The sequence below is a fragment of the Variovorax restrictus genome (assembly GCF_051216715.1).
In the GTDB taxonomy this organism is placed as follows: Bacteria; Pseudomonadota; Gammaproteobacteria; order Burkholderiales; family Burkholderiaceae_C; genus Variovorax.
Genome location: NZ_JBPJZH010000007.1, coordinates 1 through 55,785 on the forward strand (window position 1 = coordinate 1; position 55,785 = coordinate 55,785).

General features: G+C 63.7%; 52 protein-coding genes, 2 tRNA genes and 4 pseudogenes (1 of these 58 only partly in view). 31 read left to right on the top strand and 27 right to left on the bottom strand.

Going from position 1 to position 55,785, the window contains the following annotated elements; all coding sequences use genetic code 11:
* Positions 1–6 precede the first annotated feature (6 nt).
* Positions 7–402 carry an ATP-binding protein gene (locus ACSFA0_RS23845; RefSeq protein ID WP_435452745.1) on the bottom strand — a complete coding sequence of 132 codons (396 nt, stop codon included), beginning with the start codon at positions 400–402 and terminating at the stop codon, positions 7–9.
* A gap of 390 nt (positions 403–792) precedes the next feature.
* Positions 793–1,703, bottom strand: a pseudogene (locus tag ACSFA0_RS23850) (cation diffusion facilitator family transporter).
* Positions 1,704–2,474: 771 nt separating this feature from the next.
* On the opposite strand from ACSFA0_RS23850, the gene ACSFA0_RS23855 reads away from it, so the two are divergent.
* Both ACSFA0_RS23855 and ACSFA0_RS23860 read left to right on the top strand, forming a co-directional pair.
* Positions 2,475–3,158, top strand: a complete 684-nt coding sequence (locus ACSFA0_RS23855; RefSeq protein ID WP_435452746.1) for a heavy metal response regulator transcription factor — start codon at positions 2,475–2,477, stop codon at positions 3,156–3,158.
* On the top strand, positions 3,155–4,474 hold the full coding sequence (locus ACSFA0_RS23860; protein WP_435452747.1) for a heavy metal sensor histidine kinase: 1,320 nt from the start codon (positions 3,155–3,157) through the stop codon (positions 4,472–4,474). Before ACSFA0_RS23855 ends, ACSFA0_RS23860 begins: the two co-directional genes overlap by 4 nt.
* 52 nt (positions 4,475–4,526) lie before the next feature.
* Here ACSFA0_RS23860 and ACSFA0_RS23865 read toward each other — a convergent pair whose 3' ends face one another.
* A complete protein-coding gene (locus tag ACSFA0_RS23865) occupies positions 4,527–4,895 on the bottom strand; it encodes a DUF4148 domain-containing protein (RefSeq protein WP_435452748.1) in 369 nt (122 codons plus the stop codon).
* Positions 4,896–5,765: 870 nt separating this feature from the next.
* Here ACSFA0_RS23865 and ACSFA0_RS23870 point away from each other — a divergent pair.
* The 5 genes from ACSFA0_RS23870 (at position 5,766) to ACSFA0_RS23890 (ending at position 10,473) form a co-directional block, all read left to right on the top strand.
* Positions 5,766–6,692, top strand: coding sequence for a cation diffusion facilitator family transporter (locus tag ACSFA0_RS23870; RefSeq protein ID WP_435452749.1), 927 nt, complete (start codon positions 5,766–5,768; stop codon positions 6,690–6,692).
* A gap of 143 nt (positions 6,693–6,835) precedes the next feature.
* On the top strand, positions 6,836–8,002 hold the full coding sequence (locus ACSFA0_RS23875) for a hypothetical protein (protein WP_435452750.1): 1,167 nt from the start codon (positions 6,836–6,838) through the stop codon (positions 8,000–8,002).
* Complete coding sequence (locus ACSFA0_RS23880; protein ID WP_435452751.1) at positions 7,995–8,678, top strand: TerD family protein; 684 nt, start codon at positions 7,995–7,997, stop codon at positions 8,676–8,678. The genes ACSFA0_RS23875 and ACSFA0_RS23880 overlap by 8 nt, the downstream gene beginning before the upstream one ends.
* A gap of 210 nt (positions 8,679–8,888) precedes the next feature.
* Positions 8,889–9,668 (top strand): hypothetical protein, encoded by a 780-nt coding sequence (locus ACSFA0_RS23885; RefSeq protein ID WP_435452752.1) that lies wholly within the window; start codon positions 8,889–8,891, stop codon positions 9,666–9,668.
* A 13-nt stretch (positions 9,669–9,681) separates the two neighbouring features.
* Positions 9,682–10,473, top strand: coding sequence for a VWA domain-containing protein (locus tag ACSFA0_RS23890; protein ID WP_435452753.1), 792 nt, complete (start codon positions 9,682–9,684; stop codon positions 10,471–10,473).
* Between the two features lie 272 nt (positions 10,474–10,745).
* On the opposite strand, the gene ACSFA0_RS23895 is transcribed toward ACSFA0_RS23890, so the two are convergent.
* The gene (locus ACSFA0_RS23895; protein WP_435452754.1) at positions 10,746–10,955 is read right to left on the bottom strand and encodes a hypothetical protein; all 210 of its coding nucleotides are present in this window, start codon (positions 10,953–10,955) and stop codon (positions 10,746–10,748) included.
* A 362-nt stretch (positions 10,956–11,317) separates the two neighbouring features.
* Between ACSFA0_RS23895 and ACSFA0_RS23900 the strand changes: the two genes are divergently transcribed.
* The 3 genes from ACSFA0_RS23900 to tnpC all read left to right on the top strand — a co-directional run bounded on the left by ACSFA0_RS23900 (position 11,318) and on the right by tnpC (position 13,667).
* Entirely contained in the window at positions 11,318–11,698 is a 381-nt protein-coding gene (locus ACSFA0_RS23900; protein WP_435452755.1) for a transposase, read from the top strand.
* The gene (gene tnpB / locus ACSFA0_RS23905) at positions 11,686–12,030 is read left to right on the top strand and encodes an IS66 family insertion sequence element accessory protein TnpB (RefSeq protein ID WP_435452756.1); all 345 of its coding nucleotides are present in this window, start codon (positions 11,686–11,688) and stop codon (positions 12,028–12,030) included. The genes ACSFA0_RS23900 and tnpB overlap by 13 nt, the downstream gene beginning before the upstream one ends.
* 71 nt (positions 12,031–12,101) lie before the next feature.
* A complete protein-coding gene (gene tnpC, locus ACSFA0_RS23910; RefSeq protein ID WP_435452757.1) occupies positions 12,102–13,667 on the top strand; it encodes an IS66 family transposase in 1,566 nt (521 codons plus the stop codon).
* A 544-nt stretch (positions 13,668–14,211) separates the two neighbouring features.
* Here the strand turns inward: tnpC and ACSFA0_RS23915 are convergent.
* Positions 14,212–16,803 carry a heavy metal translocating P-type ATPase gene (locus ACSFA0_RS23915; RefSeq protein ID WP_435452758.1) on the bottom strand — a complete coding sequence of 864 codons (2,592 nt, stop codon included), beginning with the start codon at positions 16,801–16,803 and terminating at the stop codon, positions 14,212–14,214.
* Positions 16,804–16,972: 169 nt separating this feature from the next.
* On the opposite strand from ACSFA0_RS23915, the gene ACSFA0_RS23920 reads away from it, so the two are divergent.
* Positions 16,973–17,473, top strand: coding sequence for a DUF6328 family protein (locus ACSFA0_RS23920; RefSeq protein ID WP_435452759.1), 501 nt, complete (start codon positions 16,973–16,975; stop codon positions 17,471–17,473).
* A gap of 267 nt (positions 17,474–17,740) precedes the next feature.
* Here ACSFA0_RS23920 and ACSFA0_RS23925 read toward each other — a convergent pair.
* Positions 17,741–17,824: pseudogene (locus tag ACSFA0_RS23925) on the bottom strand (ATP-binding cassette domain-containing protein); the annotation flags it as partial.
* Between ACSFA0_RS23925 and ACSFA0_RS23930 the strand changes: the two are divergent.
* A pseudogene (locus ACSFA0_RS23930) lies at positions 17,802–17,894 on the top strand (GntR family transcriptional regulator); the annotation flags it as partial. The pseudogenes ACSFA0_RS23925 and ACSFA0_RS23930 overlap by 23 nt on opposite strands.
* A 341-nt stretch (positions 17,895–18,235) precedes the next feature.
* Here ACSFA0_RS23930 and ACSFA0_RS23935 read toward each other — a convergent pair.
* The 9 genes from ACSFA0_RS23935 to ACSFA0_RS23975 form a co-directional block, all read right to left on the bottom strand.
* A complete protein-coding gene (locus tag ACSFA0_RS23935; protein WP_435452760.1) occupies positions 18,236–19,921 on the bottom strand; it encodes a phosphoethanolamine transferase in 1,686 nt (561 codons plus the stop codon).
* 172 nt (positions 19,922–20,093) lie between these two features.
* A complete protein-coding gene (locus ACSFA0_RS23940; protein WP_435452761.1) occupies positions 20,094–20,276 on the bottom strand; it encodes a hypothetical protein in 183 nt (60 codons plus the stop codon).
* 271 nt (positions 20,277–20,547) lie between these two features.
* Positions 20,548–20,970 carry a hypothetical protein gene (locus ACSFA0_RS23945; protein WP_435452762.1) on the bottom strand — a complete coding sequence of 141 codons (423 nt, stop codon included), beginning with the start codon at positions 20,968–20,970 and terminating at the stop codon, positions 20,548–20,550.
* Positions 20,971–21,087: 117 nt separating this feature from the next.
* The gene (locus ACSFA0_RS23950; RefSeq protein WP_435452763.1) at positions 21,088–21,504 is read right to left on the bottom strand and encodes a hypothetical protein; all 417 of its coding nucleotides are present in this window, start codon (positions 21,502–21,504) and stop codon (positions 21,088–21,090) included.
* 65 nt (positions 21,505–21,569) lie between these two features.
* Positions 21,570–24,755 carry a CusA/CzcA family heavy metal efflux RND transporter gene (locus ACSFA0_RS23955; RefSeq protein WP_435452764.1) on the bottom strand — a complete coding sequence of 1,062 codons (3,186 nt, stop codon included), beginning with the start codon at positions 24,753–24,755 and terminating at the stop codon, positions 21,570–21,572.
* Between the two features lie 15 nt (positions 24,756–24,770).
* Positions 24,771–26,369 (bottom strand): efflux RND transporter periplasmic adaptor subunit, encoded by a 1,599-nt coding sequence (locus ACSFA0_RS23960; protein WP_435452765.1) that lies wholly within the window; start codon positions 26,367–26,369, stop codon positions 24,771–24,773.
* 9 nt (positions 26,370–26,378) lie between these two features.
* Positions 26,379–27,677 (bottom strand): TolC family protein, encoded by a 1,299-nt coding sequence (locus tag ACSFA0_RS23965; protein WP_435452766.1) that lies wholly within the window; start codon positions 27,675–27,677, stop codon positions 26,379–26,381.
* Positions 27,678–27,766: 89 nt separating this feature from the next.
* On the bottom strand, positions 27,767–28,135 hold the full coding sequence (locus ACSFA0_RS23970; protein ID WP_275738537.1) for a hypothetical protein: 369 nt from the start codon (positions 28,133–28,135) through the stop codon (positions 27,767–27,769).
* A gap of 10 nt (positions 28,136–28,145) precedes the next feature.
* Positions 28,146–28,574, bottom strand: coding sequence for a hypothetical protein (locus ACSFA0_RS23975; protein WP_435452767.1), 429 nt, complete (start codon positions 28,572–28,574; stop codon positions 28,146–28,148).
* A gap of 3 nt (positions 28,575–28,577) precedes the next feature.
* Between ACSFA0_RS23975 and ACSFA0_RS23980 the strand changes: the two genes are divergently transcribed.
* Both ACSFA0_RS23980 and ACSFA0_RS23985 read left to right on the top strand, forming a co-directional pair.
* Positions 28,578–29,558 (top strand): arsenic resistance protein, encoded by a 981-nt coding sequence (locus ACSFA0_RS23980; RefSeq protein ID WP_435452768.1) that lies wholly within the window; start codon positions 28,578–28,580, stop codon positions 29,556–29,558.
* A gap of 326 nt (positions 29,559–29,884) precedes the next feature.
* The gene (locus tag ACSFA0_RS23985; RefSeq protein WP_435452769.1) at positions 29,885–30,070 is read left to right on the top strand and encodes a hypothetical protein; all 186 of its coding nucleotides are present in this window, start codon (positions 29,885–29,887) and stop codon (positions 30,068–30,070) included.
* Positions 30,071–30,184: 114 nt separating this feature from the next.
* Here the strand turns inward: ACSFA0_RS23985 and ACSFA0_RS23990 are convergent, their stop codons facing one another.
* Together ACSFA0_RS23990 and ACSFA0_RS23995 are read right to left on the bottom strand one after the other, a co-directional pair.
* Positions 30,185–32,116 carry an FTR1 family protein gene (locus ACSFA0_RS23990; RefSeq protein WP_435452857.1) on the bottom strand — a complete coding sequence of 644 codons (1,932 nt, stop codon included), beginning with the start codon at positions 32,114–32,116 and terminating at the stop codon, positions 30,185–30,187.
* A 102-nt stretch (positions 32,117–32,218) separates the two neighbouring features.
* Positions 32,219–34,336 carry a heavy metal translocating P-type ATPase gene (locus tag ACSFA0_RS23995; protein WP_435452770.1) on the bottom strand — a complete coding sequence of 706 codons (2,118 nt, stop codon included), beginning with the start codon at positions 34,334–34,336 and terminating at the stop codon, positions 32,219–32,221.
* Positions 34,337–34,621: 285 nt separating this feature from the next.
* On the opposite strand from ACSFA0_RS23995, the gene cadR reads away from it, so the two are divergent.
* Entirely contained in the window at positions 34,622–35,065 is a 444-nt protein-coding gene (cadR, locus tag ACSFA0_RS24000) for a Cd(II)/Pb(II)-responsive transcriptional regulator (RefSeq protein ID WP_435452771.1), read from the top strand.
* A 317-nt stretch (positions 35,066–35,382) separates the two neighbouring features.
* Here the strand turns inward: cadR and ACSFA0_RS24005 are convergent.
* Both ACSFA0_RS24005 and ACSFA0_RS24010 read right to left on the bottom strand, forming a co-directional pair.
* A pseudogene (locus ACSFA0_RS24005) lies at positions 35,383–35,685 on the bottom strand (Y-family DNA polymerase); the annotation flags it as partial.
* A 9-nt stretch (positions 35,686–35,694) separates the two neighbouring features.
* Positions 35,695–36,135 (bottom strand): LexA family protein, encoded by a 441-nt coding sequence (locus ACSFA0_RS24010; protein WP_435452772.1) that lies wholly within the window; start codon positions 36,133–36,135, stop codon positions 35,695–35,697.
* 28 nt (positions 36,136–36,163) lie between these two features.
* Here ACSFA0_RS24010 and ACSFA0_RS24015 point away from each other — a divergent pair, with 28 nt between their 5' ends.
* Positions 36,164–36,373, top strand: a complete 210-nt coding sequence (locus tag ACSFA0_RS24015; RefSeq protein ID WP_435452773.1) for a hypothetical protein — start codon at positions 36,164–36,166, stop codon at positions 36,371–36,373.
* 62 nt (positions 36,374–36,435) lie between these two features.
* Complete coding sequence (locus ACSFA0_RS24020; protein ID WP_435452774.1) at positions 36,436–36,999, top strand: phospholipase D family nuclease; 564 nt, start codon at positions 36,436–36,438, stop codon at positions 36,997–36,999.
* 265 nt (positions 37,000–37,264) lie between these two features.
* Here ACSFA0_RS24020 and ACSFA0_RS24025 read toward each other — a convergent pair whose 3' ends face one another.
* From ACSFA0_RS24025 to hrcA, 4 genes are all read right to left on the bottom strand, one after another.
* On the bottom strand, positions 37,265–37,717 hold the full coding sequence (locus ACSFA0_RS24025) for a hypothetical protein (protein WP_435452775.1): 453 nt from the start codon (positions 37,715–37,717) through the stop codon (positions 37,265–37,267).
* Positions 37,718–37,875: 158 nt separating this feature from the next.
* Positions 37,876–38,031 (bottom strand): DUF4124 domain-containing protein, encoded by a 156-nt coding sequence (locus ACSFA0_RS24030; RefSeq protein ID WP_435452776.1) that lies wholly within the window; start codon positions 38,029–38,031, stop codon positions 37,876–37,878.
* Between the two features lie 193 nt (positions 38,032–38,224).
* A tRNA-Ile gene (locus ACSFA0_RS24035) sits at positions 38,225–38,301 on the bottom strand.
* Between the two features lie 37 nt (positions 38,302–38,338).
* Positions 38,339–39,346, bottom strand: a complete 1,008-nt coding sequence (gene hrcA, locus ACSFA0_RS24040) for a heat-inducible transcriptional repressor HrcA (protein WP_435452777.1) — start codon at positions 39,344–39,346, stop codon at positions 38,339–38,341.
* A gap of 28 nt (positions 39,347–39,374) precedes the next feature.
* Between hrcA and ACSFA0_RS24045 the strand changes: the two genes are divergently transcribed.
* The 3 genes from ACSFA0_RS24045 to rapZ are packed head-to-tail and all read left to right on the top strand — an operon-like array spanning position 39,375 to position 42,855.
* On the top strand, positions 39,375–40,274 hold the full coding sequence (locus ACSFA0_RS24045) for an NAD kinase (RefSeq protein ID WP_435452778.1): 900 nt from the start codon (positions 39,375–39,377) through the stop codon (positions 40,272–40,274).
* Entirely contained in the window at positions 40,274–41,953 is a 1,680-nt protein-coding gene (gene recN, locus ACSFA0_RS24050; protein ID WP_435452779.1) for a DNA repair protein RecN, read from the top strand. Before ACSFA0_RS24045 ends, recN begins: the two co-directional genes overlap by 1 nt.
* On the top strand, positions 41,950–42,855 hold the full coding sequence (rapZ, locus tag ACSFA0_RS24055; RefSeq protein ID WP_435452780.1) for an RNase adapter RapZ: 906 nt from the start codon (positions 41,950–41,952) through the stop codon (positions 42,853–42,855). Before recN ends, rapZ begins: the two co-directional genes overlap by 4 nt.
* Here the strand turns inward: rapZ and mutY are convergent.
* From mutY to mutM, 3 genes are all read right to left on the bottom strand, one after another.
* Positions 42,852–43,967 (bottom strand): A/G-specific adenine glycosylase, encoded by a 1,116-nt coding sequence (mutY, locus tag ACSFA0_RS24060; protein ID WP_435452781.1) that lies wholly within the window; start codon positions 43,965–43,967, stop codon positions 42,852–42,854. The genes rapZ and mutY overlap by 4 nt on opposite strands.
* On the bottom strand, positions 43,927–45,879 hold the full coding sequence (locus ACSFA0_RS24065) for a dynamin family protein (RefSeq protein WP_435452782.1): 1,953 nt from the start codon (positions 45,877–45,879) through the stop codon (positions 43,927–43,929). Before ACSFA0_RS24065 ends, mutY begins: the two co-directional genes overlap by 41 nt.
* A gap of 78 nt (positions 45,880–45,957) precedes the next feature.
* A complete protein-coding gene (gene mutM, locus ACSFA0_RS24070) occupies positions 45,958–46,773 on the bottom strand; it encodes a bifunctional DNA-formamidopyrimidine glycosylase/DNA-(apurinic or apyrimidinic site) lyase (RefSeq protein WP_435452783.1) in 816 nt (271 codons plus the stop codon).
* Positions 46,774–46,859: 86 nt separating this feature from the next.
* Between mutM and ACSFA0_RS24075 the strand changes: the two genes are divergently transcribed.
* From ACSFA0_RS24075 to ACSFA0_RS24110, 8 genes are all read left to right on the top strand, one after another.
* Positions 46,860–48,689, top strand: a complete 1,830-nt coding sequence (locus ACSFA0_RS24075; protein WP_435452784.1) for a tetratricopeptide repeat protein — start codon at positions 46,860–46,862, stop codon at positions 48,687–48,689.
* Between the two features lie 20 nt (positions 48,690–48,709).
* The gene (locus ACSFA0_RS24080; protein WP_435452785.1) at positions 48,710–49,186 is read left to right on the top strand and encodes a lipoprotein insertase outer membrane protein LolB; all 477 of its coding nucleotides are present in this window, start codon (positions 48,710–48,712) and stop codon (positions 49,184–49,186) included.
* Between the two features lie 7 nt (positions 49,187–49,193).
* Positions 49,194–50,051: a 4-(cytidine 5'-diphospho)-2-C-methyl-D-erythritol kinase gene (ispE, locus tag ACSFA0_RS24085; RefSeq protein WP_435452786.1), complete on the top strand. Its 858-nt coding sequence runs from the start codon at positions 49,194–49,196 to the stop codon at positions 50,049–50,051.
* 75 nt (positions 50,052–50,126) lie between these two features.
* Positions 50,127–50,203, top strand: a tRNA-Gln gene (locus tag ACSFA0_RS24090).
* 173 nt (positions 50,204–50,376) lie between these two features.
* Entirely contained in the window at positions 50,377–51,351 is a 975-nt protein-coding gene (locus tag ACSFA0_RS24095; RefSeq protein ID WP_435452787.1) for a ribose-phosphate pyrophosphokinase, read from the top strand.
* Between the two features lie 112 nt (positions 51,352–51,463).
* Positions 51,464–52,126 carry a 50S ribosomal protein L25/general stress protein Ctc gene (locus ACSFA0_RS24100; protein ID WP_435452788.1) on the top strand — a complete coding sequence of 221 codons (663 nt, stop codon included), beginning with the start codon at positions 51,464–51,466 and terminating at the stop codon, positions 52,124–52,126.
* A gap of 85 nt (positions 52,127–52,211) precedes the next feature.
* A complete protein-coding gene (gene pth / locus ACSFA0_RS24105; RefSeq protein WP_435452789.1) occupies positions 52,212–52,847 on the top strand; it encodes an aminoacyl-tRNA hydrolase in 636 nt (211 codons plus the stop codon).
* 41 nt (positions 52,848–52,888) lie between these two features.
* A complete protein-coding gene (locus ACSFA0_RS24110; protein WP_435452790.1) occupies positions 52,889–53,314 on the top strand; it encodes a hypothetical protein in 426 nt (141 codons plus the stop codon).
* Here the strand turns inward: ACSFA0_RS24110 and ACSFA0_RS24115 are convergent.
* Positions 53,311–53,604: a YfhL family 4Fe-4S dicluster ferredoxin gene (locus ACSFA0_RS24115; protein ID WP_435452791.1), complete on the bottom strand. Its 294-nt coding sequence runs from the start codon at positions 53,602–53,604 to the stop codon at positions 53,311–53,313. The two genes, ACSFA0_RS24110 and ACSFA0_RS24115, sit on opposite strands and share 4 nt — an antisense overlap.
* A gap of 62 nt (positions 53,605–53,666) precedes the next feature.
* On the opposite strand from ACSFA0_RS24115, the gene ACSFA0_RS24120 reads away from it, so the two are divergent.
* The 3 genes in view from ACSFA0_RS24120 to ACSFA0_RS24130 are tightly spaced (at most 2 nt apart) and all read left to right on the top strand, a layout consistent with a single transcriptional unit that may run on beyond the window.
* Positions 53,667–54,617: an ABC transporter permease gene (locus ACSFA0_RS24120; RefSeq protein WP_435452792.1), complete on the top strand. Its 951-nt coding sequence runs from the start codon at positions 53,667–53,669 to the stop codon at positions 54,615–54,617.
* Positions 54,614–55,492: an ABC transporter permease gene (locus ACSFA0_RS24125; RefSeq protein ID WP_435452793.1), complete on the top strand. Its 879-nt coding sequence runs from the start codon at positions 54,614–54,616 to the stop codon at positions 55,490–55,492. The genes ACSFA0_RS24120 and ACSFA0_RS24125 overlap by 4 nt, the downstream gene beginning before the upstream one ends.
* A gap of 2 nt (positions 55,493–55,494) precedes the next feature.
* Positions 55,495–55,785: the 5' end (the start) of an ABC transporter ATP-binding protein gene (locus tag ACSFA0_RS24130; RefSeq protein ID WP_435452794.1), read on the top strand. The gene runs 699 nt beyond the window's last position; 291 of the gene's 990 nt are visible here — the first part of the coding sequence; the start codon lies at positions 55,495–55,497; its stop codon lies off the right edge, out of view.

Here is a 55,785-nt window from a genome sequence, read left to right on the forward strand (position 1 = left end):
AGCTGGTCAATATTCCATCGGCGCCAACAGCCCGGCAGAGACCTGCGCTCCCAGCGTGCGGCTTCCCTCGGCGACTGAGAACCTAGACCGTCCGACAAGTTGAGCCGCTATGTCGTAAACGATGGAAGAGAACGTCGTCTTCTTGCCGCAGGCAACGAGGACGGGCGTTGACGACGATGGATTGTGAGCGTGCGCAATCGTCTGGGCGAGAGACGTCTTCCCTGCACCTCTGTCGCCGTAGATGAACACGTGCTTGCCGGGCGAAACGATCGCCTCTTCGATGCTCTCAAGCTGCTGACCCCGCCCAACCAGATGCTCGAAGCTGTCGATGGCGTCGGAAGGGCGAACGTAAGCCGCCATCACGCCCTCGAACTCCAGCCGCATCATTCCTTTGATCGCCATGGTCTTCCTTAGTGCCAGATCATTATCTGCCTGACTTGGAGCTCTGTGACGAGATGGACTTGGCCAAGACGACGTGGAGCATGCTCAAATCTTGCCTGATTTGCTTCCATGCTTCGAGGCCTTCCGCGCTTTTGACACGCGTGCCCGCGCTTTCTCAAACCGCGCCGCCAGCCGCACGGCGTAGGGGCGTTTGCGTAGACCTTGAGGGTCTGTGCGCCGACGCCACCACCGCACGAACAAGACGACGACAGCAGCAATGGCACCGATCGAGAAGTACGTCAGAACCATCGAAAGCGAGAACTGCAGATCCGGTGTCGAATGAGGCATTGATTCCCAGGTCAATCAACGGGTACGGCCCATCCAAGCACGGCCATGGCCGGGCGCCGGATTTCAGTCGTAGCCGTGGTCGCCATCGGCTTGAGAGCACGCCACCCGCTCAACTTGCACGGTTATGTGATGGATCTCAAAATCCTTGGCCATGGCTAATGCCACGGCTTGCGTGAGGACCTCCAGGTCCCCTTTCGGGCTTACCAAGTGAACGCTCAGGCTTGTTTTCCCGCTACTGATCGCCCAGACGTGCAAGTCGTGAATCGAATCGACGCCCTCCAGCGAGAGAAGCGTCTTCTCTATGACCGCAACGTCCACGCCCTCAGGCACCCCCTCAACAGGATGTTGATGCTTGCTCGCAGGAGGACCCACGTGCGGGGCAACACCCAAAGGCCGATGGCGACTGCGATCACCGTGTCGATCCAGGTCCAGCCGGTCAGCCATATCACGATTGCGCCCACGATCACGCCAAGCGAGCCGAGCATGTCGCTCCAGACCTCGAGGTATGCGCCTTTGACGTTTAGGCTCCCATCCTTGCCTGACGCAAGCAGTCGCATGCTGATCATGTTCACCACCAAGCCAACTGATGCAACCACCAGCATCGGCACGGAGTCGACCGAAGGCGGCGCACTGAATCGTTGCCACGCCTCGAACAGGATATAGAGCGCAACACCGAAGAGCAGAAGCGCATTGAACGCTGCTGCAAGTATTTCAAAGCGGTGGTAGCCAAATGTCCGTCGAGCATCAACCGGGCGCTTGGCGATCTGCATGGCTGCGAGCGCAATGGCGAGCGCAGCCGTGTCGGTGAACATGTGCGCCGCATCGGAAATGAGGGCCAGACTTCCCGTGATCACGCCACCGATCACCTCGGCGACCATGAACGCGGAAGTCAGCGCCAGGGCGATCCACAGGGAACGTTGATGGGGAGCGCCGGGCTTTCCCAGGGCGGGCGCGTGTGAATGGCCGCTTGACATAGGTGTTCAGATTCGATGTTGAAGGTGTCGGATCGACTCAACGCGGGCCGGCTGGTACCGAGGACAGAGGATAGATCGGTAGCTCGCAGCTCTCAACATTCGCTACAACCATATCACCAGCGGCGATCGACACGTCTGGACCGACTTTGACGATGTGCCAGTGTTGGCGTTGATCCAGGCGATAAGTCAGGGCTGCGTATCGGGAGCGCTGGAGTTCGGCTGCATCGGAGGCGCGCCTACAGTCGGTGTAGCCCGTTCTCTCGAGTTGATCGGCGCGTCCGACCTCGACGACCTGGGCAGTGCGCCATCCGTTCTGAAAGTCTTGGAATTTCTGGCCCCAGCCGGCGCAGCCAGCAAGGACGAGCAAACCCGGGCAAAGCATCACGGTGATTCTGAGAGGCCTTCGCGGTCGCCGCCACAACGCCGCTGCCGCGTCGCCGCCGGTGGCGCGGCAGCGAGCCGCATGGTTGGACGGGGATGATCGGTAAACGGCCTGCGGCAGGCGAGATACTTTCGACGAGGCGACAACTTCTACGTCGCACCGCTCAAATGCGGCGGGATGCACGCGAGCGCTGCGATTAGGCTGTTCGTCGATCTGAGGCCGCATATTGGACCAATCTAGCAGGTAAACGCCTCCGAGCGGCGAGCAGCAACATTACAAAGGCGTAATGTTGCGTCAGCTTGGCTCGGAAGCATCAGGGCCCCTACACCAACATTCTCAGATGACAGAAACGTAATCGCACGTCCGTCGGCGCGCGCTACGATGGAGAGATGCATCTCTTGGTGATCGAAGACGAGCTGAAGCTCGGTGACTACGTGCGCAAGGGCCTCACTGAAAGCGGGTTCAACGTAGATCTGTCGCGCGATGGTTCCGAGGGGCTGGGTATGGCTCTCACAGGAAACTACGACGCCATCGTCCTTGACGTGATGCTTCCGGGCATCGACGGCTTCAAGGTCCTGGAAGTGCTCCGGAAATCGTCGTCGACGCCGGTCTTGATGCTCACCGCGCGCGATGACGTCGCCGACAGGGTGAAGGGGCTGGAGAGTGGCGCTGACGACTACCTTGCCAAGCCTTTCGCCTTTTCGGAGCTGCTCGCTCGGATTCGTGCCTTACTGCGCCGTGGCTCGCTGCAAGAATCCACGCGCTTCGCGCTGGCGGATTTGCAACTGGATCTGACGACGCGGCGAGCTACCCGTGCCGGCAAACGGCTCGACCTGACTGCGAAAGAGTTCGCCCTGCTGTCGATCCTTCTGCGACGTCAGGGACAGGTGCTTTCCAGAGCGTTGCTGGCCGATCAGGTCTGGGACATGAATTTCGACAGCGAGACAAACGTGGTGGAGGTCGCCGTGCGACGGCTACGAGCCAAAATAGACGACCCCTTCGACGCCAAGCTGCTTCACACAGTGCGCGGCATGGGCTACGTGCTTGAAGTGCGCGACGACGATCCGCCGTGAAGACGAGGTCCATCCAGAGCACGCTTTCCCGCTGGTTCGCCATCCAGACGCTCGCGGGCTTGAGCATCGCATGCGTAGCTGTCTACGGCACGACGCGCTGGAGCTTCCAGCTCAAGCAGGAAGAAGAGTTCGAAAGGCACAACGAGCTGGTCCGTCATGTCGTGGCGGAAACCCGCACCCCTCCCAACATCGACCTGCTCCGGCACAAGCTGGATGACTATTTTCGGACGCATCCCGACATCAACGTGAGCCTGTGGGCAGGGAAGGATCGGATCTACTTTTCCCAACAGGCCGACGTCAAGGGCAACTGGATCTCTCACGCTCAGGCGCTGGAGGATCTGACCTTCGAAGGTAACCCTGTCGAGGTTCGCCTGACCCTTGACTCTACGGGCGATGACTTGTTGCTGCGACGGCTAGGATGGACCTTGGTGGCAGCTGCCAGCCTCGGTTCTCTGATTGTTGCGCTGACCGGCTCGCTCATTGTCCGCCGCGGGCTGAAGCCACTGAAGCTGCTTGCCGAACAGACAGCAAATGCAGGGCCAGCCCAACCCGGCGGGCGCATCGATGTGGAAACATTTGCCAGCGAACTGCAGCCATGGATCATGCAGTTCAACGCGCTTCTGGGCCGCGTTGAAGGCGCCTATGCGCAGCTCGAGGCATTCAATGCCGACGTGGCACACGAGCTTCGAACGCCGCTGGCGAACATGATTGCCCAGACCGAGATCGAACTTAGCCAACCTCGACCGATCGCGGCCTTGCGGGAAGCGTTGTCCTCGCAACTGGAGGAGGCACATCGGCTCTCGGCAATCGTCACAGACATGCTTTTCCTGTCCAAGGCCGACCGGGGCGCTCAAGCTCGACGGACGGCCCCTGTGAGCCTTGCAGACCAGGTCCGCGCGGTGGGCGAATTCCATGAAGCCGAACTTGAACAATCCAATCTGACGTTGGACATTGAAGGCGATGCGACGCTGCACGTTGATGTGGGCCTGCTGCGCCGCGCTCTGTCGAACCTTCTGAGCAACGCTATAAGGTATGCAAGGCCGGAGAGCCAGGTGCAGGTCGTCATCCGACGCGACCACGCGGAATTCACCATTGCCGTCGTCAACGAGGGCGATCAGGTCGACCCCGCCGCACTGCCGCATCTGTTCGAGCGCTTCTACCGGGCCGACAAATCACGCAGCGGCTCGTCCAGCCATCACGGACTCGGCCTGACGATCGTCGCCGCCATTGCACGCATGCATGGTGGAACCACGTTCGCAACCTCGGATCGAGGCATGACGCGCATTGGCTTCACCTTGGCGGATGCATCGGCTTAGAGGAACGAGGAAGCGGGCCGAGCACCGAAGCCCGACCCGCAGGCTCCCGGTGTTATCTGCTCTCGATCATGTCAGCCGGCCACGAGGCGCCGCGGCTGACGGAGTTCCAGGCCGGGTGCTTCATCACTGCGGCGAGTTCGGCCTGCACTTGCTCGCGCGTCTTCGGCGTTTCAGCGCTGGAGACGGGCCAGGGCGCGCCGCGGCTCATGGCGGTGCTCCAGCGCGGGTGCTTGGCTGCTTGGTTGAACTCAGCGATGACCTCGTCGCGTGCACGCGCGTTCGCATGATCCGGGTGGTAGGTGACGCCGGCCTCGGTCGGGGCGGGATGGTAGGGGCCGGCAGCGAAAACGGCAACGGGTGCCAATGCTGCTGCAGCAAATGCCGAGAGGGCAACGGCGGATCGAAGATAGCGAGTGGACATACTTGACTCCTTTAGGGTTGTAGTCCGATACCTGTTAGTCCCGGACAGAGAGCACTGTAAAAGTCCTTTCCTCCACCTTCCGTGCAGGATCATTACAACCGCGTCATTGAGCCGTAATAAACGGCGGCTAAGAAAATTCATTCGGTGGTCCTCTCGTCTACGAGGCATGGGCATCGTGCATATGGCCAAACAGTTCGGGTATACCCGCCCCCCGTAGTTCGAAGGCTGTGCGGAACCTAGCAAAGGGATAGTTGCCGATGGCTTGACGAACTTAGTCGAGTGTGCCGGAGCCAAGCTTCGACCATCGCCTTGTCGGGCAGATGGCACTACCGCGCGAGAGTTCTGCGATGACCCGCCAAGCGGCCGTCGCAGTGCATAGAGTGGAGGCAACAGCGCAAAGCCGCGCGGACCAGGTCGTCCCTACTCGCCAACACAGCAGTTGGCGTCGCTAGTTCATCATCGGTACGTGCTCTGCACAGGAAGTCTGCGACAATAAGGTTCGGGGCGGCGCTCGCCAGACTAGGCTGCGACTCAAGGGCAACATTGCCCTTCCTCGATTACCCCTAAGTTTGCCTGCCTCGAAAATTGATGAGTTCAGTATTCGCAGTGGTGGGCGCAAGGGGTACTTGGCGCTTCGACCGGAAAATCAGCGCCTTTGCTTCCCGTTTTCATCACTGCTCGTCAGTACTGATGAGCCGGACAGAATTCGCGTTCGCCAGCAATCCCTCATGGGAACGCAGGCCGTTTTCTAGGGCCTGGCAGTTGGCTGTGGGAGCGAAGCTGTGACGGGACCCGACAGCACGTGATGCGCAAAGTTGCCTGTAGACTTCCTAAAACGTTCCGAGCGACGGTTGCCAACAAATAGAAATAATGAGCGATACAAAGCAGGCAAAGAGTACGTCGGGTGACAAGGGCTCGGCCACGGCGGCCGGGCGACATAAAACGAAATTGACGTGGGCGCTCGCGCTGACGTGCAGTTTCATGGCTGTGGAAGTCATCGGAGGTTTGTGGACGGGCAGCTTGGCGTTGCTGGCAGACGCCGGACACATGCTCACCGATGCTGGCGGCTTGGCCCTGGCACTGCTGGCGATCCGATTTTCCGAGCGCCCGCGTACGCCGCAGATGACCTATGGCTATGTCCGCATGGAAGTGCTGTCCGCGCTGGCTAATGCCGTAGTGCTCCTGATGTTGACGCTCTACATCTTCTACGAAGCCTACCAGCGGTACTTGAATCCTCCCGACATTCTCGGTGGCCCCATGCTTGCGGTGGCAGCGGTCGGCCTGGTGGTGAACCTGATCAGCATGAAGCTCCTGTCCGCCGGCTCGCAAGAGAGCCTTAATGTGAAGGGCGCTTACTTCGAAGTGTTGGGAGACATGCTCGGTTCGCTGGGCGTTCTCGCAGCCGCAGGCATCGTGATCTTTACTGGCTGGAAACTCGCCGACCCTTTGATCGGCGCAGGGATCGGACTGCTCATCGTGCCGCGTACCTGGATACTGCTCAAGCAAGCGATCCACATCTTGATGGAGGGCACGCCGCCAGAAGTCGACGTCGCGCTTCTGGAGCGCACACTGCTCGCCATCCCGGCGGTGACAGAGGTGCGAGATCTGCATGTGTGGACCATTACCTCCGGGATCGACTCGATGAGCTGTCACTTGGTCGTCCAGGACACCGCAGATGCCAAGCTTGTGCTCAGTTTAGCGACTCAGGCAATGGCCACCCATTTCGGCTTGTCTCACACGACGATTGAGGTGGACAACGCAGAGAGCGCTATGGCCGAAGGAACGAAGATGCTCTGACTGGCGCGTCCGAGCGCTTGCAGACTCCACGTCCCCTTCGTTGTCACCCGCCAAAAAGCTCGCCAATTGGTATCGTGGCAACCACCTGAGAGCAGCGGCACTTGGCGCTGACGTCGACCACTCAACCGGCAGAGGAGAAGTTCATGGCAAGCAATACCGTTCCTACCTCGGTGCCTGCACCTCAAGGGCAAACCATGCTCGTGCAAGGCTCCTTGGAAACCGGAGCCATCCTGCTCCGGCCCGAGCAGGTGCCTCAAGCCGAGCAGGCACTTGCCGCGCTGGACTTCGCTTCGGTCCCATCCGGCGACATCATCAAGATCGGCCTCGGTGCAGAACAGGCTCTTCAGAAGACGCTCGATGGCTTTCTGGCGCGCCTCGATAAGAAGACCGCATCCAAGGTGTTCGCGCTCTTCGGACGCCTTGAAAAAGGTGTCGATGACGCCAAGCTGCCGGAAATCCTGGAGAAGATCCAACAGGGCGAGGCGCCGGGTTTCTTAGCAGGGCTGTTTGCCAAGGTCACTGGTCGCAAGCCCGAGGAAGCCTTTAGCGAGTTCATGCAGGAGGTTGGCGATTTGATCTCGAGCCGCACCCGAACGCTCGCTAACGAAATGGGTCGGCTGGAGGGCGAACTGTCCCGGGAAATGCAAACGCTATTTGGCGAACTGCAGGCACTGGAGACGCTCAAGCAGTCGTACGGTACGCATTTCGCCGGCTTTACCCTCGACGCCGCAGTGGCCCGGGCGTTTCTGAATAAAGCGCGCGATTACGTCGCGCAGCAGACGGTGGTAGCCGACCCTGCCGACGTTTCCGCCCAAGCACGGCTGCGCGAGCTTTCGGACAAGTTGGGGCTGCTCGAAAGTCGGGCTCTCGCGCTCGAAGGCACCTATACCCGGCTGCCAGCCGACCAGATGGTGATCCAGCAGATCGAAGCCGCTGGCATCGCGACGCTGCAGGAGACAGCCACCACGGTCTCCTCCCGCTTCGCGTCGATCAAGATGACCCTACTAGCCATCCACGGCGCCTTCGCGGTCAAGTCGGTGCAGCAGATCGCGGAGCGCCAGGCGCGCCTTGACCAGCAGCTGACGCAACTGCGCGGCCAAGCCAGCAAGGACGTGGCCGTCGCCGCGGCCAAGGCGCCCGGTGACAACCGCGTCGCACAGGCACAGCAGATTACTGCGATCATCACGCAGACGCGCGAGATTCACGAATTGGTGGAGACTGCCAAGCAGGAAACCGAAGCCAAGTTCAAGACGGCGCGACAGATGTTCGAGAAGTCTCGCGCCGAGCTCGCTGCACTTCGCAATGCATGACGACGACACCGGAGAAGCCATGCTCACACTGACTCTTGACAAGCCCGGCACCACACCGGCCCGCAAGCTGCAGCTCTCGCTCAATAAGGGTGCTGTGTTCAAGGTGACCGTTTCATGGCAGTGCGACGCCAGCCACCAGGACGACATCGACATCCACGCGCTCGAGGCACGCAACGGCGGCAGTGGCGCGAAAGTCTCGGCTCTGGAAGAGATTCTGTCGACCTACAACACGACGAAGATGAGTCCAAAGACCGGCGTGCTGGCCACCGCGGCCAACGGCTCCTTCGCCACGCTCTCAGGCGGGCTGCAGCACTCCGGCGACGTCCGGGTGCAAGGCAATGCCGAAACCATCGTCATCGATGGCTCGAAGCTTTCGGCGGCCGTCAACGAGATCCCCCTCTTCGCAACCGTCCACAAGGCCGAACATGGCGCAGGGCACGATGAGGGTGCAGTTGCCGAAGACGAAGCAGCCTTCGCCGACATTGCGGTCTGCACTGTCACCATCGCCGACGCGAGCGGGCGCGAACTGGGCGTCTATCAGCTGTCCAAGGAGTTCGGCGAATTCAACGTCGTGCAGCTGGGCAGCATCATGCACGGCGACAACGGCTGGGAGTACGCGCCCGTCGGCCGCGGCTTCACAGGTACGTTCAACGACGTCTTAGGCCACTTCTCCTGAGGTCAGCCCTTGCCACCCGCAAAGGACAAGTTGCGCCCGACGGTCATTGGCCACGCCGGTGCTTCGCTCCGGAAGGCCGCCGATAGCGCGGCTCTGCCTGAGCGAACGCCGACGCCGGCGAGTCGTGTCCCTGCGTCAACGGCAGTCGTGCGGCAGCCCACGGTCATACCAGGCGCCCAACGCAAGCGGATCGAGGTGACCATACACGATTTGCAAGCCCTGTCTCCGGGCGCTGACGCCGTGGTGTATAAGCAGGCACAAGCATGGGTTGGCGGGTTGGTTTTAGAAAGGGCTTCGCAGCGCAAGGCGATCCTGTGGGGGCATGACCTGCAGAAGGGGCACGCCGACCAAGTTGCCGAGATGCTTGCCCTTGCGCGCAGCCCGGTGCTGCGACAAGTGGAGGGCTACCTGGCGCGAATGATGGACATCCTTGAATCTATCGACCTGATGGCCGTCTGCGGACGTGGCGGCAAGGGCATCGTGGGCCGGCTGTTCCAAGGCGTGAACAACAGGATCGACACGCCAGGCGAGATGGCCGACGCGCAGGCCGAACTGGAGCAATTGCTTGCATTGATGGGTGCAGCGCTCGACGCGCTGCTGGATCTGAAGGATCGCTTGCTGCGCCTATCTAGGTCGATGGAAGAAACCGCGGGGCAGGTCGAAGCCGCTGCCATCGGCGCTCTGTTCCTGTCGGAGCGCCTTCACCCTGACAACGCCGCGATTGCGCAACGATTTGCCGAGCGCAGCATGAGCCTAACGCAAAGCCTTACGCTGATTCGGCAAGCCAGCTCCACCCGCGAGTTGCAGATCGCCCAGCCGATCCGCCTGATTGGCGCCATACAAAACGTGGCGCTGGTGGCCATGCCGTCGTTCATCGGAAGCCTCGCAATCGTCACCGCCCTCGCCGCCGGCAAGGCCGCGATCTCACCGACTGAAGCCGGCGAACTCGACTATCGGCTGCGCGACATCATCGACAAGTTGAAACCCTGAAAGAGGAATGCACATGAACAGCAAACTCTCATTGTGTCTGGAACAGTCGGCCGGCTCGCTCCGCTTGGCGCTTGACAAGGCCGGCGTAGTAGCAAACGTCAAGGCAGAAACCGCGGCGATTATCGATGTGTCGGGCTCGTTTGAGCACGAGCACAAGGAGGGCACGACGAGCATCCTGATCGAACGGCTCGTGCCCTTCTGCATGGTGCTCGACCCAGACCGCAGAATGGACGTCTTTACCTTCAGCTCCGGTGAGCGCAATGCTCAGTATGTTGGTGCAGTCACGCCTGACGACGCCCGAGACTACGTCACGCGCAACATCGTCGATCGAGTTCCGGGCTGGAACGGTGGCACGACCTACAGCTTCGTTCTGGAGCGCACGCTCGAGCACTTCGGGTGGAAGGTATGCGAAGAGGCGCACCGCTCATCCCAGGGGAAAGGCTTCCTCGGCCGGCTATTCGGCTGGTCGCCCAGCGGGCATGTACATGACATTCCGCACACGCACGAGAAGAGGCGTTCGCTGGTGCTCTTCATTACCGACGGCGAAAACGAGGGCAGCGACGAGGCTCGCACGATACGAGTTCTGGAGGAGTCTCAGAGGCGGGGTGACCAGGTCTACTTCCTATTCATCGGCGCCTGTGAGGACAAAGGCGTGACCTTCGAGTTCGTACGAAAAATAGCACGACGCTTCAAGAACACAGGCGTAGTGATAATTCGCGATCTCGAAGCCTTCGTGGCGCAGTCGGATGAAGAGCTGAATTCCGCGCTACTTGGCGCGGAACTGGTGGAGTGGCTCAAGTCATAGTCGGGAGCGGTTAGCGCCCGTACGCCCAGATGCACGCATCGTGCGGCATGGCGGTCATTGCTTGAAGATGCCCGCAGTCGCTCCTTCTGCGCAGCCTACAAACGGGCTTTCGGCGCCGCCATGACCGAGTGAAGCCGCCGCGGCTGTCCTGGGCAGGCGACACGAACCGGCCTTTTGATCCAGCGTGCCGGTCCATTCCTCCAACAGAGCATTTTCGCCAAATCACAGGTAAAGCCTAGCTGACCAAGCAGCCTATGAAGCTGCTCGACCTGCTATTTCTTCTTACTGCCCGTGTCTTGGTGACCGTGCTGATCCTTGTCTCCCGGCGTATGACCTTCGTGATCATGATGCTCGTTAGAGCCTTGCTTCTCTGCTGCAGGCACCGAGGTGTCTCGATGGCCATGCGGGTCGAGATCACCCGGCGTGTGCCCCGCATGATCGTGATGCGGTCCAGGTTTTTCCGTGGTTTGCTTAGTGGTCATGTTATGTCTCCAGGTTAAAAACCTACCATAGTCAGTGAGGCCTCACGCGTTCTGTCAGACAAGTCGCTCCGGCTCTGACAGCGAGCATCCTGAGCCCATGGAGATCCAACGGGGACGAGGAAATTAGGCAGGAATGAATTTCCCCTCATGACGCTCGAATGGAACAAAGGATCCGCATGGACCCGTCGTCGCCTGACATCATGCAGCAGCTGATGCAGCTGATGCAGCTGCTGAGCGCTTTGACGTGGCGTTCGAGAGGTGTACAAGGTTCAGGTCACGCGTTTTGCCGGCCCGTTCATCGTGGGTAAGCGCACGGTGAAGTCATCTTGATTGCGTGAGAGTCGGCAGGCATCGTGTCCGCGATGAATGATGTGGACGCAATAGATGGTGTGGTTAAGCGGGCGACCCGTCGCAAGCACAGCGCGCGGTTCAAGGCTGAGGTCCTTGAGGCGTGCCGGCAGCCGGATGCTTCTGCCGCGGCGATCGCGAGGCTGTACAACCTGAATGCGAATGTGGTGCACCGTTGGCGCGCTGACGATCGCAAGGCTGCGTTGACGCAGTCGACCGACGTTCCAACCTTGCCGATGCCCGACTTCATCGCGCTCGATGTGCAGCCCGAAGCCGAGAAGCCGGTGCGCGACATCCGCATCGAACTGAAGCGAGGCAACGCCACCGCAGTGGTGCACTGGCCGGTGGAATCGGCGTCGTCGTGCGCGGCCTGGCTGCGCGAGTGGCTGCGTTGATCCGCGTCGACGCCGTGTGGCTGGCCACCGAGCCGATCGACATGCGCGCTGGCACCGAGACGGCGCTGGCACGCGTCGTGAAGGTATTCGGCGCCGCGCATCCTCACCATGCCTACCTGTTCGCCAACCGACGGGCCAACCGCATGAAGGTCCTTGTACACGATGGCATCGGCATCTGGCTGTGCGCACGTCGGCTGAACCAGGGCCGGTTCCTCTGGGCCAACGCGAGCCTGGGCACGCAGATGGCGATGACGCGTGAGCAGCTCGACGCGCTTGTGCTCGGATTGCCCTGGCAGCGCGTCGGGGCAGCGGGTGTCATCACCGTGGTGTGATCGCACTGCAGCCGTGCAATTGCGGCAAACGCCGATGACAGTCACACGCTCGGGCGGCACCATACCTGCTCATGGTGGATGCCGAACAACTGAAGGGCCTCGATGCAGAACAACTGCGCGAGGTGACCCTCCGGCTCATCAAGGACTTCACTGAGCAGCAAAGCTTGCTCGAGGCCAAGGACCGCTCGATCGAGACGCTCACGCGCGAAGTCACCTTCAAGTCCACCAAGGTCGACCAGCTCACCCACGAGCTCGCACAGTACAAGCGCCTGCGCTTCGGCAAGAGCAGCGAGAAGCTCGACGCGGCGCAGGCCAGCCTTCTGGAAGAGACGCTTGACGCCGACCTGGCCGCCATCGAAGAAGAGCTCAAGCAGCTTCGCCCGCCACCCAAGACCGAGAACAAGCAGCAGCCGCGTCGCACGCCGCTGCCGGCAGACCTGCCGCGCGTCGATGTGCATCACGAACCCGAGTCGACCACCTGCAAGTGCGGCTGTGCGCTCAAGCGCATCGGCGAGGACGTGGCCGAGAAGCTCGACTACATTCCCGGCGTGTTCACCGTGGAGCGGCATGTTCGAGGCAAATGGGCCTGCGCGAAGTGCCAGACGTTGATCCAGGCGCCGGTGCCGGCCCAGGTGATCGACAAGGGCATCCCCACCGCCGGCCTCCTGGCGCAGGTGATGGTGGCCAAGTACGCTGACCACCTTCCGCTGTACCGCCAGGAAATCATCTTCGGGCGTGCCGGCCTGGCCATCCCGCGCTCGACGCTTGGTGCGTGGGTCGGCGCCTGTGGCGTACGCCTGCAACCCCTGGTCGACGCACTCAAGGGCGCAATCCTCGCTCACGGCGTACTGCATGCCGACGAGACCCCGGTGGCAATGCTTAAGCCCGGCACGGGCAAGACGCATCGTGCCTATCTGTGGGCCTACACCCCAGGCGCCTTCGAAGGCATGAAGGCCGTGGTCTACGACTTCGCCGACAGCCGGGCCGGCCAGCATGCGCAGGACTTCCTGGGCGAATGGCGCGGTGCGCTGGTCTGCGACGACTACTCGGGCTACAAGGCCCTGCTGGCCAAAGGCGTCGTCGAAGCTGGATGCCTGGCACACGCCCGGCGCAAGTTCGTCGAACTGCACACGGCCAACAAGAGCCAGATCGCCGAGGCAGGCATCCAGTACTTCGCCCGGCTCTACGAGATCGAGCGCGAGGTGAAGGACCTGGACGCAGATGAGCGGCGTCGCATCCGCCAAGCGCGGGGTCGGCCGATCGCCGAGGCACTGCATGCCTGGATGATCGCGCAGCGGCTCAAGGTCCCGGAAGGTTCAGGGACAGCCAAAGCATTGAACTACAGCCTGAAGCGCTGGGCTGCGCTGACGCGCTACCTGGACGACGGCAACTTGCCTGCAGACAACAACTGGGTGGAGAACCAGATCCGGCCGATTCCAGTGGGCAGAGGCAACTGGCTGTTCGCTGGGAGCCTTCGTGCCGGGCAACGCGCCGCAGCCATCATGAGCTTGATCCAGTCAGCCAAGCTCAATGGCCACGATCCGTATGCCTATCTGAAGGACGTGTTCTTGCGCCTGCCGACGCAGCCGCATAGCCGCATCGACGAACTGCTGCCGCATCGTTGGCAGCACAGCTGACCACTTGCTCGCGCTCGCCGCCAAATGCGCGGCCCTCGTCAAGATGTGTTCGCTGCGTGCTTACCATCGTGGCGATGCTGACCACGCTGCCAGATGTTCAAGAGCCCTCCATCGCAATATGTCGTCGGCCACGCTTGAGGAGGCGAAGCGGCCATGGGAAAGATCCGTCGTTGCGCAAAAACTACTCGACACCTCTGACCGAGTGAGGACAGGCTGCTGTTCCGCCAAGCCAACGCATTGCCCTGGCAGGCGACGGACCGTGACGCTAGAGCCGTATCTGCCCTGCCCGATGCCTGGACCCTGCCGCTCCGAGAGCAGGCAAGGTCGAAACTGCAACCTCACTCAGTCAAATAGCCGCTTCAGGAAACCACCGTGGTGCAAGTCGCGGCACGATCCATGATGCCCGCCGCTGGAGCCATAGTCGCCACTGTGTCCTTGCAGACAGCGCATTGCATGGCGATCCCTCGGCAGTGGTGGAGGAACTCGAACAAAGTGCCCCGCGCCTGACAAGTTCATCGAGACTTTGCTGTTCGGCGGGCGGGCGTCAGGCGGCAGCTGCAGCCGACCCGGCGTAGGTGGCCGTGGGCATGGTCTTTTCGTACGCTAGCAGTCGCAAAGCGTTCACCACGACGATCAACGTCGAACCTTCATGGAACAACACTGCCGTACCGATGTTCAGGCCCAGGATCGTGGCAGGAATCAGCACTGCGACGACGCCCAAGCTCACATAGAGATTTTGCTTGATGATGCGGCTCGTGCTGCGCGACAAGCCGACAGCGAAAGGCAACTGCGCCAAGTCGTCTGCCATAAGCGCGACGTCGGCAGTCTCGAGCGCGACGTCGGAGCCCGCCGCACCCATCGCGATGCCCACTGTCGAATTGGCCATGGCCGGCGCGTCGTTGACGCCGTCGCCGACCATCGCGACCTTGCCGTGCTTCTCGCGCAGCGCCTTGATTGCCTCGACCTTTTGCTCGGGCATCAGGTCGCCGCGCGCCTCGGTCAAGCCCACGCTCTTGGCTACTGCCTCGGCAACCTGCTGGTTGTCGCCCGAGATCATGATCAACCGCTCGATGCCGAGCGCACGCAGTTCGGCCATCACCTGAGCGGCCACTGGCCGCGGCGTGTCCATCACCGCGATGACGCCGAGGAACCGCTGCCCGTGGCGCACGACCATCGTCGTGCGGCCCGCGGTGACCAGCTTGTCGTTGGCCGCGGCCACCTCGGGCGGCAGCATGGAGTTGGGCAGTTCGGAGAAGAGCACCGGCTTGCCGATCACCACCGTCTCACCAGCGACTTGCGCCTGCACGCCGCGCCCGGTAATGCTTTTGATGTCGGACACTGCCGGTAGTGCAACCCTTCCGCCGAGCCGCTCGGCGGCACCGTTGACAACCGCCGAAGCCAGCGGGTGGTCGCTGCCCTCTTCAACCGCCTGGGCCAGAGCCAGCAACTCCTCTTCGCTGATGCCGGGCATCGCCACCACATCGGTCAGCCGCGGCTTGCCTTCAGTCAAGGTGCCGGTCTTGTCGAAAGCGATCGAAGTCAACGTGCCGAGGTTTTCAAGCGGCCCACCGCCCTTGACCAGCACGCCGCCGCGGCCGGCGCGGGCCACGCCGCTAAGCACTGCACTTGGAACCGAGATCGCCAGCGCGCAAGGGCTGGCCGCCACTAGGACTGCCATCGCGCGGTAGAAGCTAGTCGAGAACGGCTCGTCGATCACCAGCCCGGCAAACATCAGCAACACTACCAACAGCAGCACGGCTGGCACGAAGATGCGCTCGAAACGTTCGGTGAACTGCTGTGTCGGCGAGCGCTGCGCCTCGGCTTCGGTGACCATCTTAACCACGCGCGCCATCGTCGACTGCTCGGCGCGGCGGGCGACCATCACCTCGATTGCACCCGAGCCGTTGATCGTGCCGGCAAAGACCCGGTGCTCGGCACTGACGCGGTCGAACGAGGCCAGTGCCGCCCGCGCGTCAGCCACCGGGCGCTTGTCGACTGGAACGCTCTCGCCGGTAACCGGCGCCTGGTTGACGCTGGTGGTGCCGACCACCACCACGCCATCGGCAGGAAGTCTTTCATTGGGCCGCACTATCACCACGTTACCCAACTGCAGTGCGCCGACAGCAACTTCCTCGGTTGCTCCGGCGCGGCGCACGGTGGCTGTGTCCGGCGCCAGCTTGGCAAGGGCCTCGATCGCCTTGCGGGCGCGGCCCATCGCGTAGTGCTCCAGTGAATGCCCCAGGCTGAACAGGAACAACAGCAGGGCGCCTTCGGCCCACTTGCCCAGCGCTGCAGCGCCAATGGCGGCCACCAGCATCAGCGTGTCGATCTCGAAGCGCTTTGCGCGAAGGTTGTCGAACGCCTCGCGAACCGTGAAGTAGCCGCCGAAGAAATAGGCCGCGACATACAACGCGGTGGGCAACCACGCGGGCACGGGCGCCAGGCCTTCAAGCAACCAGCCAACGCCCAGCAGCGCGCCAGCCGTGCCGGAGAAGACGAGTTCGGTCATCTCACCGAACGGCCCACCGTGCGAGTGGCCGGCGTGGCCTCCGCCTTCCTTGGCATGGTCATGGCCGGAGTGATCGTCATGTTCTGAGCCGTGGTCGTGGCCGGGATGATTGCCACCGGCATGGCCGTGCGCGTGTCCATCATGTTCGTCATCTCTCGCTGCACCTGCCGGTGCCGAGTCGGGCGCGTTAAGGCCCAGCGTTGCGGCGTGTTTGAGCAGGGCTTGCGCCGACACCTCCTGGCGGTCAAATTCGATCCGAACTGCGCCCGAGGGCGCGACATCGGCTTCGAGCACACCCGGCATGCTGCGCAACCCTTCGGCAAGGCTGCGCGCAGCGCGTGCATGCAGCGCGGCGTTAGCACGCACGACCAGGTGGCCGAAACGCTCGCTGACCCGCGCGCCTGCGGAATTCACCAGCTCTCGAACACGGCCGATGGTGATTTGCGCCGGGTCGTAGTGGATGCACAGCTGCGGCGTGCCGGTGTCGCGCGTGACGTGCGCATCGGCGATGCCGGGCCTTCCAGACAGCGCGGCAATCAACCGGCCGACGCAGCGGTCATCAGCGTCGCCGACCTCGGGCAGCAGCAACGGCAGGTCAAGCCGCAGCCGGGTTGTAGGTTCGTTCATCTGGACTCTCTTTCGGTGTCGTGCGGCAGGGCCGACCGGCGATGCTCTTGTCGGTCCTCAAGGCGCCGGTCGTTGACTAAACGTGGCGCTTACGGCCCGTCAGAGCGAAGAGCCTAAACGATGATACAAGAGCATCCGCCCTGCGGAGCCCAATCACATCGGAGACAAAATGAAGCCACAAGACGAATGCTTACCACTGCGTAGTGAGGCGCACGAACGGGTCGCGCACGCAGCTGCTGAAGACGGAGACCTGACCGACATGCTCAGCGAACTGCGCGTGTTGCTTCCCAGCGCGCAGCTGTTGTCGGCTTTTCTGATCACGGTGCCATTCAATAGCGGCTTTGCGGCCATCGTTTCGGCCGAGAAGGGCGTCTTCATCGCGACCTTTGTGCTTGCGGTGGCCAGCCTGGTGATGCTGAGTGCGCCAGCTGTGCAGCACCGACTGATACGGCCGCTGATCGACCGCCCGCACTTCAAGCGGCTAGCCACGCGGCAGATTGTCTTCGGCTCCGTGGCGCTGGCCTTGGCGTTGGTGTTGGTGACGCAACTGGTGCTGTCCGCGGTGTTCGGGCACTTCCTGGGCAACGTCGCGGCGGGCGGCATCGCGACGCTCATTGTGCTCCTTTGGTGGGTTGTGCCGAAGCTCTACCGATCGCGCGGGCGCCTGTGATGGCGCCAAGCCGATACGGCGCTGCGAATGAGCGCCGGTGGTCACAATGGGGCGCTGCGCTCGCGCACCATAATGGTTGCGCTGAAACTCCGAGGCGGCCGCTTCCAGCGACCGCTAACGTCACCAATTCGCGGGCGACAAGCGTTGCCCCTGCCGAGTAGCTCCTTGCACTGCGCTGCCGCGCTCGCCATGCGCGTCCTGACCGGCATAGGAAGCGACATCTTGCGGTCAGTTGGCGCAACTGCGCCGCGGGCGCATGAGCGTCGCTCGCAGCAGCGTGGTCTTGCCACAGCCCGAAGGCCCCAGGAAGCAGACGAACTCCCCTTCCGGTGCCAAGCTCACCGAAGCCACGCTGGCCGACCAGATCGGCGTGTCGCGCGGCCCGGTGCGCGAAGCCTTCCGCATGCTGGAGGAAGCCGGTCAGCAGTTGCTTGCGCGTCATTGCAAGAGCCTGCTGATTGAGGTCTGCCTGCGCCGAGTCGACCGGGTGAATCGCGACGCGGTTCTTATTGTTACGGAGTGCCAGCGGTTCGGTCGCGTCGCCATAGACGACGCGACCGTTATGAAGCACGACTTGTACAGCGTGCGCTCGGCGGGCGTGGCGGAGAGCGCCCAGCCGCGCGGGCCACGGCAGCGCTCCGCGCGGCAGCCGAAACTTACAGCTCAGCATAAAGGCCGTCTGCGAGCGAGGGACGGTTGGCGTTTGGCATGGGTCCTCCCTGGTTCGAGCGTTAGGCGTCGAGCCGTGCAGCACTGCGCGTCTCACCGCATCGCACTCGCGGGTACGATGCCTCGTGCGGAGCGGGCCCTATCGAGCAGATCCAGTTCGCGCTTGTAGGCGACGCTCTTGACTTCAAACGCACCCAGCAGGGTGTGGAAAATGTTGTCATGCGAATACGACTCGCCCGCCACTGCTTGCAACGCTTGCCGCGAGACATGCAAGCGGTCCGCAGCCCCGTCCGACAGCCAGACCAGCAGCGGAACCTGCGTCTGCTCGCGCGGCGCCATCCATTTCGGCATGCCGTGCAAAAACAGGCCGCTTTCGCCAAGCGACTCGCCATGGTCCGACACATAAATAAAAACGCTGTCCACGCTGGCCGAACGCGCGGCAAGAACGTCGATCATCTGCGCCATTACTTCGCTGCTGTAGACGATCGTGTTGTCATAAGTGTTGCGCAGTGCCTGCACCTCGCAACGCTGGATCTGGTTGGTGTCGCAGGTGGGCGTGTAGCGGCGCGCCTCCGCTGGCACGCGCTTGTAGTAGGCCGGGCCGTGGCTGCCTTTCATGTGCAGCACCAGCAGCCGCTCCGCGGTGCTTTCGCCTAGCGCCTGGCGTAGGCCGTCGATCAGCACGACGTCTAGGCACTCGCCGCCGCTGCACGCGCCTGCTAGTGTCCCTGCATCTGCGGTCTGCCCCAAGTTGCGTGTCTCGACACCTTCGCACACGCCCTTGCAACCTGAATTGTTCTCGAGCCAGCGCACCGGCACACCAGTGCGCACCAGGACGTCGAGCACGTTCTCGCGGCCCCACGCACGACCCACTGAAAACCCAGCTGCACCGAGGTCGGCGAACATGCACGGCAGCGAGGTGGCCGTGTCGGTGCCGCAGGCTGTCGCGCTGCCGAAATAGATCGCTCCCTTGCCTGCCAATGCGGCGTTGGTTGGACGTTCGTAGCCGCCGAGCGAAAAGCTGGCCGCACGGGCCGTCTCACCAACGACAAACACCACCAGCAGCGGTTTTCGCGCGTTGTCGGCCCTCGGTCGTGCAGCGTCCTCCGCGACTTTGACCAGCGCCCGTCGCGTGGCAGAGCGCTCTTTCCAGACGCCGGCCAGGCCGTTAATCACGTTGGTCGGTGTCAGCACGTGGCGCAATTCGCGGTGGTTGCGCGCCAGCGACGCGTAGTCGGCGAAGAACGCCCCCACCGCGACCACGACCAGCAGCGCCGTCAGACCGGCCTGTCGCGCGAGGCCAAGACCGCCGTGGCGCCAACCCGGCCGCTCGATGCGTACCCACCAGACCAGCACCACCGGCAACAGGCCGCGCCACGCCACCGCCCAAAGTAGCGGCATCGACAGCAGATCGCCCGTCTCCTGCATGTCCGTTTGCAAGGCATTGCGGATCATCCCACGGTCGATGACGACACCATAGGCTTCAATGAAGTAGGCTGCCGACGCAGCCAAGAGTAGCAGTGCCGTGGCCAGCAGCCTTGCAGTCCACGGCCAGAAGAGGAGGCGAAGTACCAAGCCGAAGAACAGCCACAGCACGATCGCCAGCGCTCCGACAACCGCCACACTTCGTACCGGCCCCGACTGCGATGCAGCCCAGGCGCCGCGCCAGAACACGGCGTTGTTGACGGCTATCAGCCACAATGAGATGGCCAGCGCAAATGTGGTCTGGGAGACGACCGGACGGTGCCCGAGCGCAACCCGCTTAGGTAAAGCAGTCATGAAAAGAACTCATCCCAGCTGGCTGTGGCTGCCGATCGATTTAGCAAACGCAGAGGCGTTTACGAACTTCAAGCCGTTCGCCGTAGACCATGACCAGATTTTTGGAGCACCACTTTCCACCGTGAGCTCCTGTTCCTTGCCAGTCCAATGCGAACCGACTAGGGTCATGAAGTCAGCAATGCTTGTGTTCCGATGCGTCAGGATCCCTTGTTGCGGCGCGGGCATTCATGACGCGCAGTTCAAACTCCTCAATCAATGTGAGCGGCTCAGACACCGCGGAGTGCTTAGACTCGTCGACGCAGATGCCGACGATTTCCATAGCGTTCAGCGTGAGCACGCTGAATTGCACCTTCAATTGCTACCACTCCTTCCGGCGATCGGCCATTAACACCCGTACCCGTGCCACAGTGGCCTCAAGACCCGGTGGTTTTGTCGCAATCTCGTAACGAGATAGACGTCAGCACCACGAACGCGCCCACGGGCAGACCGAGTTCACTACTCGGTATCAAAACGGGTTTACCCTGCCCTGTGGCTACCGGCTCTCCATCGAAAACGAGATCCCCTATCGGGGTGCGCGAGGGGCTGCTCTGTAGGCACACCTAGCGCGCGGCTTTACCCCGCAGTGATCACTGCGCTGCGCCGTTGCGCGACGTTGGCGTCTGGGACGCTTGCGCATCACGCTGGCCGCCAGGTGCCGTTGCGTATGCGTGCGAGGCTTGGCGGAAGGTCGGGCGGGCGGCATCAGCACCTGCTTCGCTGTACTGTACCGACGACAGCCCGGAGCGAACCCAGCGCATCGTGTCGGCCTCAACCGCAGCACGCGAGGTGACCTGCACGGCCAGCGGCTTGCTGTCACCCTGCGGATAGCCCAACGTCGGAGCCGTCCGGGCCCAAGCGCGGGTTTCAGCGGCGACGGCCGAGCTGGACGTGGTCGACGTCATCGCCACTGGACGCGGGTCGCCCTCGGCGTAGTTGCCGGCGAGCACGGGCGCTGCCGCGGCAGCCAGGACGACGGACAGAAGCGAAAGGCGGAGGGTCGAAGCTTGCATTTGAGAATCCTTGAATGGTTGATGAGTGGTCGTCGCCGCTTATCCCCGCGGCTGAGACAACTTTAAGAAACCAGACCCTCAGATGCCGTACCGTTGCATTACAGTTCTGTCATCACATCACTTGGTCGTGAAGCGCACGGCTTGAGCGGCCTGGCCCTTCAGCGTCACTTGCGCCACGACCTTCGTGCCGGCTGGCACATTGAACGCGCCCTGGGCCCGCAATGCGTCCTTTGCTGGCGCCAAGGTCGCTTCCGTCTTCTTGGTTCCGGAGAGAAGCGTGAGCTTCGCGCTGCCCCCCGTCAGATCGGAAGCCTTTCCGTGATCACTCACGTAGAGCGCGATGCCCTCTGGACTCGTCACGAGTTCGTAGTTCACGTCCTTGACCACGCTCACCACTCCGCCATGCTGAGGCTTCACCTCATGGGCGTGTTCTGCGCCCTTGGCGTCATGTGCGTGACCCTTGTGATCGTCTGCCGCTTGGACATTGATGGACAAGGCAAGAGCGGAAACAGCGAGGAACGATACGATTTTCATGATTTTCCTTTCGAGTTGATCTGAGTGACAGCCCCATCCACAGAACGGGGCTCTGACTTCATGCGTCAGGCATGGGCCTTAGGGTCGGAAGCTTCTTCGTCCTCCTCCTCCTCTTCATCGCGACGGTGTGCAAGTCGGTAGAGAACTGGAAGCACAAGCAAAGTGAGGGCGGTGGATGACAGGATGCCGCCGATCACCACAGTCGCCAGCGGCCGCTGCACCTCTGCACCGGTTCCTGTTGCAATGGCCATGGGCACGAATCCGAGCGATGCCACAAGAGCCGTCATCAACACTGGGCGCAATCGAGTGAGCGCTCCCTCATGGATTGCCCGATCCAGCGAAGCGCCAGCGTCTCGAAGATTTCGGATGAACGAGATCATCACTAGACCATTGAGCACCGCGACCCCCGACAGAGCGATGAAACCGACGGCAGCCGTGATCGATAGCGGGATGTCTCGCAGCCACAGGGCAAGAATGCCGCCGGTGAGCGCGAACGGGATGCCGGTGAACACGATCAAGCCGTCCTTCAAGTTGCCGAACATCGCGAACAGCAGCGTGAAGACCAGCAGCAATGCCACCGGAACAACGATCTGCAGGCGCTTGGTCGCCGATTGCAGGTTCTCGTATTGCCCGCCCCAGGATGTCCAGTACCCGGTCGGCACCTTCAAGCGCTGATCGAGGGCAGCGGTCGCCTCCGTCACAAAGGAACCCAAGTCTCGCCCGCGCACGTTGGAGCTCACGACAATACGGCGCTTGCCGTCTTCGCGACTGACCTGATTCGGCCCTGGCGCAAGCTCCAGGGTTGCGACCTCTGCCAGTGGAATGAAGCTCACTCGACTGGCCCCCGCCCCTGCGTCCCCCCTTGGCGGAAGTGAAATCGGAAGGCGACGAATGGCTTCAAGGTCGCTACGGACGTTGTCGGGCAAGCGAACCACGATGTCGAATCGACGATCGCCTTCGAACAGGGTCCCGGCGTTGCGGCCTCCGACTGCTGTAGCGATCGTGTCCTGGACGTCGGCGATGTTGAGGCCGTAGCGCGTCGCCTTCTCGCGGTCAATGTTCACGGTCAGCATAGGCAAGCCCGTGGTTTGCTCTACATTGACTTCGGCAGACCCCGGAATGCTCTTCAGGATCTCTTCGATCTCGCGTGCTGTCGAGTTCAGTACATCCATGTCGTCGCCGAAGACCTTGACAGCAACATCGGCGCGCACGCCGGACACGAGCTCATTGAATCTCAGCTGGATTGGCTGCGAAAACTCGTAGTTGTTGCCCGGAATTTTCCCGACCTCTGCCTGGACGGCCTCCACCAGCTCTTGGCGCGTCCGCCGCGGCTCAGGCCATTGGTCGACCGGCTTGAGCATGACGTAGGCATCCGAGATGTTCGGAGGCATGGGGTCGGACGCGATCTCGGCAGTTCCGGTGCGCGCAAAGATTCTTTCGATCTCAGGAAACTTTGCCTTGAGGGTCCGCTCAAGCTGCTGCTGCATCTGGAGCGATTGCGAAAGACTGGTCCCCGGGATGCGCAGCGCCTGGACAGCGAAGTCGCCCTCGTTGAGGTTTGGTATGAACTCGCTGCCCAACCGCGTGGCGAGGATGCCCGAGAGCACCACGGCGACGCCTGCGATGGTGAGGACCACCGCCTTGGCCTCCAACGCGCGATTGAGCAGGGGCTCATACGCCTGCTTGGCCCAATGCATCAGGCGGTTTTCCTTCTCGGATACCTTCTTGCCGATGAAGAGTGCAACAGCTGCGGGGATGAACGTGACCGACAGGATCATCGCGCCCAGCAGCGCGATGACGACCGTGAGTGCCATCGGGTGGAACATCTTTCCTTCAACGCCCGTGAGCGCGAAGATGGGCAGGTAGACGATCATGATGATCACCTGTCCGAAGAGCAGCGCACGCCGAGCCTCTTGCGACGCAGCGAAGACCTCGTGGAACCGTTCGCTGCGCGTCAGCGGCCTGCCGTGCTTCGCCTGGGCATGTGCCAGGCGTCGCACGCAGTTCTCGACAATCACCACCGCGCCGTCCACGATGATCCCGAAGTCGAGTGCGCCCAAGCTCATCAGGTTCGCGCTGACCTTCTGGTTCACCATGCCGGTGAACGTGAAGAGCATCGAGAGCGGGATGACCAGCGCGGTGATCAGCGCAGCGCGCAAGTTCCCGAGGAACAGGAAAAGCACGACGATGACCAACACGGCGCCTTCGAACAGGTTCTTCTTGACGGTGTTGATCGCCTTGTCGACAAGCACCGTCCGGTCGTAGACGGTGATCGCCTCCACGCCTTCGGGCAGCGTGCGATTGATCTCCTCCATCTTCTTGGCGACCGCCTGCGAGACGATCCGGCTGTTCTCGCCGATCAGCATGAAAACCGTGCCAAGCACCACCTCACGGCCGTTGTCGGTCGCGGCTCCCGTGCGCAGTTCTTTGCCGATCTCGACCTGGGCAACGTCGCGCACGCGCACGGGCGTGCTTCCGCTGCTCGACAGGATGATGTTGCGAAGGTCTTCGATGCCCCGTGCTTGGCCAGGCGCACGAATCAGGTACTGCTCCCCGCGTCGCTCGATATAGCCTGCACCGACGTTCGTGTTGTTGCGCTCGAGCGCCTTGACGACGTCGGCCATAGACAGGCCGTAGGCCGACAGCTTCTCAGGGTTCGGCGCGATCTGGTACTGCTTCTCGTAGCCGCCGATCGAATTGATCTCGGTCACGCCGGCCACATTTCTCAGCTGCGGCTTGATGATCCAGTCCTGAATTTCACGAAGGTCCGTGGAGGTGTATGGCGACCCGTCCGGCTTTTTCGCGCCATCCTTGGCTTCGACCGTCCAGAGGTAAATCTCGCCCAGGCCGGTTGAGATCGGCCCAACCATCGGATGGATGCCCTCGGGCATTTCGCCGGTAGCCGACTGGAGTCGCTCGTTGACCAACTGACGCGCAAAGTAGACGTCCGTTCCGTCCTTGAAAACGACGGTGACTTGCGACAGGCCGTACCGCGACAGAGAACGGGTCTGCAGCAGACCAGGCAGGCCCGCCATCACCGTCTCGATCGGGAAAGTGACGCGCTGCTCAGTTTCTAGCGGTGAGTAGCCCGGAGCGCCCGTGTTGATCTGGACCTGGACGTTCGTGATGTCGGGAACCGCGTCGATCGAGAGCCGCTGATAGTTATAGACGCCGAGGCCTGCCATGCCGATGACGGCGAGCAGAACCAGCCATCGCTGTTCGATGGCAAAGCGGATGATGCGTTCAAACATGTCGTGTGTACCGGCTCAATGGGTGTGCGTCGCGGAGCTCTTGCCCTGCTCCGACTTGACCACGAACGACCCGGCGGCTGCATATCCGGCGCCTGGTTTGAGTCCGCTCTTGATCTCGACGCGCTTACCGTCGGTGCGGCCGATCTCGACCGGCTGAGGAACGAATCCGCCGGGAACCTTCAGGAAGACCACGGGCTTGTCGTCAAGGGTTTGCAATGCATCAGCAGATACAGTGACGGGGGAGTTCACCTCCTCAGCCGTGACCTCCACATTGACGAAAAGACCAGGGCGCCATGCGCCCTTGGGATTTGCAATGACCACCCGAGCGCGAGCCGTGCGGGTTTGCTCGCCGATCAGCGAGCCGACATACGAAACTGTGCCGTTCGCGGTCGCATCGAATGCCCCGGCTCGAACCACCACCTTCTCGCCGACGCGAACCTGTTGAAGGTCGCGCGCCGCAACGTTCATCTCTGCCCACACGCTTGAGAGGTCGGAGATCGTGAAGACGTTGGCATCCTCCTTGACCGACTCACCAAGGGCAATGTGTTTCTCCACCACCATGCCGTCGAAGGGTGCGCGCAACTCGAAGCGGCCCAGGGAAGTGCCGCTCGGAGAGGCACCGAGCGTCAGCAGCTTCTGAGTCGCGTTTGCCGTTGCAATCTCTGCCTCGCGCAGCGCCTGCTGCGCCTGCAAGACGTCTTGCTGAGGAGAGATCTTCTGTTCCCACAGCGCTTTCTCCCGCTCGTAGGTGGTCTTGGCCAACTCACGCCGGCGCTGGGCGCCCTGCAGCTCGGATCGGGTCTCCGAAACCGTCGTGCTGGAGATAACGGCCAGAACGTCACCCTTTTTGACCTGCTGGCCAAGATTCGCACTCACGCTCTCGACGACACCTGCCACACGTGGAACCACGTGCGCGGTGCGATCCTCGTTGAATCGGATTTCCCCGGGGAATTGCAATGCGCTTCGGATGACCCCAGGCGCGGCGTTGGCCAGGCTGATGCTCGCCGCCTTGATCTGGTCGTCCGTCAAATTCACCTTGCCTTCCTGTTTCTCAAAGGTGAACAGGTACGGTTCCTTCGGCGTGACCACGGCGACCGTTGCTTCGAAGACATGGGGCTCTGGCACGATCTGGTTACTTGTCAGGAAATCGCCTTGGGGCGTGAGCTTGATCTCCGTTTGCTCGCCGCTTGGGCGTGTGAGCGTGACGGCGACCTCATTGCCGGCGGCCGGCATAGGCTGCCCCTTTTCCGTCAGCCAAGCCTTGAATTTCGGCTCCCCGCCCTCTTCGGAGAGCTTGAGCTCCAAGCCAAAGTCACCTTCCGAAAACTTCTGACCGCCGTTAGGTCCCTGGGCGGGCTCTTCCTCATGTTCGCCGGCCTCACTGCCATGACCGTGGCCGTCGTCCTTGCCGCCCTTGGCGGTTTCCTTGCCATGTCCGTGACCGTCGTCGCCGCCGGCCTCTTCGCTGTGCCCTTGGCCCTCGACAGCTTTCTTGCCTGCGCCGCCCCGGAGCATCAGCGCTCCAGCAACAAGGCCTAGAAGCACGATGACAACGATGATGATTAGGTGCTTGCGGCCGAGCTTTTCGGAGGCCGACTTAGAAGGGGTGACCATGATTGATCCTTACGGGGTGGAGGCGGTAACGCCGTTGGCAAAGGCGCCGCCAAGGAGACGATCGAGATCCGTCACGGACTTGTGGGCTTCGGCAAGCGAGCGCAGGTACTGTGAGCGGGCCTGCAGAAGGGTGCGCTGTGCGTCGAGCGCATCGAGATAGCTGAATTTCCCGAGTTCGAAGCCCTTGGTAGCGGCGTCGAACGCGCTTTGCGCGCCAGGGAGGATTTCCTTTTGAAGCGCCTCCACCTCGGCCGATGCGGTCAGAAGCCGCTGGCGCGCGGCGCCTACGTCAGCTCGCAGGCGCAGTTCCAGGGCACGTGCGTCGTCCTCAGCCTTGTCCTGACGACGCAGGGCCTCCGTGATGTTTCCTCGATTCGTATCGAAGATCGGCAGCGGAACAGAAATTCCAATGACCGCTTGGTTGCGACCAAGCTCCTGGTCCCGTTTCGCGCCAGCGCTAACGGTGATGTCAGGTATGCGCTTGGCCCGCTCCACTTCCGACAGCGCGCCGTAGCGACGGACCTCCAGCCGTGCCTGTCGCAACGACGGCGCATTCATGATGCGTTCCTCCAGCGTCTCCTGAGGGGCAGAGTTGGGGATGGAGAGCACATCACCATTGACCGCGTCAATGCCTGCTTGACGCGTTGTCAGCGCTCGTAGCTGTTGCAGGTTGGTCTGAAGTTCGCCTCGGGCTTGAACGAGCTCAAGCCTGACGTTGGCCTCAGCAACCTTGGCGCGGGTCTCTTCGACGGGTGAGATCTTGCCGGCCGTCACACGCTTGCCGGCAGCACTGCTGCCCGTTCTTGCAAGCTCAAGCGAAGCTTCAGCCAAACGGACCCGCTCCTGGGAAATCGCCGTCGCAAAGAACGCCGCGGTGACGCTTGCGCGCAAGTCGGCCTGCTTTGCATCGAGTTGGGCGCGAGCGACGTCGATCGCCCGCTCGGCCGCTTCGATGCGTGCCCCACGTTTGCCACCAAGCTCCAGCGGCTGGCTCAACAGCACGGTGGTCGTGCGAGTGTCGCGACGCAGATCTTCCACCTCGACGTTCATGGTCGGGTTGGGAAATGCACCGGCTTGCACCCGCGCGCCTTCTGTCGCCTCAATCTCTCGTCGAGCCGAGGACAGCTCGGGATTGTTGTCCAGCGCGAGTTGGACGGCCGCAGCCAAAGTCAGAGGGGCAGCGCTCGGGCTTGCCGTTGAACCGGCCTGCTCCATGGCGGGCGGCGGCGCACCCCAACTACCTTGAGCAAGCGCTCCGCTTGCGAATGCCGTGATCGACAGCGCGATCGGCACAATAAACCTGCACATCGAATTCTCCAGTCATGGGACGAGACAAGGAATCCGGCGCGGCCGTCAGAGTATGAAAGTTGGCTCTGAAAGGGACAGACGCACCGGGCTTAGCCGGTGCGTGACCATTTGGGGCGGTCGATGTCCTGCTCCGTTCGAGAGCTGAAGAGCGCCACAGGGAATGCAAGGAATGAACGCTTGAAAACGCGTTCCGCCACGACTTTGGTCGTCGTGCCGAGCTGCGCCACGTTGGTGTGACACCCGCTGCAATCTCCGTGATCTGCGCCGCTCGCTCCAAGCGGTGCATCGGTCTGCGACTCTTTCGAGCCGCCATGTCCCTCAGCGGTGTGCTGATGCACATGGTGACCCAAGTGGAACGATGCAGGTGTCGCCTCATGCGTGCAGTACCCTGCCGCAGCTGCAGCGGCAAACTGAGCGGGCAAGACGAACAAAAGGGCGATGAGCAACCAGCGAGCCATTTAGCGAACTCTAGAACACGTTTTTGACGACTCGTTTGCGGTGATGAGCGAGAGGCGTAGGTTGAAGCTCGACGAATTGGGCAACAAGCGCGTGGGCCTGCGCAAGCTGAATCGGCATCCTGCGAATGGTAGGTGGAGAAAATCCACCCTGTCCGACAGCAAGGTTACAGATTTGTAATCTGGGAGCGAACTTTTTCGGAGTAACGAGCGGCTGAGACAGCCGGGCCGGCGCGGCGAGCGACCGCATCGGTGGGCGAATATCGTTTTGAGCGCCTTCGTGACGTTCGCCGTGGTCGGCCGCTACTTGTGAGAAAAAGGCAGCCTCAAGGACGCCTGCCAGAATCCAAGTGTCGCCGAGCAGACCGATGGCGCCCTCCCGCCTGGTGGTTGTGGCTGAAGCCCCAAAGCTGCCCCGTAAACCCCCATCGACGATCTGCAACGCATGTCGCTTCTTCGCCTTCGCACCGTTCTCGAAACCCGCCAGGTTGCGATTTACTTCGTCGCCGTGGTCCTCGCCGGCATCCTGGCTTGGCAGTGGCCCACGTCCACACAGATGGCACCGGCCATCGATCCCTTGCTGGCGTTCATGCTGTTCGTGACGTTCCTGCAGGTGCCGCTGATAGAACTGCGCCGCGCCTTATCGAACATGCGTTTCCTCGGCGCACTGTTGGTGTCCAACTTCGTGGCTGTGCCGTTGCTCGTCGCGGTGCTCCTGCCCTGGATGCCGCACGATCCGCTGCTGAGAATCGGCGTGCTGCTCGTATTGCTCACACCCTGCATCGACTACGTCGTGACTTTCGCCCACCTTGGGCAAGCTGATGCCAAGCCGCTCTTGGCATCCACGCCGCTGCTGCTGGCAGCACAGATGATCCTGCTGCCGGTTTACTTGGGTGTTTTCATGGGCGACGCAGCCGCGGGATTGGTCCAGTGGGAGCCGTTCGTCCACGCCTTTATCTGGCTGATTGCGGCGCCGCTGTCGCTTGCGGCCGTGTTCCAGGCCTGGTCCGCGCGATCGACCGCAGGGGAGCGCACTGTTGGATGGCTGGGACTGTTCCCGGTCCCTGCAACGGCAGCGGTCCTGTTCGTGGTTGTGGCCGCCGTCGCGCCGCAGCTCGGCTTGGCAGTCGACGCCGTGCGCGCGGTTGCGCCGGTCTATGTTGCCTTTGCCATAGCAGCCCCGATGCTGGGATGGAGAGTCGCCCGCATATGCCGACTGCCAGCGGCTCAAGGCAGGGCTATCGCCTTCAGCTCAGCGACACGCAATTCCTTGGTTGTCCTGCCGCTTGGACTAGCCATTCCAGGAGCGTTGCCCTGGGTGCCCGCGGTGATCGTGACGCAGACGCTGGTTGAGCTGGTCAGCGAACTTGTGTACGTGAAGGTTGCGCCAGGGCTTGGCAGGAAGACGGTCCAGCAGGGCTCGTAGTTTGATGCACGCCAGTCATCCCGCGGGGCGGCCTCCTCATGCCAAAAAGGGTGTGCATGCCTCGTATCGAAAATTTCATTTAAAAAAAGGCCGACACAGGTGTGCCGGCCTTTTGGGTGCCAGCCTAGCTGGCTCGCCTGCTGCTTACTCGCAGCAAGGCATCGTCACCTCGTCACAGCAGTCTGCGCCATCGCAGCAGGGTTCTGCAGCGAAGACCGCGCCAGACGCGAGCATGAGGGCAAAAATGGCAAGTAGCTTCTTCATGTTGATCCTTGATTGAATTGGGAAAAAAGACGGGTTACAGCGATTTCCAAGGGGGTCGCCAGATGTCTTTGATCCTGGTTGGAGGCATCAATGATGAAGTTGTGGGCGCCAGAGCTGTAGACACCGGCAACGGCTGCCCGCTGCGCATCGAGGGCAAGGCCACGGGCTGGCAAATGCAGATTGACATCACGCAGTGGATGTCGGCGCACTCTTCGCAACAGTCGGGCGCACGCGGGCTTGCTGCATAGGCGGTGTGAACCGCGAATAGCAAAGCAAGGACAAATCCAAGAACCACGCGCATGGAGGCAGATTAACAGAGCAGGCTCAAACGAGGTGCGTTCAAAGCCTCCAGGTCGTTCAGTTCAAACGTGCCTCAGTTGGCGTGCCCTGTAGCCGTTCATCACGAAGCCAAAGAGTGCAATCGCCAAGACGACGACTTGCGCGATGACGGTTTCGGCCGACGGATACACCCCCAGCAGGTCGATGCGTGGCGCCATGAGCGGCGTAGCACCGATCCAACCCGCCTCCTGCAGCCCAGCCATTCCCTTGCCGGCAAGGACCACCGCCAGCACGGCAACCAGGATCGAACTGATGCTGAAGAATTTCCCGATCGGCATCCGGGCGCTGGTCTTGAGCAACACCCACGTCAGTATCGCCAACAGAGCGATGCCCACCCCGAGCCCGCTGAGCAGAGCATTGCCGTTCCCATCGGCCGACAGCGCCGAGTAGAAAAGCACCGTCTCGAAAACTTCACGGTAGACCGCGATGAACGACAGGCCGAACAAGGCCCAGGCCGATCGCTTCGACATGGCTGAGGAGAGCTTTTCTTTGAGATAGGCCTGCCAGCGGCCTGCCGCGCTCTTCTGATGCATCCAAAGGCCAACGCTGAGCAAAACCAATGCAGCGAAAAGGGATGAGAGCCCTTCGGTCACCTCGCGGCTCGCACCGCTGATGTTCACGAAGTAGGTTGCCACCCCCCAAGTGAGCCCGCCAACGGCCAAGGCTGCGATCCAGCCGCCATGCACGTAGCGCAGGACGTCAGGACGGTTGGCCTTCTTCAGGAAGGCAACCATGCCGACGACGATGAGCAAGGCCTCAAGGCCCTCGCGAAGCAGGATGGTGAGCGAACCCAGGAAGGTGGTGAGCGGCTCGGCCGCTTGGCCGCCCAGCTCCTTCTCCACCTCGGCAAAAAGATAGTCGAGCTTCTGTGCAGCTGCCTCGGTCTGAGCCAGCGTGCCATTGGCGATCGCCGAGCGATAGGCCAGCATGCCGTTTTCAACTTCGGTGAGGAGCGCCTTGTTGCGCGCGCCCAGCGAGGGCTCCAGGGGCTCGAAGCCGTCCAGGTAGGCCGAGAGCGCCAAACGCGTTGCAGTGGCCTTGTCGCCCTTACGGATGGCCGCCAGGCTTTCCTCCAGGCGGGTGCGAGACAGTGCTAGCCCGCTGGCGTTGCCGGCCGCCGACGCTGCATCAGGTTGGCTGCGCAGGAAGGCGGTGATGTCCCTCGCCGCATCCGGGGCGAATTTACCGGCAGCCGCCGCCTCGGTGGTCGTGGTCACGGCAGCGAGGTCGGGGAATGTCTTCCGTGCAGCAGGATCTTGCTTCCATAGTTGCTCGCCACGCTCACGCATGCTGCTGTCATAAGAGAGCGTTCCGGCAAAGAACGCCAGCGCCCATCGGTCCTCGTCAGGCAGCGTGGCAAAACTCGGCATCGATGTGCCGGTGACGCCTTGGGAGACGACCTGGTAGAGCGCCATGAGGCTTCGCGAGCGAGCGCGCTCACGGTCCGTGAAGGCAATCGGTGGCGGGTCCAGCTGCGCAGCCAGAGGTCCGTCCCCGCCACCTGTTGTGCCGTGACAGGATGCGCATTGCGCCTGGAAGAGCGCGGCGCCGCGCTTCAGATCCGGCAGCGCTTTTGGTGCGACGGGGATGGGGTAGGCCGCAATCAAGAGCGCTTCCGCCTCGTGTGCCAGTCGAGCCACTTCGACTCCATCGGCCTTGTTGGTGACCGCCTCCTGCAGCTTGGCGGCTGCGGCGATCACCGCGTCCTTGGAAGCGTGCGCTGGAAGTGTGCGCGCTTGGGTCACCGCGTTGGCCGTGAAGTCACGCATTTCCGCGTACTCGGATTCGCTGACGACAGCGCCCTTTTCAACGGCACCGCCGTAATCCACGGCCACATAGTCCAGCAGCTGCCATAGCTGGCGGGGACCCTCTTCAGCGCCTGACGATGGTGTCTGCGCTACTGCAGCGCCCCAAAAATACAGCCACACCGATAACACCAGCAGCAAGCGCTTCATCTTCAACCTAAATAAGAACGACAAGGATTTTCGTTCAACCATCGAGAGGGGCTTATTCCCACGAATGGCACTGCATCATCGCGATGCAGTGCCTGCCAAGGATCAGGCCTCGGTTTTCACCTTCATGAGCCGCAGACCGTTTGCAACCACCAGCAGGGTGGCCCCCATGTCAGCAAAGACGGCCATCCACATGGTGGCGGTGCCAAGAATGGCGAGCACCATGAACACCGCCTTGATGCCCAAGGCGAGAGAGATGTTTTGCATCAGCACGGTGTGGGTCTTGCGGGAAAGGCGGATCGTCTCGGGAATGCGGCGCAGGTCATCGTTCATGACCACCACGTCGGCCGCCTCCATTGCAATGTCCGTGCCCATTCCGCCCATCGCGAACCCGATATCCGACTGCGCAAGCGCAGGGGCGTCGTTGATGCCGTCGCCCGTCATACCGGTCATCCCGTAACGGGTTTTGAGCTGCTGTATCTGAGCCAGCTTGTCCTCGGGCAGCAAGTTGCCGAGCACCTGATCGATACCAGCTTGGGCGGCGATAGTCTTGGCTGTCGCTGCGTTGTCGCCCGTGAGCATGACTGGTGTAACGCCCAACGCCTTCAACTCAGCAACTGCCTGCTTCGATGATTCCTTGATCGTGTCGGCCACGGCGAAGATCGCCAGGACGCCGTCGTCGTCCGCTAGCAGCGTGACGGTGCGGCCCTGCTCCTCATGGGCCTTCAACTCCGCTTCGAGCTCCGGCGATTTCATGCCTCGCTCTTGAATGAGGCGAATGTTGCCCAGGGCGTACTTTCGCCCTCCGATCACTCCCTCTGTACCGCGGCCTGCCAGGGCCGTGAACGACGAAACGTCGCTCATCGGCAGCGCCAAGCCCTTGGCGATCGCCTTGGACACAGGATGGTCGGAACGATCGGCCAAACTCATGCCAATGCGCCCGATGGAATCCTTGTCCTCTGCGCCGCGCAATGACCGCCACTCCACGAGCTTCGGCTTTCCTTCGGTGACGGTGCCTGTCTTGTCCAGGGCCAAGGCCTTGAGATTGCGCGCCTCCTCAAGGTACGTTCCCCCTTTGATGAGGATGCCCCGACGTGCGGCAGATGCCAAGGCGCTGACCACCGTGACAGGCGTAGAGATGACGAGCGCACATGGACACGCAACGACGAGCAAGACCAGTGCCTTGTAGATCGCGTCCAGCCAAGCCATACCGAACAGCAATGGGCTCGCCACAGCGACGATAACGGCGATGGCGAAGACGGCGGGCGTGTAGATGGCAGCAAAGCGGTCGACGAAACGCTGCGTGGGAGCGCGCGTGCCTTGCGCCTCCTCGACCGCGTGGATGATCCGGGCTAACGTGGTGTCGGAGGCGGCAGCAGTCACCCGGAACTGCAGCTCGGCCGTCTCATTGATCGTGCCGGCATACACCGGGTCGCCAACCGTGCGGTCGACCGGCAGGCTTTCCCCTGTCACAGGCGCCTGGTTCACAGCGCTGCGTCCTTCCGTGACGATGCCGTCCAGCGGCACCCGCTCACCAGGTCGGATCCGAACGACAGCTTCTAGAGGAACGCTTTTCGAGGCAACGGCCTTCCAACTCTTGTCCGACTGAAGCACGTCCGCTTCCTCAGGAGCCAGGGCGATCAAGCCCTTGATGGCGTTGCGCGCACGATCTGCCGCCCGAGCTTCGATCAGCTCGGCGATGGCGTACAGGGCCATCACCATGGCCGCTTCCGGCCACTGGCCGATGAAAAATGCCCCCGTCACCGCAACGCTCATCAGCGCATTGATGTTCAGACGGCCGCGGACGAGCGCCTTCATGCCCTTGGTATAGGTTTCCACGCCAGACAGCGCGATGGCAATCACCGCAACGACCAACCCGGCGTATTTCAAACCGGGCGTATCGCTCGAAAAATAGTGAAGGGCCTCCGCGCCGATGGCGAGGACCAGAGCTGCGCCGAGGCGCTTTACGCCCGCCCCATGGTCGTGGTCATGGTCGTCATCGTGCTCAGCGTCGGTCTCCGCACCGACTTTGACGGGGGTGGGCTCGTAACCGGCCTTGCGAATGGCCGCGACCGCAACTGCGACAACGTCCTCCGAGGCCTGGATCGCCAAAGTGCGCGCTCCCAGCTGAAAGTTGACGCTGCGGATGCCGTCAACCTTATCCAACGCCCTTCGGATGTCGCTCTCTTCGACAGCGCAGTCCATAGCGGGAATGCGAAACACGCTGGCGCCAGCAGGGATTGCCGTGGCCGCCGCAACTCCCTTCGCCGTAGGGGCGCAGCAAGCGTCCGCGGCGCAACAGTCGCTGTTCGCGGCTACCTCTGGTGCAGCCCCGGAAACTTGGGTCGTGGACGAGGCGCCGGTGGTCACTGAAGACGCTGCGGAGCACGATGCCTCCGCGCAGCAGTCCTCAGCAGCAGGAATCGCGGGGGTGGTAAGCGGGAATTTAGACATGAGCGTATTGGAAACCCTGGAGTGGGTATAGAGTCAACGCTTATTGGAGGCCAAATGAAGATCGGCGAACTGGCGAAGGCGACAGGCACAAGCGTTGAAAACATCCGTTTTTACGAGCGCGAGGTGCTTCTACCGGCGCCGCGACGCACCGAGAACAATTACCGGTTCTATGGAGACGAGCACATCGAGCGGCTCATCTTCATCCGGCACTGCAGATCGCTCGACATGGCGCTTGGCGAGATCCGCGCCCTTCTGCGTTTCAAGGAGACGCCACAGGAGAACTGTGAGGGCGTCAACGAACTGCTGGATGAGCACATCGGGCATGTCGCCGACCGTATCCGCGAACTAAAGTTACTTGAAAAGCAGCTGAAAGCTCTGCGCGAGCAGTGTGCCGAGTCGAATGCCGCGAGTTGCTGCGGAATCCTCAAAGAGCTCTCTACTGAGGTATCGGCTTCGACCGAAAACCCTGTGCGCAGACATATTCACGGCACCCACTAGTGCAGCAGTTCCTTGAAGCAGTAGGCGCAAGCGCACGGAGCTGTTGGGTGCTCGGACGGGATGAAGGGGCCGATGCCAAGCAGCAAGATGCCACTGATAGCCTCTGCCCAACGTCCGACATCGCGGCTTGGCCGCGGGCAAGCCCAACGCCCACGGCCATCGCGGCCGCTCTGTGCTGAAAGCCCAAGCTGGTAGAACCTCGGACCTGCAGCTCCCACAACTATGCATCTGCGCGCGAATTGCATAGTTCTTGTTAGTCCCTCTTGACCTCGAAAAAACGCAGTTTACGATGCATCTATGCCAACTTTAGGTACAGGTTCGACGCTGTAAATCTCCTGCCCCGGACCCAGCCCCGCGGCGATCGCCATCATCCGATTGCTCATGTCGCCATACAAGGTGAAGTTGGCGCTCAGCGCCACCACCCCCGCGTCGGGTAACGACCGCTGGATCAGGTGCCACGGCGCACCCATCGCAATCCCCAGCGCCTTGGCCTCGTTGCTGCGCGCGATCGCGCACCCATCGTTGTTGCTCAGCACGATGACCGGACGACCCAGGAGGCTGGGGCGGAACACCCGCTCGCAGGAGACATAGAAGTTGTTGCCGTCGACCAGCGCGTACACGACGGATCCCTACCTCACAAAGCGCTTGATCGCCGCCGTCACCACCCCGCAAATGACAAGCTGTTGCCCCTCCTTGAACGTGATCTCGGGATAGGTCGGGTTGGCCGTCGTGAGCTTGATGCGCCCGCTGCGTTTGTAGAGGTACTTCACAGTGAAGTCGCCATCCACCTGAGCCACCACGATGTGCCGATGCACCGGAGTAATGGCGCGATTCACCACCAGCAGGTCACCATCACCAATGCCCGCCTCGACCATTGAAAGACCACTGACCTGCCAATAGAACGTAGCAAGCGGGTGCGTGATCAGCAGGTCATTCAGATCCTGCCGTTTGATCGCGAAATCGTCAGCCGGTGAAGGGAAGCCAGCGCGCAGCTTGCCTTCCACCACGGGCAGCGGCAGCACGCCAGGCTCGATGGCGGCGGGGCACGCGGACGACGGAATACTGTACATGCATCCAGTATATGGCTAGCATCAGGGCATGGACGCACCACCTGTCGAACTCAGCGCAGAAATATGGATTGCTGCCTGCGCGCACCGGCTGCAGCAGCGCTGGCGCACGGTCGATCCTGTGCAATTGGAGGAGATCGCCGGCAAGTTGCTGCATGACGAGCGCTTTGCCCGAATGACGCCCGCTCAAGCGGCCATCGAATGGCTCCGCCCCGTCGGAACCAGCGCCGAGAATCACTAGCGCAGGTCACCCGCTTGCTACGCCAACAGCGGCGGCTCCAAGCGACCAAGCCACACTTCCCTATGCCTTCATCCTCGTTCACGCTTCCCCGCGCACTCCTCGCCGCAGTGCTGGCCGTCATCCTGACCGGCTGCGCCACCACCGCAGGTCACCCGTCATCTCAACCGCAGGTTGAAGTCGCTTTCTCGCCCAAGGCAGGCTCAGAAGCATTGATCATCAAGGTCATCGACAGCGCACACAAAAGCCTGCGCCTTGCTGCTTACTCGTTCACATCCCCACCGATCGTTCGCGCACTCATCAGCGCCAAACGGCGTGGCGTCGATGTCCGCGTGCTGATCGACGATAAGGGAAACCGTGGCAAGTCCAACATCGCCGCCATGAACCTGGTCGTTGGCGCAGACATCCCGACCCGCGTGATCTCGTCATATGCGATCCACCACGACAAGTACATCGTGGTCGACGGTCAGCACACGCAAACCGGCTCGTTCAACTACAGCCAGGCAGCGGCAACGTCAAACTCCGAGAACGTGCTGGTCGTCTGGAGCAATCCGACGGTGGCCGCCACCTACTTGGCGCATTGGGAGAGCCGCTGGGCCAAAGGCAATGCGGTGGGATTGAGCTACTGACGTTGCGCAGGGACGTCGACGTCGAGCTTCGAAGACCTTTGAATTCGCCCTCCCTTAAAAAAGAGAACCGCCGACCCCGTCGAAACGTACCACCGCCAATAGCAAGCACTCAGGGCAGCAGCGGTTGAGCAACCTCCCACGATGCCCAACGTCAAGCGGTCGAGGATGAGCGAACACCAGCGTACAACAAGCCGCGGCAAGATGTCTTAGTCGTCATCTGCCGAGCTAGGCCGCGCGAGCAATCGACGAATAAGCGGCGATAGCTCTAATTCCAACCCTTGAGATTCATGCCGAGCGTGAGTCCTCTACTGGCAAGTTCCTCTTTCACTAAACGCAATGCCTCATCCGATCGGCCCAAGAGCCGCCACACTCGCACCTCTGTGCAACCGACAAGGTCACCAATGCGTTCAAATTTTTCTAGCGCGCCCAGCGTCAAAACGGGCAGTTCTTGGAGTTCTGAGATCGGTCGATAAAAGATCGGGTCAAAGTCGACATCGGTTCGCTCCGGCCAGTCGGGAATCCCAACAGTGCATGCAATATCTTCGAAAAGGAGCGCGACGCAGTGGCCTTGAGCGCTGTGTTGATCAAATTCGGCAGCGGTGGTGACTGCGTGTACGTTGGTCTTGCATTCGTTGCAATAGCGGACTGCGGGGTCATTAGCACCATGCAACTCTTCCCACTGCTTGGCGCAGACGAACGTGAGCTTGCAGTTGCTCATGAAGATTGTCCAGAGTTGTAACGTAGGTGGGGTTTTCGGCCCCTATGAGTTGGGGGAATTATCTTGGCAGCAGTCGACCACGTGTCTTGGTTGTTAATGGCGCGGGATGTCTGGCTACAGGCACTCATATCTTCTTTTTGAATGGGACCGGCGACCAATTATTCACCTAAAGTGTCCGCGCCGACGCACCGGGCATCGGAGTAGGCGACCTTGCCGTTCGTCTCGCAGCGGTAGACCGTAAGTTGCGCGGCGACGGGCAAGACCAGCAGCACGAAGACCGAGGCAGCAAGCAAGCGCAGCACGCGAGTGGTCACCACATCGCCCGCCACAGTCGCAGTCGACGTCCACTGCAGCCCCGCACGGCGATCTCGTGGAGTTGCGACAACATCGTGCGACCTCAAAATTCCCTTACATCCACCAGTACATCGTCGGAAAATGACAACCAAATAAAAAGGGTTTGCTACCCATTTGATAGCAAAACCTTCAACTAACATAAGGCTTGTGCGGTGGTAGGCCGTGATGGGCTTGAACCATCGACCAACGGATTATGAGTCCGCTGCTCTAACCAACTGAGCTAACGGCCCACGCGTCGGGGATTCTAGTGGGCGCTGTCCTCAGGGCTCAGGGCTTGCGGTGGCTCAGCGCGTTGGTCACCAGCCGCGACGTGATGTCGACGATCTGGATCATGCGGTCGTAGGGCATGCGCGTGGGGCCGATCACCCCCAGCGTGCCGACGACCTGGCCGTCCACTTCGTAGTTTGCGCTGACGATGGACAGCTCCTCGAAGGGCACCACCTGGCTCTCGCCCCCGATGAAGATGCGCACCCCTTCGGCCTTGCTCGATACGTCGAGCAGCCGCATGAGCTGCGCCTTCTGCTCGAAGAGGTCGAAGGCGCGCCGCAGCTGGCCCATGTCGCTGGAGAAGTCGCTCACCGACAGCAGGTTGCGTTCGCCGGAGATCACGACGTCGTCCTGCGACTCGGTCATGACTTCCGAGCTGGCCTTCATCGCCGCCTGCATGAGCGACCCGATCTCGCTGCGCAGCTTCTCGACTTCGGACTGCAGCCGATCGCGCACCTGCTCGATCGTGAGACCGGCGTAGTGCGCATTGATGTAGTTGGCGGCCTCGACCAGTTGCGACTGCGAGTAGTCCGACTCGGGGAAGATGACGCGGTTCTGCACATCGCCATCGGGCGAGACGATGATCACCAACAGCCGCCGGTCCGACAGCCGCAGGAACTCGATCTGCTTGAACACCGACGTGCGACGCGGCGCCATCACCACGCCGACGAATTGCGAGAGGCTCGACAGCAGGTTCGCCGCATTGGCGATCACCTTCTGCGGCTGGTCGGGGGGAAGGCTCGGCGCGGGCAACTGGTCGCGCTGGGCGGTCAGCATGGTGTCGACGAAGAGCCGGTAACCACGTGCCGTCGGGATGCGCCCGGCCGAGGTGTGCGGGCTCGTGATGAGCCCCAGCGCCTCGAGGTCCGACATGACGTTGCGAATGGTCGCGGGCGAGAGTTCGAGCCCCGACGCGCGCGAGAGCGTGCGTGACCCCACAGGCTGCCCCTCGGCGATGTACCGCTCGACCAGCGTCTTGAGCAGCAACTTGGCACGGTCGTCCAGCATCGTTTGATTTTAGTGTTGTAATTTGTAGATGACCTCGCGCTTCCGGCATGTCGCCCTCATTGGCAAATACCAGGCGTCCGGCCGACGGGCGTCGTCCGGCGCACCGGATGACCACATCATGGCGGAGATCGGCGCGTTCCTCGAATCGCAGGGCTGCGAGGTTTCACTCGAGCGCTCAACGGCCGACGAACTGCACGGCAGCCGCTACACGGCGCTGACGGTCGAAGAGATCGGCGAACGCTGCGACCTGGGCCTGGTGGTCGGTGGCGACGGCACCATGCTCGGCATCGGGCGGCAGCTCGCCCCATACGGTGTGCCGCTGATCGGCATCAACCGCGGCCGGCTGGGTTTCATCACCGACATCCCGCTCGACAACTACCAGGCCACGCTGGTGCCGATGCTGGCGGGCGAATACGAGGAAGACCACCGCAGCCTGCTGCACGCGCAAGTGATCCGCGAAGGCGCCTGCGTGTTCGACGCACTCGCGATGAACGACGTGGTGGTCAACCGCGGCGCGACCTCGGGCATGGTCGAGTTGCGCGTGTCGGTCGGGCGCCACTTCGTGGCGAACCAGCGCGCGGACGGCCTGATCATCGCGTCGCCCACCGGCTCGACCGCCTATTCGCTGTCGGCAGGCGGCCCGCTGATGCATCCGTCGATCCCGGGCTGGGTGCTGGTGCCGATCGCGCCGCACACCTTGTCGAACCGCCCTATTCTTCTGCCGGACGCCGACGAGATCTCGATCGAGTTGGTGTCCGGCCGCGACGCCAGCGCGAACTTCGACATGCAGTCGCTCGCGTCCGTCGAGATCGGCGACCGCGTGGTGGTGCGCCGTTCCGACTACCGCGTGCGCTTCCTGCACCCGCGTGGCTGGAGCTACTTCGACACCTTGCGCAAGAAGCTGCACTGGAACGAGGGAGGTTCCTGATGGCGCTGCGACGCATCGCGCTGCGCGACTTCGTGATCGTGCGCGCGCTCGACATCGACCTGTCCACCGGCTTCACCGTGCTGACCGGGGAGACCGGCGCCGGCAAGTCGATCCTCATCGATGCCCTGCAGTTGGCCCTGGGCAACCGGGCCGACGCGGGTGCGGTCCGCGAAGGCGCCGAGCGGCTCGACGTGAGCGCCGAATTCGATGCCGACCCGGCCCTGGCCGCCTGGCTCGACGAAGGCGGCTTCGAGGCTGGAGATTCGCTGCTGCTGCGCCGCACCGTCGACCTGCAGGGCCGCAGCCGCGGCTGGATCAACGGCAGCCCGGCCACCGCCACGCAGCTGCGTGAACTCGGTGACCACCTGCTCGACATCCACGGCCAGCACGCCTGGCAGAGCCTGACCCGGCCCGACGCGGTGCGCGGTCTGCTCGACGCCTATGCCGGCGTGCGCACCGACGCGCTCGACGCCGCCTGGCAGACCTGGCGCCAGGCGCAGGCCGCACTCGACGGCGCCCGCGCCGCGCAGGATTCGCTGCAGCGCGAACGCGAGCGGCTCCAGTGGCAGATCGCCGAAGTCGCGAAGCTGGCGCCCGGCGAGAACGAGTGGGACGAGCTGTCGACGAACCACACGCGTATCTCGAACGCACAGGCCTTGATCGACGCCGCCGAAGGCGCCCGCGCCGCACTCGAGGACGACGACCAGGGCGGGCTCGTCGGCCTCAACCGCGCGCTTGGCCTCCTGCAGGGCTGCGAGCACATCGAGCCTGAATTCAAGACGCTGGCCGAGGTGTTGGCCTCCAGCATCGCGCAGGCGGCCGACGCGGCGCACTCGCTGCACGGCTACCTCCGCCACGCCGACGCCGACCCGCAACACCTGGCCGAGCTCGACGAGCGCATGGGGCTGTGGATGTCGCTCGCACGTCGCTACAAGCGCAGCCCTGACGAACTGCCCGCGCTGTTCGCCGGCTGGCAGGCCGAACTGCAGGCGCTCGACGCGCAGAGCGACCTCGATGCGCTCGAACGCAGCGCGCAGGCCGCGCAACAGGCGTACCTGAAGGAGGCGAAGGCGGTGGGCAAGGTCCGCAAGCAGGCGGCACCCAAGCTCTCGCAGTCGGTGACGCAGGCGATGCAGGGACTCGGCATGCAGGGCGGTCGCTTCGAAGTGGCGCTGCAGGCGCTGCCGCAACCGGGCCGCGTAGGTTTGGAAGAAGTCGCTTTCCTGGTCAGCGGCCATCCGGGCAGCACGCCCCGCCCGATCGGCAAGGTCGCCTCGGGCGGCGAGCTCTCGCGCGTCGCGCTCGCCATCGCGGTCACGACGAGCGAGCTCGGCACCGCGCAGACGCTGATCTTCGACGAGGTGGACGCCGGCGTTGGCGGCGCGGTGGCCGAGACCGTCGGCCGCTTGATGCAACAGCTGGGGCGTGACCGCCAGGTGCTGGCCGTCACCCATCTGCCGCAGGTTGCCGCCTGCGCCGACCATCACCTGCTGGTGGCCAAGCGGCAGACCACGGCGGATGGCAGCACGACGCCGCGCACCGAAAGCGGCGTGTCCGCGCTCGACGCTGACGCACGCGCCCGCGAGATCGCGCGCATGCTCGGCGGTGAACGCCCGTCGGCCACCTCGCTGGCGCATGCGCGCGAGATGCTCGGCCGGCAGCGCGTGGAGGCCGAATGATCGACGCGCCGGAAAGCACGGGCACCGACGGGCTGGCGCTTGTCCTGATCACCGGCATGTCCGGCTCGGGCAAGTCGGTCGCGCTGCATGCGCTCGAAGACGCGGGCTACTACTGCGTCGACAACCTCCCGCCCGAACTGCTCATGCCCTTCATTGCCCTGCAGCGTGAGCAGGGTGCGACGCACGTCGCCATCGCGATGGACGTGCGCAGCGGCGTGTCGCTACCGATCGTGCCGCAGCAGCTCGAGACGCTCAAGCGCGAGGGCGTGGCGCTGCGCTCGCTCTTCCTCGACTCGACCACCGACGCGCTGGTGCGGCGCTATTCGGAAACGCGTCGCCGCCACCCGCTCTCGCGCGGCGAGCCACGCACCGATGCGCCGGAGCAGCAACGCGTGCTGATCCAGTCGATCGACCTCGAACGCGAGTTGCTGGCCGACCTGCGCGACGGCGCCGACGTGATCGACACCAGCATCATCCGGCCGGCCCAATTGCAGAGCTACGTGAAGGCGCTGATCTCGGCGCCGCAGAGCGCGTTGACGCTGGTCTTCGAGTCCTTCGCCTTCAAGCGCGGCGTGCCGCTCGATGCCGACTACGTCTTCGACGTGCGCATGCTGCCCAACCCGCACTATGTGCCCAACCTGCGCGCGCTGACCGGCCGCGACCAGCTGGTGATCGACTGGCTGCGCGAGCACGAAGACGTGGCGCGAATGTACGGCGACATCGAGCAGTTCCTCGCGCGCTGGCTAGACGCCCTGGCGCAGGACCACCGCAGCTATGTCACCGTCGCGATCGGCTGCACCGGCGGCCAGCACCGGTCGGTGTTTTTGGTGGAACAGCTCGCGCGCGGCTTCGGCGCGCGCTGGGCTGCCCTCAAGCGACACCGGGAGCTGGACGGGAGCTAAGAACCTGAGGCGGCGAGGAGCAGCTTGCGCACCGGTGCGGGCAAGCCGAGCGCCGACCACTCCGCAGGCGAGAACCAACGGCCCTGTTCGCCGAACGATAGTCCGCCCGCCGCCACCTGCACAGGATGCAGATGCAGGTCCTTGTGCGTGAGCACGTGCAGAAAAGCGGGCGCATCGACCGCCGTCTCGCGCTCGGCCGCCTCCAGCACGTCGAGCAAGGCCTCGCGGCTGTCGAAAACCGGCAGGCCATAGAGCCCGGCCCAGATGCCGCGCGCGGGCCGCTTCTCGAGCCACACGCGGCCCTGGCCATCGTCGGCCTGCAGCATCCACAACGACTGCGAACTGCGGCGCAGCTTGCGCGTCTTCACCGGGTAGCGCTCGGGCGCGCCTTCGCGCCGTGCCACGCACATCTCGTTGACCGGGCACAGCATGCAGCTGGGCTTGCGCGACAGGCAGATCGTCGCGCCCAGGTCCATCACGCCCTGGGTGTAGCGCGCGATATCGGCTCTCTCGCCTTCCGGCGGCAGCAATGCGGTGGCGCAGTCCCACAACGCGAGCTCCTGTGCGCTCGACGCCAGATCACCGCCGAAGCCGAGCACCCGCGTGAGCACGCGCTTGACGTTGCCGTCGAGGATGGCCACGCGCTCGCCGAAGCAGAAGGCCGCGATCGCCGCGGCGGTGGAGCGCCCGATGCCGGGCAGCGTCACCAGCTCGGCCGCGGTCTGCGGGAACTCGCCGCCGAAGCGCGCCACGACATCCTGCGCGCAGCGGTGCATGTTGCGGGCGCGGCTGTAATAGCCAAGGCCGCTCCACAGGCCGAAGACCTCGTCTTCGCTGCCTTCGGCGAGCGCGCGCACATCGGGAAAGCGAGCGAGGAAACGGTCGAAGTAGCCCAGCACCGTGCTCACCTGGGTCTGCTGCAACATCACCTCGGACAGCCACACGCGGTACGGGTCGTGCGTGTTCTGCCAGGGCAAGGTGCTGCGGCCATGCGTGCGTTGCCAAGCGACGATCTGTGCGGCGAACCCGTCGTCGGGCCCGGCGACCGTGACGGTCGCCGGCGCAAGGCCCTCAGGCCGCACTGACAACAGCCACGGCGGCCGGCGCGTCATTGCTGGTCAGCAGCGACGTGAGTTCGTTGAGCCGCTGCTGGAGCTCGGTCAGGCCGCTGTCCTGCGCGGCGATTTCCGCCAGACGTTCATCGAGGTTGCCGGCCGCGCCCTGGATGCGTTCGACCGATTCGAGCCGACGACCGAAATTGCGCCGGCGCTCCTTGAGCTGGGCATCGAGCTGGGCGCCGGCACCCTTGCTCCAGCGTTCGACCTCGGTCATGGCCGCTTCGTTGACCACGCGCAGACGACTCGACAGCGCGCGCACCAGCTTGTCGCAGAAGTCGGCCTGCGCCAGCTTCAGCAGGTTGCCGACGCCCAGGTAATGGATATGGCTTTGCTCGATCTGCGTGAGCTGCTCCCCGAAACTGCTCAGGTCGGGCTCGGCCGGCGCCTGCAGCGTGAAGCCGTGCTCGGCATTGAGTTGGCGGAAGGTGGCATGCAACATCGACTGGATCTCACCGGTCGTCGCCTGCACTTCGCGCAGGTTGTTGCGCAGCGCATCGAAGGTCTCGGCGTACACCTTGCGCACGCTCAACTTGATGCCCGGCCGCTTCAACGCAGCTGCCAGATGGCCCATGTCGGCCTTGAGCGCGGTGCTGCCGAGCACCGCGTACACCTCGCGCAGCAGCTTTCCCTGAACCGAACGCACCGCCAGGATGCGCACGTTGCTGGTCTCGAACTCGGTCTGCTCCTGCTCGATGCGCGAGCGCATGTGACGGATCACGGAGGCGTTCTTGCCACGCAGGCCCTGCAATTCCAGCACCTGCTCGGACAGGTCGCGCTGGCGCACGTTGATGATGCGCGAGGCCTCGGCCCGCAGCGCACCGATGCTGGCGTCGACCGCCAGCCGCAGCATGGTTTCGCGCTTGCCGAGCAGCCCCTCGCCCAGCACCTGCTCCAGCCCCGGCAGGCGGCTGGCCCGCAACAGCGGGTCATCGCGCCGGATCTTTGCCTGCAGGCCCTTCTGCGCCGACACCGGCAGCACCTGCGGCAGCGGCACGCCGAGGATCTCGGCCGCGCCCTTGCGCTGACGTTCGATCTGCGCGTCGATCTGAGCCGGCGTGCTGAGCGTGTCCCACAACGTGTCGATCTTGTTGAGCACCACGATGCGTGTCTCGCTGGCCGGCCCTTCGGTGATCAGGTGCTCGCGCCAGATCGACATGTCGGAGCGCGTCACGCCGGTGTCCGCCCCCAGGATGAAGACCACCGCGTGTGCCTGGGGAATCAGGCTGACCGTGAGTTCGGGCTCGGCGCCGATGGCATTGAGGCCGGGCGTGTCGAGAATGATCAACCCCTGCTCGAGCAGCGGGTGCGGCATGTTCAGTACCGCATGGCGCCAGCGCGGAATCTCGACCCGGCCCTGGTCGTCGGGCATGGGGTTGTCGTCCGGCGCGTCGTCGCTCCAGAAGCCCAGCGCGCGCGCCTCGGCCAGCGGCACCCAGCGGACCTCGGCCACCTTGGCCATCGCCGCCGACAGGCTTTCGGCGTCTTCGACATCGACCGACACGTCGGTCCAGCGCGCGGGCTCCTCGCGCCAATGCATGAGCGTGTGCGGCTCCAGCCGTGTCTCGATCGGCAGCAAGCGCAGGCTGGGCGGCTGTTCGGCGTCGTAGCCGAGTTCGGTCGGGCACATGGTGGTGCGGCCCGCGCTCGCCGGCATGATGCGTCGACCATAACCGGCGAAGAAGATCGCGTTGATCAGCTCCGACTTGCCGCGGGAGAACTCCGCGACGAAAGCGACCATGACCTTGCTCGTGCGCATCTGCGCCTCGAGCTCCTTCAGTCGCTCGGCTACGGCCTGGTCCAGCAGCTCGTTCTCGTCGAGCCAGCCGGACAGCCACTTGAGGCGCTTCGCGAAACTGCGCCGCCAGGCACCGTGCTGGTCGAACTGCTGGTTGAAGGAAGGGGTCAAGGGTGAATGCTGTAAGTGAAGCTTTCAAAATATAGCATCGGGCCTGTCGGTACGCCGTCGTCCAACGGCGACGCTTGCTCAGTATTTCTGGCAGTTCGGGCAAAAGTAGGTCGAACGCTGTCCTTGCCGAATCTGCCGGATGGGTGCGCCGCACACCCGGCACGGTTGCCCACCCCGTCCGTAGACCGTGGCTTCGAGCTGGAAGTAGCCGCTCTGGCCATCGACGTTGGAAAAGTCCCGCAAGGTGCTTCCCCCCGTTTCCACCGCCCGGGCCAGGATGTCGCGCACCGCCGCATGCAAGCGCAGCGCGCGCGGCCGGCTGATGCGCGAGGCGGCCAGCGTCGGCCGGATGCCCGCCACAAACAGCGCCTCGGAGGCATAGATGTTGCCCACGCCCACCACCACGTCGCCAGCCAGCAGCACCTGCTTGATGGCCGCCTGGCGCTTTCGCAGCCCGGCATGGAAGGCCTCGAAGTCGAAGCCGTCGCCCAGCGGCTCCATGCCCAGGCCGCCGAGCAGCTTGATCGCCAGCGGCGAGCTTTCGTCCTCGACGTGCACGACGGCCCCGAACCGCCGCGGGTCGTTCAGCCGCAGCGTGCCGCGGCTGGTGACCAGGTCGAAGTGGTCGTGCGATCCGGGTGAGGGCAGCGCGGCGTCGAAGCGCAGGCTGCCCGACATGCCCAGATGAAGCAGCAGGAGGCCGGCGTCGAGGTCCACCAGCAGGTATTTGCCACGCCGCCGCACCGTCTGAACGGTGCGGCCGACCAGGCTTTCGGGGGCGACGCCCAGCCCCCAGCGCAGGGGCTTGCCCATGCGCACCGCCTCGATGCGGGCGCCTGCGATACGGTCGGCAAAGCCGCGACGGGTGACTTCGACTTCGGGGAGTTCTGGCATGGGTCGAGCGTGCCATGAAAGCGCGACCGGGGAACCGGATGACCCGCGGGCGCTCACACCGAAAGCCTTGGATTAATATGACTTCAATGACCCCACTGCCCCGCCGACTCCGCCTTGCGGCGGCCCTCTCCGTCGCCCTGATCGCCGCCGCCGCGCAGGCCCAACCGACCACCCCCCCCATTCCTGCGGCGACACCGCCCGCGGCCGAGCCGACCAGCCCGGCACCGATCGTCGAACCGACGCGCCCCGCGCCGAAAGCGACCGCAGCCGAGACAGCCAAGGCCTCGGCCCTCAGCGCCGAGCTTTTCTACGAGGTGCTCGTGGGCGAGATCACGGCGCGCTCGGGCGACCCGGGGGCCGGCTACGCGCTCGTCCTCGACGCCGCGCAGCGCACACGCGACCCCGCACTGTTCCAGCGAGCGGTCGAAATCGCGCTGCAGGCGCGCTCGGGCGAGGCGGCATTGGCGGCCGCCCGCACGTGGAAGGAGAGCGTGCCGAACTCCCGCGAGGCGCGCCGCTTCGAGCTGCAGATCCTCATTGCGCTCAACCGCATCGACGAGACGGCCGAGCCGCTGCGCGTCGAGATCGCCGCGACGCCGCTGCCCGAGCGGCCGTTCCTGATGACCGTCATCGCACGGACCTATGCCCGTGCGAACGACAAGAAGCAGGCCGCCGCCGTGGTCGAGCGCGCGCTGGTCGACGACCTCAAGAACCCCGACACCGCCGGCTTCGCGTGGGCCACGGTCGGCCGGCTGCGCCTGGCTGCCGGTGACCCGACCGGCGCCCTCGAAGCGGCCATCCAGGGCCAGCAGGCCGACCCGTCGTCCGACGCACCACCGCTGCTCGCCCTCGAACTGATGGACGCCGACCGCCCCCTGGCGGAGCCGCTGGTCAAGCGCTACCTCGCCACGCCGAACGCCTTGCCGGATCTGCGCGTGGCCTACGCCCGCGAACTGATGGAAGCGCGCCGCTACACCGACGCCACCGTCGAACTCTCCGCCCTGACCCGTGACAAGCCCGAGCTGCCCGGCCCATGGATCCTGCTCGGGAGCCTGCAGGCCCAGAGCCGACAAGACGCCCAGGCCGAAGCGTCGATCAAACGCTACCTGGCCCTGGTCGAGCCCCTGCCGACCGCCGACGAAGGCCGACGGGGCGTAACCCAGGCGTACCTGCTGCTGTCGCAACTGGCCGAGCGACGCAAGGACTTCGCCGAGGCCGACAAGTGGCTCGGCCGCGTCGACAGCACCGACGACGCGCAGGTCGTGCAGATGCGACGCGCCGGCCTGCTGGCGCGCCAGGGCAAGATGCAACAGGCCCGCGAGTTGATCCGCGCGCTGCCCGAGCGCACGCCCGACGACGCCAAGCGGAAGTTCCAGGCCGAAGTGCAATTGCTGCGCGACGCCAAGCAATACCAGGCCGCCTACGACATGCTGGCCAAGGCGAGTGCCGACACCCCGGACGACACGGACCTCATCTACGACCAGGCCATGATGGCGGAGAAGATCAACCGGCTCGACGAGATGGAGCGGCTGCTGCGCCGGCAGATCGCCTTGAAGCCGGAGAACCAGAACGCGTACAACGCCCTGGGCTATTCCTTCGCGGATCGCAAGATCCGGCTCGAAGAGGCCCGCACGCTGATCCGAAAGGCGGTCGAGCTCGCGCCACAGGACCCGTTCATCGCCGACAGCCTCGGCTGGGTCGAATTCCGTCTCGGCAACACGGCCGAGGCCATCAAGATTCTCGAGACGGCCTACCAGCGACGCCCCGATGCCGAGATCGGCGCTCACCTGGGCGAGGTGCTCTGGGCTGCCGGCAACCGCGACCGCGCGATGGCGATCTGGCGAGAGGCCGCGCTGGTCGATGCCGAGAACGAGACGCTGCAGGAAACGCTCAAGCGCCTGCGCGTCAAGCTGTGATGGCGATGCGGCGACGGCTGTTGGCCGCAGGGCTCGCGGGCGCCGCGCTGCTGGCCGGTTGCGCCACGCCGGCTCGCCCAATCACCGACACATTGCAACCGGAAAGCTGGAGCGGACGCCTGTCGCTGCGCGTCGACAGCGAACCGGTGCAGACCTTCGCAGCCCTGTTCGACCTGCGCGGCACGACCGAACGCGGCACCCTGACGCTGACCACACCTATCGGCAGCACCTTGGCCGAGCTGCGATGGTCGCCGGGCGAGGCCTTGCTGAAGAACGGGAGCGAAACCCGGCGCTACGGCTCGGTCGACGAACTCATCCTGGCAGCGACCGGCGCTGCGATCCCGGTCGACGCGCTGTTCGGCTGGCTGGCCGGGCGCAACGACACCGTCACCGGCTGGCGGCCCGACCTGACGCAGTGGTCTGCCGGCAAGCTGCAGGCGGTGCGCGAATCGCCCCTGCCGCGCAGCGACCTGCGCATCGTGTTCGAGCGCTCCTGAGGGCGTGATGAAGGCGCTGTACGACCTGCCCGCACCGGCCAAGCTCAACCTGTTCCTGCACATCACCGGACGGCGCGCAGACGGCTACCACCTGCTGCAGTCGGTCTTCATGCTGATCGACTGGTGCGACACGCTGCATGTCGAACTGCGCAGCGACGGCCAGCTCAGCCGCGAGGACCTCACCACCGCGCTGCCGCCCGACGACCTGGTGCTGCGCGCCGCCCGCGCGCTCCAGGCACATGCCCGGCCCGGCCAGGGCGCACACATCGGGGTGGCGAAGCATGTTCCGGCGCAGGCCGGAATGGGCGGCGGCTCGTCCGATGCCGCGACCTGCCTGCTCGCACTCAATCGACTGTGGTCGCTCGACCTGCCGCTCGCCGCGCTCGAAACCATCGGCCTGTCGCTCGGCGCCGACGTGCCATTCTTCCTGCGCGGACACAACGCCTGGGTCGAGGGCATCGGTGAGCAGATCACGCCCGTTGAACTGCCTGCGCGGCGCTTCGCAGTGCTCAAGCCCGCCGCGGGTTTGGACACGCGTCGTATTTTTTCCTCACCCGATCTGCAACGCGCCACACCCGCTGCTATAATCTCGGGCTTTGCTGCATATCGCGGAACTGAAGTCTTCGACTTCGGCCACAACGACCTGCAGCCGGTTGCCGAGCAGCTCTGCCCCGACGTTACCGAAGCCATCGATTGGCTCGGCCAACAGGGGCTCACCGCCCGAATGACCGGCTCCGGAAGCGCCGTGTTCGCAGCATTGCCGCAGGAAGCGGTGCTCTCTTCTCTTTCGGAACACCCGGAAGGTTGGCAGCTCCGGCAGTGCAGCAATCTTGCCCTTCATCCGCTGTGCGGTTGGGCGGTGTAGAGAAAAAGACGATCGAGTCGCTGGGCGGCTCGATGCGACATATATCGGTTGATGGCGCAAGCCACCGACCCGTGTAGGGGAGTCGCCAAGTTGGTTAAGGCACTGGATTTTGATTCCAGCATGCAAAGGTTCGAATCCTTTCTCCCCTGCCAAAACACATGACGCGCGGCCCGAAGGGGCCGTGCGTTTTTGCGAAGACTGACCTGAAAACAGGTCACGCGGCCCGCCGGCCACGCGACCCCAAGCGTTGCAGCTGACCGGCTGCACACACCACGAGATCACTGGCGGCTCCCTGAAGAGCCATTTCCCATTGCTGGACGCGCTCATGCAGGCTCAATCCCCTGACTTCATGGTTTTCACCGGCAATGCCAATCCGGGCCTTGCCGCCGAAATCGCGCAGCATCTGGGCACCAGCTTGGGCGCGGCCCGCGTCGGTCGCTTCTCCGATGGCGAAGTGACGGTCGAGATCAACCAGAACGTCCGCGCCCGCGACGTGTTCGTGGTTCAGTCGACCTGCGCACCGACCAACGAGAACCTGATGGAACTGCTCATCATGGTCGACGCGCTCAAGCGCGCATCGGCCGAGCGCATCAGTGCCGTCATCCCCTACTACGGCTATGCCCGCCAGGACCGCCGCCCGCGCTCGAGCCGCGTGCCGATCTCGGCGAAGGTCGTGGCCAACCTGCTGCAGACCGTGGGCGTCTCGCGCGTCCTCACGATGGACCTGCACGCCGACCAGATCCAGGGCTTCTTCGACATCCCGGTCGACAACATCTACGCATCGCCGGTCCTGCTGGGCGACCTGCGCGCGAAGAACTACGAAGACCTGATCGTGGTGTCGCCCGACGTCGGCGGCGTGGTGCGTGCCCGCGCGCTGGCCAAGCAACTCGGCACCGACCTCGCCATCATCGACAAGCGTCGCCCGAAGGCGAACGTGAGCGAAGTGATGAACGTCATCGGTGAGATCGACGGCCGCAACTGCGTGATCATGGACGACATGATCGACACGGCTGGCACGCTGGTCAAAGCCGCCGAGGTGCTGAAGGAGCGCGGCGCCAAGAAGGTCTATGCGTACTGCACGCACCCGATCTTTTCGGGTCCGGCCATCGAGCGCATCGCCCAGGGCTCGGCCCTCGACGAAGTCGTCGTCACCAACACCATCCCCCTTTCCGACAGCGCCAAGGGCTGCGGCAAGGTTCGCCAGCTCTCCGTGGCACCGCTGATCGCCGAAACGATCCAGCGCATTGCCAAGGGCGAGTCGGTGATGAGTTTGTTCTCGGACCAAGACAACTTGTTCTGAGCAAAAAGCCGGCTTCCTTTTCGGGAAGCCATTTTGAAACCGGCGCCGCACTGGTCGCGGTCGGCGCTCAAGAAGCGAAACGGCATTGCGCCTTCGCTCCAAGGAGTTAACTATGAAATTCGTCGCTTTTGAGCGCGCCAAGCAGGGCACGGGTGCGAGCCGCCGTCTCCGCATCACGGGCAAGACGCCCGGCATCGTGTACGGTGGCGAAGCCGCTGCGCAAATGATCGAGATCGATCACAACGCCCTGTGGCACGCCCTCAAGAAGGAAGCGTTCCACGCGTCCGTCCTCGAGATGGAAATCGGCGGCGCCGTGAGCAAGGTTCTGCTGCGCGACGTGCAGTACCACCCGTTCCGTCCGCTGGTGCAGCACATCGACTTCCAGCGCGTCGATGCCAAGACCCGCATGACCATGAAGGTGCCGGTGCACTTCAAGGGCGAGGAAGAGTCCGACGCCGTCAAGCTCGAGCATCACCTGGTCAACCACGTGACGACCGAACTCGAAGTGAACTGCCTGCCCGCCGAACTGCCCGAATTCATCGAGGTCGACCTGTCCGGCCTGAAGAAGAACGGCACGCTCACGCTCAAGGACATCAAGCTTCCGCGCGGCGTGAAGTGGGTGAGCCACGGCAAGCAGAACCTGGTGCTGGCCTCGGCCACGCCACCGGTGATCGAAGAAGAAGTGCCGGCTGAAGGCGCTGCCGCCGATGGCGCTGCACCTGCCGCCGGCAAGGACGGCAAGCCCGCCGCCAAGACCCCGGCCAAGAAGAAGTAAGACTTCTCTTTTCCGAGCCGAACGGCCCGCCTCGTGCGGGCCGTTTGCTTTGGTGCATGCAAAACGCACTGGGATAATCGCGCCGATGATCAAGCTCTTTGTCGGCCTGGGGAACCCCGGCCCCGAATACGAAGCCACGCGGCACAACGCAGGCTTCTGGTGGATCGACGCGCTGGCGCGCGACCTCAAGGTGGCGCTGAACCCGGAGCGCAGCTATCACGGCCTCGCGGCACGCGCGAACGTGCACGGGCAGCCGGTCTGGCTGCTCGAACCGCAGACCTTCATGAACCTGTCGGGCAAGTCGGTCTCGGCACTGGCGCGCTTCTTCAAGATCGAGCCGCAGGAGATCCTGGTGGTGCACGACGAGCTCGACGTGGTGCCGGGCCAGGTCAAGCTCAAGTTCGGCGGCAGCCACGCGGGACACAACGGCCTGCGCGACATCCACGCGCAACTGGGCACCGCCGATTACTGGCGGCTGCGTATCGGCATCGGCCACCCCGGCGTCAAGGCCGAGGTGGTGAACTGGGTGCTGAAGAAACCGCTGAAGGAACAGCGCGAGGCGATCGACGACACCATCGTCCGCACGCTGCATGCCGTGCCGGCGCTGCTGGCCGGCGAGATGGAGAAAGCCACGCTGCAGATCCACACGAGCAAGCCACCCCGCCCCAAACCGCCTCGGCGGGAACCGGGCGAGGGGCCGAGCGAGCCCGCCGCCCTCTAGTTCGAGGCGGCGCCCCAGGGGAAGAGAGAAGGGAGCGAAGCATGAAAAGAACAGGACATCGACGCGCCACCATCGCCTGCATGGCGTTCTGCACATGGATCGGCGCCGTCCAGGCGCAGGAGGCGTCCGGCGCCTGGCGCTGCGGCAACACCTACACCGACCAGCCCTGCAAGGGCGGCAAGGCCGTGGCGCTGGACGAGGCACCGTACGCCGATCAGGCGCGAGAGGCAGAGCGCGCCACACGCCGCACGCAGGCGGCGGCCGACCGGATGGAGCGCGATCGGCTGCGCCAGGAAAAGTCAGCGCCCTCCCCACTCATCCACCTACCGAAACCGACACAGGCCGCCTCGCCAGCCGAGCCCGTGCATTCCGCAGCGAAAAAGAAGAAGGGGCGCAAGGAGCCGGACTTCTTCACCGCAGCCGGCCCGCGAACATCGAAGAAAAAGAAGACCGACGCCGGCAGCTAGGCTGGACGGACGGGCAAGACCGGCGCGGCGTCCTCAGCGCGCTTGTGGGCCGTCAGCCGCTCGAACTTCTGCCAAAGCGTTTCACGCGTCTCGACGTGGTCGGGGCTCAGCGGGATGCACGCGACCGGGCAGATCTGCACGCACTGCGGCTCGTCGAAGTGGCCGACGCATTCGGTGCACTTGCGCGGGTCGATCTCGTAGATCTCGATGCCCATGGAGATCGCGTCGTTGGGGCACTCCGGCTCGCAGACATCGCAGTTGATGCATTCGTCGGTGATCATGAGGGCCATGCCCGGATTATCCGCCGCTGGCATGCTTGCTGCGTCAGTCGGGTTATGCTGCGCCCCGCCCCATGAGTCTGTTTCTATTCAAGCGCTTCGCGACGCTGATCGGCACCCTGATCGGTGCTTCGGTGATCGTCTTCCTCGTTCTCGAGATCCTGCCCGGCAACGCCGCGCAGTTGCTGCTCGGCCCCGACGCGTCGCCCGACGCCGTGGCCGCGCTCGCGACCAAGCTGGGGCTCGACCAGCCGGCCTGGGCGCGCTACTGGCACTGGATCGGCGGCCTGCTCACCGGCAACCTGGGCGACAGCTATGCCTACGGCTCGCCGGTGCTGGACCTCATCCTCGAACGCCTGGCGCTCACCGTGCCACTCGCCTTGATGGCCATGACGCTTACCGCAGTGCTGGCGCTGCTGGTCGGCGTCACGGCCGCAGCGCGCCACAACAAGCTGGGCGACGTCGGGCTGATGGGCCTCACGCAGGTGGGCATCGCGATCCCCAACTTCTGGTTCGCGATCCTGCTGATCCTGGTGTTCTCGGTGCAGCTGCAGTGGTTCTCGGCCGGCGGCTTCGACGGCTGGGGCGAAGGGGTGTTCGCCGGCATCAAGTCGCTGCTGCTGCCGGCGCTGTCGCTGGCCGTGGTGCAGGCCGCGATCCTCGCGCGCATCACGCGCTCGGCCGTGCTCGAGGTGATGCGTGAAGACTTCGTGCGCACCGCGCGCGCCAAGGGCGTGTCGCAACGCGCCGTGCTGTGGACCCACGTGCTGCGCAACGCGATGATCCCGGTGATCACCGTGATGGGCATGCAGTTCGCCGAGCTGCTGGCCGGGACCATCGTGGTCGAGAACGTGTTCTACCTGCCCGGCCTTGGCCGGCTGATCTTCCAGGCCATCAGCAACCGCGACCTGGTGGTGGTGCGCAACTGCGTGATGCTGCTGGCGGCCATGGTGGTCATCGTGAATTTCGTGGTCGACGTGCTGTACGCCGTGATCGACCCGCGCATCAAGGCGTCCGACATATGAGTGCTTCCGTCGCGGTGCCCAGCGCCGCCGCCCTGAAGGTGCCGGGCTTCTGGCGCCGGGCGCTGCACCACCGCAGCTTCGTCATCGGCGCGGTGCTCACCCTGCTGCTGCTGCTGGCCGCCACCGTGTCGCTGGTGTGGACACCCTGGTCGCCTTACGAGATGGACATGGCGATCAAGCTGCAGAAGCCGAGCGGCTCGCACTGGCTGGGCACCGACCCCTTCGGGCGCGACGTCGCGTCGCTGCTGCTGGTGGGCGCGCGGGCGTCGATCCTGGTCGGGCTGATTGCCGTGGGCATCGGGCTCACCGTGGGCACCGCACTGGGCCTGCTGGCGGCCGCGCGGCGCGGCTGGGTCGAGGAAGCCATCATGCGTTTCAGCGACTTCTCGCTGGCCTTCCCCGCGATCCTCTCGGCCATCATGATGACGGCGGTGTTCGGCCCGGGCATCGTGAACGCGATCGTCGCGATCGGTATCTACAACATCCCGACCTTCGCGCGCATCACGCGTGCCTCGGCCAACGCGATCTGGTCGCGCGAGTACATCGCCGCCGCGCGGGCCTGCGGCAAGGGCGGCTTCGCCATCACGATGCAGCACGTGCTGCCCAACATTTCGGCCGTCCTGATCGTGCAGATCACGATCCGCTTCGCCATCGCCATCCTGGCCGAAGCCGCCCTCTCCTACCTCGGCCTCGGCACACAGCCGCCGCAGCCTTCGTGGGGTCGCATGCTGAGCGAGGCGCAGACGCTGATGTTCCAGGCCCCGCTGCTGGCGGTGTTCCCGGGCATGGCGATCGCGCTGGCGGTGCTCGGCCTCAACCTGCTGGGCGATGGTCTGCGCGACCTGCTCGACCCCCGTCTGGCGAGGGCACGCTGACCATGGCACTGCTCGAAGTCAACGACCTCCACATCGGCCTGCAGACCCAGCGCGGGCCGGCCGACGCCGTGCGCGGCATCAGCTTTTCTCTCGAACGCGGTGAGACGATGGGCATCGTCGGCGAATCCGGCTGCGGCAAGTCGATCACCGTGATGTCGCTCGTGGGCCTGCTGCCGGCCAGTGCCAAGGTGGGTGGCAGCATCCGCTTCGACGGCACGGAGTTGGTCGGGCTGGACGAGCGCGCGATGTGCGGCATCCGCGGCAACCGCATCGGCATGATCTTCCAGGAGCCG

Excerpts from the sequence above, each read along its gene's own strand:
- ACSFA0_RS23865 (WP_435452748.1), bottom strand. The coding sequence starts at position 4,895 with ATGTCCACTCGCTATCTTCGATCCGCCGTTGCCCTCTCGGCATTTGCT.
- ACSFA0_RS24045 (WP_435452778.1), top strand. The coding sequence starts at position 39,375 with ATGACCTCGCGCTTCCGGCATGTCGCCCTCATTGGCAAATACCAGGCG.
- tnpC (WP_435452757.1), top strand. The coding sequence starts at position 12,102 with ATGGTGGATGCCGAACAACTGAAGGGCCTCGATGCAGAACAACTGCGC.
- ACSFA0_RS23870 (WP_435452749.1), top strand. The coding sequence starts at position 5,766 with ATGAGCGATACAAAGCAGGCAAAGAGTACGTCGGGTGACAAGGGCTCG.
- ACSFA0_RS23875 (WP_435452750.1), top strand. The coding sequence starts at position 6,836 with ATGGCAAGCAATACCGTTCCTACCTCGGTGCCTGCACCTCAAGGGCAA.
- ACSFA0_RS24075 (WP_435452784.1), top strand. The coding sequence starts at position 46,860 with ATGACCCCACTGCCCCGCCGACTCCGCCTTGCGGCGGCCCTCTCCGTC.
- ACSFA0_RS24025 (WP_435452775.1), bottom strand. The coding sequence starts at position 37,717 with ATGAGCAACTGCAAGCTCACGTTCGTCTGCGCCAAGCAGTGGGAAGAG.
- ACSFA0_RS24100 (WP_435452788.1), top strand. The coding sequence starts at position 51,464 with ATGAAATTCGTCGCTTTTGAGCGCGCCAAGCAGGGCACGGGTGCGAGC.
- ACSFA0_RS23990 (WP_435452857.1), bottom strand. The coding sequence starts at position 32,116 with ATGAAGCGCTTGCTGCTGGTGTTATCGGTGTGGCTGTATTTTTGGGGC.
- ACSFA0_RS23895 (WP_435452754.1), bottom strand. The coding sequence starts at position 10,955 with ATGACCACTAAGCAAACCACGGAAAAACCTGGACCGCATCACGATCAT.
- ACSFA0_RS24110 (WP_435452790.1), top strand. The coding sequence starts at position 52,889 with ATGAAAAGAACAGGACATCGACGCGCCACCATCGCCTGCATGGCGTTC.
- ACSFA0_RS23935 (WP_435452760.1), bottom strand. The coding sequence starts at position 19,921 with ATGACTGCTTTACCTAAGCGGGTTGCGCTCGGGCACCGTCCGGTCGTC.
- cadR (WP_435452771.1), top strand. The coding sequence starts at position 34,622 with ATGAAGATCGGCGAACTGGCGAAGGCGACAGGCACAAGCGTTGAAAAC.
- ACSFA0_RS24120 (WP_435452792.1), top strand. The coding sequence starts at position 53,667 with ATGAGTCTGTTTCTATTCAAGCGCTTCGCGACGCTGATCGGCACCCTG.
- ACSFA0_RS23955 (WP_435452764.1), bottom strand. The coding sequence starts at position 24,755 with ATGTTTGAACGCATCATCCGCTTTGCCATCGAACAGCGATGGCTGGTT.
- pth (WP_435452789.1), top strand. The coding sequence starts at position 52,212 with ATGATCAAGCTCTTTGTCGGCCTGGGGAACCCCGGCCCCGAATACGAA.
- ACSFA0_RS24020 (WP_435452774.1), top strand. The coding sequence starts at position 36,436 with ATGCCTTCATCCTCGTTCACGCTTCCCCGCGCACTCCTCGCCGCAGTG.
- ACSFA0_RS23845 (WP_435452745.1), bottom strand. The coding sequence starts at position 402 with ATGGCGATCAAAGGAATGATGCGGCTGGAGTTCGAGGGCGTGATGGCG.
- ACSFA0_RS23980 (WP_435452768.1), top strand. The coding sequence starts at position 28,578 with ATGTCGCTTCTTCGCCTTCGCACCGTTCTCGAAACCCGCCAGGTTGCG.
- ACSFA0_RS23915 (WP_435452758.1), bottom strand. The coding sequence starts at position 16,803 with ATGAACGAACCTACAACCCGGCTGCGGCTTGACCTGCCGTTGCTGCTG.
- ACSFA0_RS23880 (WP_435452751.1), top strand. The coding sequence starts at position 7,995 with ATGCATGACGACGACACCGGAGAAGCCATGCTCACACTGACTCTTGAC.
- mutY (WP_435452781.1), bottom strand. The coding sequence starts at position 43,967 with ATGACGCGCCGGCCGCCGTGGCTGTTGTCAGTGCGGCCTGAGGGCCTT.
- ACSFA0_RS24125 (WP_435452793.1), top strand. The coding sequence starts at position 54,614 with ATGAGTGCTTCCGTCGCGGTGCCCAGCGCCGCCGCCCTGAAGGTGCCG.
- recN (WP_435452779.1), top strand. The coding sequence starts at position 40,274 with ATGGCGCTGCGACGCATCGCGCTGCGCGACTTCGTGATCGTGCGCGCG.
- ACSFA0_RS23950 (WP_435452763.1), bottom strand. The coding sequence starts at position 21,504 with ATGAAAATCGTATCGTTCCTCGCTGTTTCCGCTCTTGCCTTGTCCATC.
- hrcA (WP_435452777.1), bottom strand. The coding sequence starts at position 39,346 with ATGCTGGACGACCGTGCCAAGTTGCTGCTCAAGACGCTGGTCGAGCGG.
- ACSFA0_RS24015 (WP_435452773.1), top strand. The coding sequence starts at position 36,164 with ATGGACGCACCACCTGTCGAACTCAGCGCAGAAATATGGATTGCTGCC.
- ACSFA0_RS23920 (WP_435452759.1), top strand. The coding sequence starts at position 16,973 with ATGAAGCCACAAGACGAATGCTTACCACTGCGTAGTGAGGCGCACGAA.
- ACSFA0_RS23970 (WP_275738537.1), bottom strand. The coding sequence starts at position 28,135 with ATGGCTCGCTGGTTGCTCATCGCCCTTTTGTTCGTCTTGCCCGCTCAG.
- ACSFA0_RS23900 (WP_435452755.1), top strand. The coding sequence starts at position 11,318 with ATGAATGATGTGGACGCAATAGATGGTGTGGTTAAGCGGGCGACCCGT.
- ACSFA0_RS23960 (WP_435452765.1), bottom strand. The coding sequence starts at position 26,369 with ATGGTCACCCCTTCTAAGTCGGCCTCCGAAAAGCTCGGCCGCAAGCAC.
- rapZ (WP_435452780.1), top strand. The coding sequence starts at position 41,950 with ATGATCGACGCGCCGGAAAGCACGGGCACCGACGGGCTGGCGCTTGTC.
- ACSFA0_RS23890 (WP_435452753.1), top strand. The coding sequence starts at position 9,682 with ATGAACAGCAAACTCTCATTGTGTCTGGAACAGTCGGCCGGCTCGCTC.
- ACSFA0_RS24115 (WP_435452791.1), bottom strand. The coding sequence starts at position 53,604 with ATGGCCCTCATGATCACCGACGAATGCATCAACTGCGATGTCTGCGAG.
- ACSFA0_RS23985 (WP_435452769.1), top strand. The coding sequence starts at position 29,885 with ATGTCTTTGATCCTGGTTGGAGGCATCAATGATGAAGTTGTGGGCGCC.
- ACSFA0_RS24010 (WP_435452772.1), bottom strand. The coding sequence starts at position 36,135 with ATGTACAGTATTCCGTCGTCCGCGTGCCCCGCCGCCATCGAGCCTGGC.
- ACSFA0_RS23945 (WP_435452762.1), bottom strand. The coding sequence starts at position 20,970 with ATGCAAGCTTCGACCCTCCGCCTTTCGCTTCTGTCCGTCGTCCTGGCT.
- ACSFA0_RS24095 (WP_435452787.1), top strand. The coding sequence starts at position 50,377 with ATGCAGGCTCAATCCCCTGACTTCATGGTTTTCACCGGCAATGCCAAT.
- ispE (WP_435452786.1), top strand. The coding sequence starts at position 49,194 with ATGAAGGCGCTGTACGACCTGCCCGCACCGGCCAAGCTCAACCTGTTC.
- mutM (WP_435452783.1), bottom strand. The coding sequence starts at position 46,773 with ATGCCAGAACTCCCCGAAGTCGAAGTCACCCGTCGCGGCTTTGCCGAC.
- ACSFA0_RS23855 (WP_435452746.1), top strand. The coding sequence starts at position 2,475 with ATGCATCTCTTGGTGATCGAAGACGAGCTGAAGCTCGGTGACTACGTG.
- ACSFA0_RS23965 (WP_435452766.1), bottom strand. The coding sequence starts at position 27,677 with ATGTGCAGGTTTATTGTGCCGATCGCGCTGTCGATCACGGCATTCGCA.